Below are 57,671 nucleotides of genomic sequence, written 5' to 3'. Positions count from 1 at the left end.
TCCCAAAGCAGGCGCGCTAACCGGACTACGCTATACCCCGTACTATTATTTTTAAGAACTCATCCTGAAAAAGCGGAGAGAGGGGGATTCGAACCCCCGGTACCCGTTACAGGTACGACAGTTTAGCAAACTGTTGGTTTCAGCCACTCACCCACCTCTCCATCCTATCTTTTAAAGAACGTACCCCAAAGGGGTCTCCCGTTTTTCGGCGTGCAAAGATCGGATTAATTCTGAATTAACAAAACATTTTCCGAAAAAAATCTCTTACAGGATTTGGCTTCCGGCCAATTTGCTAATGATGATGACCATCAGGCCCATGCACATGGCCGTGTTCGAGTTCTTCCGCACTGGCATCGCGCACCTCCACCACCTTTACGTCGAAAGTAAGTTTCTGACCGGCAAGCGGATGGTTGGCATCAAGCGTAACATTGTCGCCTTCTATTTTTACAACTGTGAGATGGATGTCGCCCTCGTTGGTTTGTGAAGTGAAAGTCATGCCTGGCTCGATCTCTTTAGGATTGGGAAATTTGGAACGGTCAAGTTCATAAACCATCTCGTCATTGCGTTTGCCGTATGCATCTTCCGGCTGAATGGTTACTTTAAAAGCATCATCTTTCTTTTTGTTTTCCAGCTCCCGCTCCAGGCCTGGTATCAGATTGCCATTGCCATGCAGATAATACAATGGGTCGCGGCTGTCAGAAGAATCGAGCGTGTTGCCCTGATCATCGGTGAGTGTGTAATGAATTCCTACTACTTTGTTCTTTGCGATTTTCATGAAAATAGTATTTTTTATTAAAAAAAATATGTGAAACACCTTCTTAATCAATGCTTCACATCCGATTTAGATACACGACAGCCTGTGGTGCTGCCGACTTAATTTGCAAAGAAAATAAATAATTTTAAAAATCCCGGTTCAAAACACTGCTAAAATTTTTAAAATCCCCACAAGTTACTCCGCCTGTTTTGCTCGATGCAATTATTTTCCAAAACAAAGCACTACTTTTGCCGTCAAATCTTAAAATTATTTTTTATGACTTTTACAAAAAAATATTTACCGTGGGTTCTTGTGCTCTTTGTGTTGCTGGCCATTGGCTGCAAAAAAGATGACGACGACAAAAAGGAGCCGAAAGCTGCATTTACCTGGCAATTGACGGATTCTGCCGGGCAGGTTATTTTTAACAACACCAGCGTAAATGCTCAGACTTTCGAGTGGAACTTTGGCGATGGTACTGCAAGTACGGCCACCTCACCAACGCATTTGTACGAAGAAAATGATAGTTTTATCGTAACGCTCAAAGCTTTTGGTAAGGGCAGCAATTCGGTGCGCGACACCGTATTGGTAAACAATCTTCTTCCGTGACAAACTATATTTGTTAGGATCGTTTCAGAGTGATTTCAATCAAAAAGCGCCACTTCTTATCGGGAAGTGGCGCTTTTAGTTTTCGAGCTTGTCGCTTGTTTTTATTTCAGTTTCATGTCGCTGATTACGGCATCAATCTTTTTGTCGAGCGCCTCATTAACTTTGTCGTAGTCGGCGGCAGATTTTAGTTCGCCTTTTACGCCAAAATAGAATTTTATCTTGGGTTCGGTGCCCGATGGCCGCATGCTTATCTTGGTGCCGTCGGCAGTAAAAAACTGCAATACGTTGCTTTTGGGTAATTTGATGGCGGTTTCTTTTGCGTTTTTCAGGTCTTTTTGCACTTGCTCCTGATAATCCTTTATCATCACCACCTCCGAGCCATTGATGGTTTTGGGCGGTTTGGTTCTGAAATTCTCCATCATCTTGCGAATCTCCTCGGCGCCGGCTTTGCCTTTTTTGGTCACAGACAGAAGATTTTCTTTATAAAAACCATATTCGATGTAGATGTCGAGCAGCAGACCGAAGATGTTTTTGCGCTGGTTTGCAGCCCAGGCAGCCAGTTCGGCGAGCATGGCACAGGAGGCAACAGCATCTTTGTCGCGCACAAAGTCGCCGATCATGTATCCGTAACTTTCTTCGCCACCGCCAATGAAGGTTTTATTGCCTTCGTTTTCACGAATAACTTCCGCAATCCATTTAAAACCTGTCAGCACATCATAACATTCTACCTTGTGTTTTCTGGCTATGTCGCTGATGAGTTCGGTGGTGACAACGGTTTTCACGATGTATTCTTTGCCTGTGAGCATCTCTTTGCGTTCCCACATGGTGAGCAGGTACCAGGTAAGCAGAGTGGCGGTTTGGTTGCCATTGAGCAAGACGTAATTTTCGTGGAGATCTTTCACAGCTATCCCTACACGGTCGGCGTCGGGATCGGTGGCCATCACCAGCTCCGCATCTACTTTGCGTGCTTTGTCGAGTGCCATGGCCAGCGCTGCCGGCTCTTCGGGGTTAGGTGAAACTATGGTTGGGAAATTGCCATCCACCACATCCTGCTGATGCACTTTAAAAACATTTTCGAAGCCAAATCGCGCCAGCGCAGCCGGAACCAGATTAACGCCGGTGCCGTGAAGCGGTGTGTAAACCAATGGAAGCTCCGCCTGCCGGTGATTAGAAGTGGGCGAGAGCGAGAGTTTTTCTACTTCATCCAGATAGAGCCGGTCTATCTCTTCGCCAATGATGTGTATATTTTCGGGGATGCCTTTAAATTTCACATCCTTAACTTGTATTTTCTTTACCTCATCGATCACGTTTTTGTCGTGCGGTGGGATCATTTGCGCACCGTCGTTCCAGTAGGCTTTGTAGCCGTTGTATTCTTTGGGGTTGTGCGAGGCAGTAATCATCACACCGGTGTGGCAGTTGAGATGGCGTATGGTAAACGAAAGCTCCGGGGTGGGGCGCAGCGCGTCGAACAGATACACCGTGAAACCGTTGGCTGAGAAAACGTCGGCGGTAGTTTGTGCGAAGTAATCGCTTTTGTTGCGTGGGTCGAATGAGATAGCAGCGCGAAGTTGTTTTTCTTTCGGATAAACCTTTTTCAAATAGTTGGCCAGCCCTTGTGTGGCGGCTCCTACCGTATATTTATTCATCCGGTTGGTGCCACTGCCGATTAGTCCGCGCAGGCCGCCGGTGCCAAATTCCAGATCCTGATAAAACGATTCGGTGAGTTCGTCGGGATTCTCATCCATCATTCGTTGCACGGCAGCGCGGGTTTCGGCGTCGTAATCCTTGGTGAGCCACACGTTGGCTCTTTCGATAATCTTTGGGTCGATTTGCTTTTTATCCATTACAGTATTTCTTTATTTAAAATGTAAAGCTCTAATAATTAATGCAGCATTTCTCCCAATGAAAGGATATGAATGATGCATTTTTCAATAAGGTAGGCAAAGTTAAGAAAACCCGTTGCCGGCGGGGATGTTTTTAATTAAAAATAACATTCAGGAGGTTTTTCTCTTCAAAGAACTAAAGTTCGCGATAGTTTATCATATTGATTTTATTCCCGCTCAAAATTTCTTTCAACGGTAGCGTGTCCCAAAAGTCAAATTCTGCTTTGCGATGCAGGTACGAATCTGTTTTGTCGGCTGTAGCCGGATGGGTCATTATTTCGAACACATCACCTTTGCGGAAATGGGACGACAGTAGTTGATTTGCAAAGTCGTCCGAATAATCGCTGCCAAAAGATAGCTCAGCTATCAGCGCATCCGGGTGTTGGAAAGGTTTTAAATTGCGTGATGTTGTTGCTGCAAATAGTGCGATCACTACACTGCGTCCTGCATGAATACGAGTCAAACGACAGTTTCTTACTTTTTTGATTCCATTGTCGGCCACCGCCTGCAATATCCATTTTCCCAATCCGGGGAATTGATGCAGGTGCTGGTGGCTGTCGGCGTGTGAGATGTCGATACCATTTTCGCGCAAGCTTTTGATTTGCGCCGCTACCTCTTTCACAATATGATCTTTATTTATCCTTCGCATCAAAAACCTTTTGTACAATTTTCCAGCACCCAAAAACTTACCTTCAGCATCGAGTAAAGTATCCACCTCTTCCGGTCGGCTCACCGGCTTGCCATTGATCAAATTGATGTGAAGGCCGGTGCTGATTCCGTCGATGGAACGTACCTTTTCAAGATCGTTTTCGGTGGCGAAGTTGGCCAAAATGGTGGTGCTGCTGATCTTCCCTTTTTCGAGTAAATGCGCGATTCCGGCTGTGGCTGCTTCATCCCATCCAAAATCGTCTGCATTTATGATCAGGCGTTTATCAGTCATTCTTATTTCTTTTTAATTAAAAACCGAAAATCAAAATGGAAAAATTCGTGACGGGTTTGGTTATTGAATATTGATGTTGAGGCTTATTTGTGGTTTGCTTTATTGTTTTTTATGATTTTCCCTTATGATGCGCCGGACGCTGTAAGGGCTGTGGTTGCCACGGGCATAGTAGTTATAGATGCCAATTTCGGCAATAAGCCCAAAACTCACCAGCAACATTCCCATGATCATGACGAAGATCGAAAACAGAAACTCCACCAGATAATCTATGCGCAGGTGGAAATGGAAAAACAGTGAGCCGATGACGAGGTACACCGTGGGCAGTAGTCCGACGATGAACATCAGTCCACCGGTGACGCCAAAGAGTCTGAAGGGCTTGTTCATGTAGGAGATGGTGAATTTTAGAAATATCAAATCTATGATCACCAGATAAACTTTCTTGAGCGAATAGCTGCTGGTGCCGGCTACCCGCTGTCGTATTTCGATAGGGATTTCGGTTTGGCGGATGCCTTTTCGCGCCAGGATAGCGCCCAGAAAGCGATGTGCGTCGCCAATCATGTTCGACTCTTCGAGCAGGTATCGGCGGTAGGCGCGGAAGGTGGCGCCGAAGTAGGTCATGTCGGCGCCGGAGATGCGGTGGATGAGCCAGTGCGCAAATCGTGATAAGCTGCTCTTGAACCAGTTCTCCGGGCGTTTTACTTTGGCACCGCCCACCATATCAAAGCCTTCTTCTATTTTCGCAATGAACCGTGGCAGGTCTGCCGGGTTGTGTTGCAGATCGCCATCCATAAAAATGATGATATCGCCGGTAGAATTTTCGAAACCGCTGCGAAGTGCGATGGTCTGGCCATAGTTTCCTGCCAGATCGATACCCGTAATTTGTGGATGCGACTGCTGCAAATCAGCAATGCGCTGCCAGGTGGCGTCGCTACTGCCGTCGTTTACAAGGATCACCTCGTAATTGTAGGCTGTTGCCGACATCACTCCGATGATTTCGGCGGCGAGCTGCCCCACATTTTCCTGTTCGTTATAAAGCGGCGCAATGATGGATATTTTCGTTTTTTTCATTTCATGATCTTTATCAAATTCAGATTTCTGCCATCCTCCACATTGGGATATTGATAAAATATTTCCACTTGGTTTTCTTGCCGGATTAGCGCCAGCCCGTTGTCGTCGGTGATGTAAAACACTCCCGGTTTCGGCTCCTGCTTCTCCTGCCGGATCAGTTGCTGCTTTTCACGCGTCATCACGTAAGTGGCTCCATATTGCAACATGGGCGCGTGATAATAAAGCAAAGGCTCATCGGCAGTAATCTGTGCCACTTCGATGGCATCTTCTTCGTAAACTTCAAACTGCTCAGCCCTTAGCGGCCACACATACCAGCCAAAAGCAATGCGCCCCACGATGAGCACGATGGCAAAAATAATCAATCGTTTGTCGCGAAGGTAGAAATAGAAATACATCAAAATTGCCGAGAGCACAAATAGAATGGTGGCAACGGTTTTGGCGGCGGGCGTGTCGGCAAATTGTGGTATCAGCGGAAGCGCCAGGTAGCCTATGGTTAGCAGAATTCCAGCGCCAAAAAAGACCCATTCCATTATTGAGGAAAGTCGTTTGTTTTGTTTTTTGTTTTCTAAATAAAAAAATACAAAAACCGACAGTGCCAGAGGTACCAGCATCATGATGTATTTGGGGTAAACATCCGGCGACGTCCAGTAGGGGATGAGGTTGAAAAGCAGCACCAGCAGGCTTAGTTTGAGGAAACCATTTTGAAAAACCTTTTTCCAAAATCCGCGCACCAGCGTAAAAACCAGCAGCAGCGTCCAGGGCAGATAATGGTAGAGCATCTCCACCGGAAACTTGTACAAATGCTGCAATGTGAGGCTCACACCTTGTGTGGCCACCGTGCGGTTGGTCGATTCGCTCCACAAAGTGGCGAAAACATTTTGCAGCGAATTGTAATGATGATACATCAGATAATAACCTCCCGCCAGCACCACAAAAACGCCTGCTCCTGCCACATGCTGCCAATTGAAAAGCCGGCGCCATTCCTTTTCGGAGATGAAAACCACCAGTAGCGTGATGCCCTGAAAAACGATGGCTGGCAAGCCTTTGAGCATATAACCAACCGTCATCAGCAGGTAGGAGAGAAGGAAGAGTTGCAGATATTGCTTTCGCCGGAAATGATAAATCACCACCATCAGCATGGTGTAGATTACCCACGAAAAAGTGGTGTCGATGTAGCCGAGCAGCGATTCCCAAAACAGCAATCGCCCCAAAGTGACAAACAGGAAAGCGGTGATGATGCCCGCTTGTTTGCCCATTTCGCGTGAGACGAAATAATAAATGGTAAAACCAAAGCCAATGAGCGACAGCACGGTGGGCAGGCGCAGCACCATTTCGCTCATACCAAAAAGTTTGAAAAACACAACCAAAATCCATGGGAAGAGTGGCGGCTTGTTGTAGTAAAAGTCGCCGTAAATGGTGGGCGTAACGTAGTTGCCCGAAATCATCATCTCGAGCGCCACCAGTCCGCGCGTAGCTTCATCCACAGCCATAAAAATGTTAATCCTGCCTAGGTTGATCAGCAGCGCAATTATCAACAGAATACCACCGGTGGCGTAGAGAATGAGCGGATATTTTTGCAAAGTTTTAATCATGATCCCAAAGAGCCAATTATTTTAATTTTTCGGTTTTGATACTGTAATAAATTCCGGTGAGCGACACCAGGGCGGTGATGATATAAAACAACAAGCTTAGCGCAATGCTGTTGCTGGTGCTGAGTTGCATCACCTGCGCCCCCAGCAGGAAAGTGATTTCGCGCGAGCCAACGCCACCTATCGTGATGGGCAACGCCGCCACAATGGAGGAGATCAGAAATATAAACAGATAATCGATTGTGGCATCGCTTACGCCGATTGCCTGCAGGATAAAAAATGCCGAAACCATTTGCGAAAGCTGAACCAGAAAGGATTGCAGCAACGTAATGGTAAAAATGTCGCGGTAACGATCGAATAAGATTTTTATAAAAAAATAAAAAGCGATGATGGCCAGCGGGATGAGCAGCCAGGAGTAGGTTTTGTAAAAGTGGGGGAGGGTAGCGGCGGTGGCCAGGGCAGCAGCCAGACAAAACAGCGCCAGCAACCCCATGACGCGGTCGAGCAGGATAGCCCAGAAGATGTTCCGCGCTTTTACGTCGTATCGTTTGTTGAGCAGATAGATTTTGTAGCCGTCGCCACCGATGCCGCCGGGCAGAAACAAATTGTAAAACATGCCCAGCAGGTAGAGTTTCAGATTGAAGCTGGCGCTAATGTCGATGCCGGTGTTGTGTAGGAATCTGCGTAAGCGAAAAGCTGAAATGTATTTTGATAAAGCAAAAAATAGCAGCGCCATCAAAAGCCACAGCGGCTGTACCCGTGCAAAAACTTCCAACAGCGCCCCTGTATCGATTTTGTAAAGTACAAAAGCCAGGATGCCCAAAGATAGGATGATCTTGAGCGCTGTCTTCAGATGTTTGGGGAGGTGTACTTTCACTTTATTTTTTTTGATATTCATTGTTGTCCGGTAAACATCATTTTTCATAAATAGATTCTTCACTCCACTGCGTTTCGTTCAGAATGACAGGTTGTTAGGGTTCTTGGGAGGGCTTAGTCGGCGACGCAGCCGCCGACTAAGCCCTCCATCTTCCAACTCATCGCAAACCCTTGTCTTTCTGATCCGCCAACCGGCGGAGAAGAATCTATTGTTTTTACCCGGACACCATTTACATTTAATTCATTCTAAAAACCTGTGCAAAGAAACCAAATTGCTACGACTCTGCCGGCTTCCGCCAAACGCTGCGCGCCACCACGATGCTGATTTCGTAAAGCACCAACAGCGGGATGCCCACCATAATCTGGCTGATGACGTCGGGTGGGGTGATGATGGTCGAAACAATCAGGATCACCACGACCATGATGCGCCGCTGTTTTGCAAGCATTTTTGGCCCCACAATGCCGTAGCGCGCCAGAAAGAAAATGAAGATTGGTAACTCGAAAAAGACCGCCACCCCCAGGCATAGTGAGGCAACGGTGCCGATGTAGCTGCCAAGCATCACGTGGTTGGCCACCTGCCCGCTCACGAAATAGGTTCCTAGGAAGTTAACGGTGAGCGGAACGATGAGGTAATAACTGAACAGCAGTCCCGCGACAAATAAAAGAGTACCCACTATCATAATGACCAGCGTGGCGCGCCGGCTTTTGATGCTAAGTACAAAAGAGAGAAACGACCAAATTTCGTAAAGCAGATAAGGAAACGCTACCACTACGCCGGCAACTATGGAAACATACAAATGAGTGAGAAACTGCCCGGCCATGTTCACATTGATAATCTTGAGTGCCGAAGCATCAAAACATAAATCGGGGATGTTGAACTTTGTGCCTATTTTACAAAACAGCACGTTAGTGAAAAAGTCGGGATTTTTGGGTGCCAGCAGGATGTGGTCGAAGATAAGGCTGCGGTTCATAAAAGCTACCACTGCCAGGAGCATGATCACCACCGCGCTGCGGATCATTTGCCGTCGCAGACGGATCAGATATTGCCGGTAGTTGCGAGGCCCCGCTGCCGGCTGTGGCTTGCGCGGATGAAGCACTCCTTTGGTTTTCTTTGTCGAATCAACTTCTGGCATCAGCTACCCAATTTTTTTAGTCGCCAAAAGTACACATAACGTGGATAGTGGGATGGAGAAGGAGGCTGAAGAAGGAGGCTGAAGAGCTGGATTAAAATAGCTTTAACAAAAATTTAAAAAAACAAAAACCGAATGGTGAAGTAAAACGTAGCTATTCAGCTGCTATCGAAAATTTGCTTTTAAGATGGGAACCTTCTTGTTCCTGCATTTTACCAAACGCATCCACGGCTCCGTAGCCCCGCCATTCATGGCTGGGACTTGAAGCGGTCACGCAATTTCTTGCAGGGCGTTTACGCCCTTACAATATTTCATCGGTTATCTGAGAAGGGCATAAATGCCCTCAATATTTCTCTTGTCGTTCACGTAAACCCAGGCGTAAACGCCTGGGCTACGAAACTGCTGTAACAAAAGAAAGCGCGGGGTTGTGGTGGTTGAGCGTAGTCGAAACCAGCGTAGTCGAAACCGTCGAAACCAGTTTGTCAAAATTAGTCGAAACCAGCGTAGTCGAAGGGAATGACGAATTGGAAAAATGGAGATTAAAAATCGAATACCGAAAACCGAATGAAGAAGTAAAAGGCCGGGAAAAGCAAAAAGCCTTGATTTAGAACAAATCAAGGCTTTTTGTTTAGAAGCGGAGAGTGAGGGATTCGAACCCCCGGACCCGTGAGGGCCAACGGTTTTCAAGACCGCCGCGATCGACCGCTCTGCCAACTCTCCGCGACAAAAGTATACTTTTTTTGATTTGTACAAAAAAAAGTTGTCGGGTAGGGGAAGAAGTTGTCGGGTTGTAAGTTCGCTTCGCTCGCCTTGTCGGGTTGCCCGCTACGCCGTTGCCAGGTTGGAGAAATAAGTTGTCGGGTTGCACGTTTTGTTGTTATTATGTTGTCAGGCGCGTCCCGTTAATCCGACAACTTGATAGCCTGACAACTTCTTATTTCCACACCGTAAACTGAACATTTAGAGCCAAATACTTATTAATTAACTGTGGTGGGGAGTCATTAAAATACTTTTGGTCTTGATGTTACGAAAACCTACTATTATGCTAAAAAGATATTTGTTTCTGCTTACAGTTTTTGTTTTGTCTGTTCATGTTACAATGGCACAGAATGACAGATACGTTCAGGCACAGCTTTTTTATTCTAAATTTTATTCGCCTGTCGACGGGCCTTATCTGGAAACTTATCTTTCGGTGGTGGGCAATACCGTTAATTACCAGCCGCTACCCGAAGGTGGCTTTCAGGGAAAAATAGAAGTTTCCATGATCTTTACCAAAGACAGCGCGGTGGTAAATTATGATAAATACGAGCTGCTTAGTCCGGTAGTGAAGGATACTTCCCACATCGATTTTAACTTTCTGGATCAACAGCGTTTTAGCCTTCCCAACGGCGTGTACGATTTTCAGATCACCATAAACGACCCGGGCAGCGAGATGCCTCCATACGCTACCACGCAAACCATTGAGATAAACTTCCCACCCGATGAAGCATCGGTTTCAGGAATACAGTTGGTGGAATCTTACGAGGCTACTACCACAGAAAATATCCTCAGCAAAAGCGGCTATGACCTGGTGCCTTACGTTTACAATTTCCTTCCCGAGAAGGTAACCACGCTTACTTTTTATTCTGAAATTTACAATGCCACAAAGCAATTTGGCGAAAGCGAGCCATTTTTAATAAATTATTTTTTGGAGTCCTACGAGACCGGGAAAAAGCTCAACAAATTTGCACGGTTTAAGCGTGAATCAGCGAAAGCGGTCAATATCATTTTCGCTAATTTCGACATTACGCATCTTGCCTCCGGAAATTACAATCTGGTGGTGGAGGTGCGCAACCGCGAAAATGAGGTGATTGCTGAAAATCGTCTGTTTTTCCAACGCAGCAATCCGGCTGTGGCCATCGACTTTGCTGACTATGCCGCTGCTTCTGCGCAGAATTCGTTCGTTTCGCGTATCACCAGCAAAGACACGCTGCGGCACTATATCGATTATCTGATTCCGGTAGCCACCGATGTGGAGCTTAGGTTTATCACCTATCAGATACAAAAAGGTGACGCCGACCTACAGATGATGCAGAGCTTCTTTTTTAATTTTTGGCTCGACCGCAACGAAGGAGATCCTGAATATGCCTGGCGCAATTATCTGAGCGCTGTAGATCTTGTGAATGATCAGTTTGGCGCTCCCGGCTCGAAGGGGCAGAGGGGTTATAGAACCGATATGGGTCGCATCTTCCTGAAGTACGGCCCGCCTAACACCATCAGCGACCAGCCTTTTGCAGCCAGCACCAGCGGCATGACCATCAATGATGGTGGCGAGCAGGGCTACGACGCCGGCTCGGTGCCTTATCAAATCTGGCATTATTATACCATCGACAACCAGCGCAACCGCAAGTTTGTGTTTGCCAACATTCATATCGCCCTCAACAATTATAAATTAATACACAGCAACATGCCCGGCGAGATAAGCAACGAAAATTGGCAGGCCGAGCTGCACAACCGTTTTCAGCAGGGCGGCATCAATCCTGACGGCGACAAATACGGCGGCAAGTCGGGCGACTTGTACAACAATCCCAGATAATTTATCGAAAATTTCATCAGCTTTGGTCGTCATAGCGGCGATAATATTACTTTAGCCCCTGATGAAAATTGCCGTAGTAATACTTAACTGGAACGGGCGCCATTTTCTGGAGCGGTTCCTGCCAGGCGTTATCGATAGCTGCCGGGACGTAGCCGACGTAATTGTTGCAGACAATGCTTCCACAGATGATTCGGTGGAATTTCTCAAAAACAATTTTCCGCAGGTAAGACTTATCCTCAACACCGAAAATTTTGGATTTGCCGAAGGCTACAATGCAGCGCTGCGACAGGTGGATTCGGAATATTATGTTTTGCTCAACAGCGATATCGAAGTTCCTCAAACTTGGCTACAGCCGGTAATTGCGCTGATGGATAGCGATGAAAACATTGCTGCCTGCCAGCCAAAAATCCTTTCTTTCGACGACCGTAGCGTTTTTGAATACGCAGGTGCCGGTGGCGGATTTATCGACCGTTATGGCTATCCGTTTTGTCGTGGCCGCGTCTTTCAGTCTATCGAAACGGATGAGGGGCAATACAACGACATCAGTGAAGTTTTTTGGGCTACGGGTGCTTGCATGTTTATCCGCGCCAGCCTGTATCATCAGGTGGGCGGCCTCGACAAGGACTTCTTTGCCCACATGGAAGAAATCGATATTTGTTGGCGGCTCAAGCAGCTTGGCTATAAAATAATGTATTGCGGCAAGTCGGAGGTGTATCATATCGGCGGTGGCTCGCTCGACAAATCCTCGCCACGCAAGACCTATCTCAACATCCGCAACAACAACATAATGCTCTACAAAAACCTCCCGGCCAACCAGTTGTATCAGGTGTTTTTCATGCGTTTTTTCCTCGATGTGGCAGCAGCCATTAAATTTCTTTTCGACGGTGGCTTCCGGCACTTTGTTGCTGTGACACGGGCGCACATGGGTTTTTATTACAAATACAAAATCAGTAAAAGGAAACGTCGGTTGATAGAGCAGCGCCACGTAAGCATGATCTACCAAGGCAACATTGCAATGGATCATTATGTAAAAGGTGTTAAAACCTTTGGCCAACTCGACGGGGAAAAGTTCAGCGGATAAGCGCAGGGCGCAGAGAGCATGGCGCAAGGCGCAAAGGGTGCGGCGCAAGGTGGAAGGCACGTAGCGTCGGTTGCAGGAATTTAAAGAGGACTTAAAATTGCCGGTGTTTGGACGAGGCTGCTGTGGCTGAGCTTGTCGAAGTCCTCGTCCGTTCTATTTTTACAGGCTATGCCTGTTTTTTTATTGATGGATTGAAATTTAGAATCAGATGCCGCCCTTTTCTTTGGGGCTGTAATTTAAGATTCCCTTCGACTTGGTTCGACTTCGCTCACCATCCGACGCTCAGGGAAGGCTTTATTCGATATTCCTTTTTCTTCTTCATTCCCAAATTTCTTTTTTTGAATATCGAACCGCAGAAGATCGAACCGCAGAATGAAGAAGTAAAAGAAGGCGAAAGCAGTGGGACTGTTGCCTGAAGACTGCGACCTGCCGCCTGCCGTCTTCATTCCATCCTGAAACTCTCGATAGCCAAAAGATAGCTTTTGAGGCCAAACCCTGAGATGGTGCCATGTGCCACCGGAGCGATAAAGGAGATTTGCCGGAAATCTTCGCGACTGAAAATATTGGAGATATGCACTTCAATCACCGGCACATCGATGGCTGCCACAGCATCGGCGATGGCCACAGAGGTATGCGTGTAAGCTCCCGCATTGAGGATGATGCCGTCGTATTTACCACACGCGGCATGCAGGTGGTCGATAAGCTCGCCCTCGATGTTGGACTGGCGGTAATCAAAATTAATTTCCGGATATTTCTTTTCGATCTTTTGCAGAAAAGAATCAAAATCTTCACTGCCGTAGATGTCGGTCTGGCGCGATCCCAGCAAATTGAGATTGGGTCCGTTGAGAATAAGGATTTTCATGAGATGTTCTTTTGGGGCAAAAATAATCCTTTCAGCGAAAGCTAAAACAAAACCAGGATTTCGATTCAATTTTGACTTTCGGGCGTCCAGAGGACCTCGAAACGTCAAAAAAGGTAGATCGCCTATATCTTTCCAAGACCTCGAAACGTCTTTAAAAAATCGAAACGTTATTGGCTAACTTTTACCAACATCCTGTCGACAAACCATGCTTTATTTACAAAACTGTTATCTTTGCCACCGAATCAACTAGGGGTGCCTTAATATTACGGGCTGAGATCATACTCATTGAACCTGCTCCGGGTAATGCCGGCGAAGGGAAAAGATGGCTTTTATTTGACCTTATTTCCTCTATTGATTTTTATTTCTGAATGTGTTGAACTAAAAATCAATCGACAATGACAAAAAACTTTTTTATGCTGCTGGCGGCATTGGCACTGCCAGGATTCCTCTGGGCGCAATTCACTTTTACGGGCTCCGTGCGCGATGCCGAAAGTGGTCAGTCGCTGCCCGGCGCACACGTGGTTATTGCAAACTCCTACCACAATGCGGTAACCGATCATCAGGGTAATTTCGTGATGAAAAACCTGGCTGCCGGTACCTTTCAGGTGGAGGTTACCTTTTTGGGTTACCAGAAAAAAACGGCCACAGTAGAATTGTCGCGTGACACCCGGATGGAGTTTGGGTTGCAACCTCGCACCATACTCGAAGATGAGGTGGTGATAACCGCCACACGCCTGAGTCAGAAAACGCCTGGTACGTGGCAGCAGGTGGGCCAGGAGGAACTTAAAACACAAAACCTGGGCAAAGACCTGCCCTTGCTGCTGCGATCTACACCAGCAACTGTTGTTACCACTGATGCAGGCGCCGGCGTAGGTTACAGCGGCATCCGCATCCGCGGCACCGACATCACACGCATCAACGTTACCGTGAACGGGATACCGATGAACGATCCCGAGTCGCAAGGTCTTTTTTGGGTAAATATGCCCGACCTGGCCAGTTCTGTTGATAACATACAAATACAGCGCGGCGTGGGCACCAGCACCAACGGGGCAGCAGCTTTTGGCGCAAGCATCAACATGCAGACACAAAAACTCCAGGCCGAACCGTATGCACGCATTAGCAGCTCGGCAGGAAGCTACCGGACTTTTAAAAATACGATCTCGTTTGGCTCAGGTTTGCTCAACGGTCGCTTTGCAATCGATGGCCGCCTTTCGAAAATTACGTCCGACGGATACATCGACAGGGCTTCTTCTGATCTTAAAAGTTTTTATCTCAGTGGCGGATATTATGGCGCCAAAACCATTGTGCGTGTTAACGTAACTTCGGGAAAACAAAAAACCTACCAGGCGTGGTATGGCATTCCTTCCGACAGCCTGGCCACCAACCGCACCTACAACCCCGCCGGCGAATACACGGATGATCAAGGGAAACTGGCTTATTACGACAACCAAACCGACAATTACCAGCAGAATCATTATCAGTTGTTGCTTTCGCAGATGGTAAGTCGCAAAATCAACATCAATGCTGCGGCCTTTTACGTGCGTGGCTATGGATATTATGAGAGCTATAAATCCAAAGGGAAATTTGCCAAATATGGTTTGGATAATGTGGTGGTGAATGGCGACACGATGCGCGCTTCTGATTTGATCGCACGCAAATATCTCGACAACGATTTTTATGGTTTTACCTTTTCAGGAAACTATAATAGTTTTGATAAGATCACGGCTTCTGTGGGTGGCGGCTGGAATTACTACGACGGCAACCATTACGGCAACGTGATCTGGAGCAAATATTCGGATGCCAATAACCTCGACAAGCGATGGTATGAAAATGAAGGCATAAAGAGACAATTTAATATTTATGGGAAAATTAATTATCAAATCACCAAAGTACTGAATGCTTTTGTTGATTTGCAGATGCGGGGAATTCACTACCAAATTGACGGCACGCACGACGATATGAGCGACATTACGCAGGAGCACGATTTCTTATTTTTTAATCCGAAGTTTGGCGCCATGTATCAGCCCAACAACCATCATCAGGTATATTTTTCGTTTGCCATCGCAAATCGTGAGCCTACGCGCAGCGACTTTCGCGATGCCGATGAAAACCACGAGCCGCAAGCTGAAAGGCTTACCGACTATGAGCTGGGTTACAATTACAGCGCGGGTAAGGTTCGTCTGAACATGAATTTGTATTATATGGATTACAAAGATCAACTGGTGCTCACCGGTGAAATAAACAAAACCGGCGCGCCCATTTTTACCAATGTGCCCGACAGCTATCGTGCGGGTGTGGAGTTGGTGGCGGGTGTAAAGGCCACCGGATGGCTGCATCTGGAAGCCAATGCCGCACTGAGCAGGAACCGGATAAAACAGTACGTGGCGTTTGTGGATAACTGGAGCCCGCCCTACCATCAGCTCGAAAACGAACTCACCGATACCGACCTTTCCTTTTCGCCTGATGTAGTGGCGGGAGGCACCATTCAGTTTATTCCCATCGAAAACCTATCGGTGGCAGTTGTTGCAAAATATGTGGGTCGTCAGTACATCGACAACACTTCGAGCGACAAGCGGATGATCGACGCTTATTTTGTGAATGACCTCAACATTAGCTATGGATTTGGAACTAAGTTGTTCAGCAGGGTGGAACTTTTTGCTAATATCTCTAACCTGTTCAGCACCAAATATTCGTCTAATGCGTGGGTTTATCGTTATTATTCCGAAGGCAACGAATACATGGACAACGGTTATTTCCCACAAGCACCCATCAACTTTCTGGCAGGCGCCACCATTTCGTTTTAGCGAGTGGTTTTTTTGCTGCGGCGAGCATTAATAAAACTATTGATGTAGATGATCATTGACGCCAAACCCCCTGCCAGCATGATGGCCACGCGAACCGTAGCTGCTGTGTCGCTGCGGCCAATGGCGGCGGTGAGCGGTTTTACAAGCGCTATCACCAGCAGCAGTGTAAGTGCTACCACGATGTGTGCTGTGTTTTTGTTTTCACGTTTCATCACCGGCGTCATAGCCAGAAACAAAACCCCAAAGGCAGTCGGAATAAAAGTGGTGAACGACGGTGAAGGGCTGGCAAAGTATCCCCACAGGCTAAGAACGATGAGCAAAATGGCAAAAATTAAATTCGTAATGTAAGGTCGCATAAGTTTTTCGTTGTTGATTGTTGATGGCATAACAAAGCCTTTATGGAAATGTTTGGGAGTTCCATTACGAACAAATATCCCGTGCGGATGAGATATGTGGAGAAATGCTTTCTGTCTTTTACTATTCCACCATAGTTTCTTTAAGATGCATGATGCGCAAGTCTTTTCGGAAATCTTCTGAAGCGCTATTTGTGGCAACAAAAACTTCCTTTGTTTCGCCGGCAGGCAAATCAAAGAAGTTGTCGGAAAAATGATTTTCGTCAGATTGATGCATCAAAAAGAGGTTTTTTACCAGTTTGTCTGCGCTTATCGCAATCTTTACACCACCATCTGCCTTTGAAACATCCAGCTTTATTTCCGGATCAGGCAGCAGCATATCCTTCGGGCTGACGAAATAATGCAGCGCTCTGTCGATTATTTGAACATCTTGCATCAGCCGCACACTTAGCAGCACTTCTTGTGGATTGGCTTTTGCCAAAATTTCAGGCATGCTTATCGCAAAAACTTCCTGTGCCTGGTTCGCCGGGATGGTGATCAGAATATTTTTATTAAATAAGGTGTCCCCATCAAAACTCATGACTTCCATTTGTAAAATGGCTTTTCGCGTTTCTGCCAAATCCGAAACCACTATAAATCGCAGTAGGCTGTCCGTTTGATCAACAGTGACTATTGTATTTTTAAACGCCTCTCTGGCGGCATAATGCAGCGCCTTCCATTGTCCATAGGAATCCATTCCCGACCACGATGCCACCGGCCACACATCGTTGAGTTGCCAGTAAAGTGAACCCATACAATAAGGCATGGCGCTGCGGTGCGCTTCGATAGCAGTGCGTATGGCTTCTGCTTGCAGGAGCTGGCTCACGTAGAGCAGCTGTTCGAAATCCTGCGGTACCACGTAGTCGTTTTCCATGTAGGCGCGGATGCGCTGGTTGCCAATGCCCGACCGCTGGTGTGCAGTCATCACCCCTGAGTCCAAATCCCAATCCTGTGGTTCGGTAAATTTGGCTACAGACGCCATTGTCGGGAACGACTGAAATCCGTACTCGCTCATAAAGCGGGCTTTGTATTTTTTATAATCAGCAAAAGGATGCTGGCCGTGCCATACACCCCAATAATGCACGTCGCCCGAGGGAGTGTCCTCGCCGGCGAGCTTACCCATGCCTGCCGAAGGCGAGGAGTGCCAGTAAGGTGTTTTTTCGTCGAGCTGTTGCACTAATTGCGGAAGGATGTTGTGAAAGAGCGTGTCGTATGCCTGCCAAATCTCTGCACGTTCGCCGGCGGAATGTCGTTGCTTCCAGCCCCAGCCGCGGTTTTCGTCATAAGGTCCCCAGGCGTTTTCTATTTCATTGTTGCCACACCAAAGTGCCAGACAAGGGTGGTTGCGCAGCCGCTTCACGTTGTCGGTTGCTTCGTGGTGGACGTTTTCCAGAAATGCGTTATCGCCGGGGTACATGGCGCAGGCAAACATAAAGTCCTGCCAAATCATGATGCCGTGGCGGTCGCAGAGATCATAAAAAAGATCATCTTCGTAAATGCCGCCCCCCCACACGCGTAGCATGTTCATGTTGGCATCGGCGGCAGCCTGAACTACTTGCTCATAATGCTGAGGAGTTACCCGCGGCAAAAAAATATCGTTGGGAATGTAATTGGCGCCCTTGGCGAAAACAGGTCTACCATTCACTTCAAAATAAAAACTCTCTCCAGCGCTGTCAGGCTCGCGTACCAGTTGCAAAGTACGCAGGCCAACGTCGATATGTGCAGTATCTGCCAGTGTCTTATCAATTATCAACTTCAGGGTGATGGGGTACAAAAACGCTTCACCCAAACCGTTTGGCCACCAGAGTTTCGGGTTATTAATTTCAAAATCCATTTCATAAAAATGTGACCCTGCCAGCAACTGCAACTTTTCGGAAGCAAGCTGACTATTTTGACACCATACTTCGATTGTTGCCGGTAGCAAAGTGTCAACTTTCACTTCCGTCACCATCGTCAGATTTGCATTTTCGTTGTCGAGTTGGTTTTGGATGATTTGTGCATCCTCAATCCGTGCCTGGCTCCAGGCTTCGATGCTGATCGGACGCCAGATGCCTGATGTAACAAGCCGCGGCCCCCAATCCCAGCCAAAATGATAACCCGCCTTTCGCGTAAAAATGCTCACCCGCTGCTTGCCAAGCCCGCCATTTTCCGACTGGTCGTTGTCAGCAGGTAACTGATAGCCCAGATCATCTAATTTTTGAAGTCCGATTTTGATGGGGGATTTCAGGACGATATGCAAATTATTTTCCGGTTTTAGATAAGGTTTGCAATCGATACGCCAGGTGCGGAACATGTTGTCGGCAGTAAGAATAAGAGTGTCGTTGAGGAAAACATCCGCGTAGGTGTCGAGTCCTTCAAAAACCAGCTCGATGTGTTGCTTTCGCAAAATATCTTCAGAGAGGATAAAACTGGCTTGATATTCCCAATCAACCTTGTCGATCCACTGCTGCTGCTTTTCGTTGAGGCGGTAAAACGGGTCTTCAATCATTTGGTTGGCCAGCAAATCGGTATGTACTGTGCCCGGAACAGTGGCAGGATGCCACCTGCTGCTGTCGGCCTGACGGAATTGCCAGTCGGTGCCAATAGCAGTTTTTATCACTTCCGTAAATGTGTTTTCAGTTCGGCTGCAAGCCAGGAGCATTGCGCTGATAAATAAGAAAAGGAGCCATTTTTTCATATCAAAAATATTTTTGCGCGAAGGTATTAATAATGACGATTTACGAAGGACGATTTATAAATGACGTTTACGATTAACCATTAACAAATAACGAATAACAAATAACGAATAACGATTCCCGATTTTATCTAAAAAGCACAAAAAAACCCTCTGCCAGACGGCAGAGGGTTTCTTTTAACAAATTTCAATCAAGCCTATCTAATAACCAGCTTCTCTACTCTGAGAACGCTGTCGCTGATAAACTTAATGAAGTAGACACCTTTGGCTTCGTTGCTCAGGTCGAGCTGCTGCGATTCCATCAGGTTGCCGTTGTAAACTTCCTGCCCCTGGGCATTCATTACAACGTAGTCGACTTGTGTATCAAGTCCGCTAACGGCGATGTTGAAGATGCCTGACGAAGGATTCGGATATATCGACAGGTTTTTCAGCGTGTTTTCGCCAATGGAGAGCGGAGCAAGTTTCAGGTCAGTAATTACTGACAGACCGTAGGCAGCAAAGGTGCTGCTGTTGGGAGCATCCAGGCTGTAGATCACATCCATGGTAAACTCTTCACCGGTTTCGGCACGGAAGACTTTGTAGGTGATGACGTTGCCGTCAACGAAGCCTTCAGCGCCAGGTGTAGAGATGTCGTCGCCAAAGAGTGTGAAGCCAAGATTAGCACCTGTGTATTCTACCAGACCGGCACAAACCGATCCGTTAGCAAAAGCACCAATCATGTCGCCGATGCGCAGGTTGTTGGTAGCTTTCTGATCAAATACTACCACATGGTTAACGCCAGTGTAGGTTACGTCGTTCCAGGAGGTGGTGTTGGCAGCTCTCAGCGGAGCGCTGAACATATTGCCCGAAGATTTGTCGCAGCCGGGATAAGTGTATTCTCCGGCTTCCGTAACATTCACGTAGTAAGCTTTGCCTGGTATCAGGTTGGTAAGTGTGTAAAGGTTGCCTTCCGGATAGTAAATTCCGTTTCCGGTGGGTTCCCATGCGATATCAAAACCATTGATGCTGCTAAATACGCCCTCGGCCAGGATGGAGCATTCCTGCAGAACAGAAATGAGGTTCCAGCCAGTTTGGAGGTAGATGGTCGGATCGGCCATTTCACCGCTGATGGTGAGGGTGCGCTCGGCAGTCATGTTGGTAAGATATCCATGGTTGTTACTGAACATACCGATGGTGTTGAGGCCATAGTCAGGATAGAATATCTCTTCGAAATGTTTCGTCATCACCATGTCGTCGACAACGGGAGCCATTACATCCGAAATGTCAGCGGGATCAACAAGTGCCATGTATGACGACCAGGCACTCCAGCCTTCTGTCAGAACGATATCCTGGCCCAGTAGAGCAGGACAATCGGTGATGAAGGTGAAGAATACCTCTCCGTTAGATGGGTTTTCGTAAAACTCAAAGTAATACAGTGAATTGTATTCGGGATCATATATCTCGAAAGCACATTCACCATCATACAAGCCACTATTCCAGATGAAAGAGGTTTCAGTAGCATCGCAGAGACTAACTTCTAAAATTTCCATGTCACCTGAGGCAAGTGTGTAGGTTCCAATTTCAGATCCACCCTGCATGATGGTAAAGCTTGCGCCGTTCCATCCGTCGCCAAATTGGTCGGTGAGAAGGAAGATGTAGTTGCAGCCTGCAGCACATAGCATGGAAGCACAAAGTTCATTAGATTGTGGAGTAACTACGTCGGGTTCGATGAACTGTCTGACGGTATAGCAATATTCCACATCGGGCAGTACTTCGTTATCAGTGTAGGTTTCCAGATAGGTTTGAGCAAGGAAGGCATCGTCGCGGAATACGTCGTAATAAGGAATAAAGGCTTCCTCACAGGTAAGTTCGGCGATGTAGTTGTTGGACATACCACAAGGATATCCTTCAAAAACCGAAATGCCAACAAAGAAGTAGTAAGTTCCTGGTACGAGTGTGACAGTAACAGAGGCTTCCTCACATGGTTCTGCAGTGGCTGCAGGGGAAATGCTTCCTGTGATGTTTTCACAACCGGCAACTCCCGGAACTGTTTGTTCGACAATACCAGCAACAGATGGGAATTCGGCAGTTACTGAGAAGGTTACAGTTTTTGGTTCTGTAATTTCCAGTTGGTACCAGTCTGTATCTCTGCGTTTGGAAGTTCCCACAAGATAGGTGCTGGAAGATCCCCAGATTACATCACCACAGTTTATAGTTGTAAACATAGGTTCATCCATATTACAGCCACCGTTGGTAACGTCTTCGCCTTCGTTTTCGATGCAGGGTTCGCCTTCCGCAATAGCACCGGCAGGCATTTCAAGAACGCATGCCTCTACACCTGTGATTTCCAAAATGTAATCACCGGCATTGGTGCTGTATCCGTAAACTTTAGCATACCAGGTCTGGCCGGCTTGCATAGGTCCTGTGGAGATGAATGACTGTGCTGCTTTGGCGTTGCATACCTGGCTGTCGTCATTGTAGTAAGCATAGGTAGCATCATCGCAGTTGTACCAAACTTCGAGTTTGGTGTCGAAGCTGGAGCCGCAAAGCGATACATCTACAGAGCCGAAATTCTGATCGGCAGTAAAGCTGTACCATACAGCTTCTGAAGGTTCGATGGCGCCTAATACCGGGTCATCATTTACGAAGCCATAATCTATTGCAGTAGTGCAGAGCTCGCCTGGCTCGGGGATAAATTCATCAATTGTGAATATAAGCTCGTCAATGCAGTTTGGTGTTGGCCAGGTATCCATCATCACATAATAAGTTCCGGCTTCCAGTGCGGTGGTAATAACTTTGTTGCCGGTAGAGCCTGTAATGAATGTTACACAGTTGGTCGAAATGGGGCATTCCTGAGTTATCAGCATGCCTGTCCAGGTTGTAGCAGTTGTAAGCGTAAGCTTCAACATCTTGGCTTCGGTGAGGGTAAACTGGTAAACAATATCCTCGCCGCCATCATAATTTCCTAAGCAGGTTTCTGAATAAGTATTACCACGTCCACAGGTTGTGTTGGTATCAACAACAGGTAAGGTAGTCACGTCGAGGATCCAGGGGTTATCACAATCGTCGCCAATTTCGCGTCCGGAAGTTGCTTTAGGTAACTCGTTGGTTATTCCGTGCGCTTGCTCGTCTTTATCAATAAGGGCAACATTGTTTTTGTATTCCATATTGGTAACCGAATAGCGTGCATCATTGTCGTAAGGAGCGGCTGGATTACCAGTCCATCCCAGATTGATTTCGCCAACACCACCATTTGCGTAAAGCAAAATGGGAGCAGCAAACTCGAGCAGGAAGTCCTGTGTAGTGGTTAGGTCGACAACAACGGTAACTTCGGCTGTTTGTGTGATATAGCCGGTTTTAGCAGCAGTAACCAAATAATCTCCTGCCTGAACTTCCAGTTCATAGAAACCATCTTCGTCGGTGGTAGTAGTATAACGAAGCTCATCAATAGTGATGGTAGCATTAGCTACAGGACCACGTGAGAGAGCATCGGTAACATGACCGGCAATGGTTCCGATAGCTGATATTTCCACGCTGAGTTGAACAGGAACTGTCAGTATAGGAGTTATCGGGTCGTTACTCATAAAATTGAGTTCCTTATTGTAGACACCGACTTCCATACCTTCTGAGTCGAAAGTAAGGGTAATGTCGGTGGATGCGCCGGGAGCCAGTGTTCCTTCAAGTAAATCAGCGGATAACCAGCTTTGGCCTACTGTTATGGTGTAATCTTCTACTTCACCATAACTTGCTACGCCACAGGGTGCCGGAGCAGTTGAATAGGTCAGGCGAACGCGCATACGGTAACTACCAGCGGGTGTTCCTTCAGGAACTGTAATATCACCCGTAAAGGTTGCAGCTCCGTCATCAGTGGTGAGAATGAACTCTTCGCTGGTGCCAACACCAAAGGTGTAATCCAGGTTCCAGTCAACCCAGCAGGTTGCCTTGTCAGAAGAGGAGGGGCTGCCATTGGTAACGATAATGGGTTCGGAAGCGCCGGGGGCGATGTTAGTTGAGATATCTGTGTAATCGCTAATAGCACTCTGCCATCCGCTGGGGTTGTTGATGTCACCACAAAGTACGTTTGAAATAAACTCGTCCTCATAGTTGGTAGAGGCATCGCAGTATTCACCATCAGGCTCTAATGCAAGGATCCAATCCAGTTCGCCTGCTCCATTGTTGGTAAGGGTTACTGTTTGTGTAGTGATCTGTGCAGGTGGAATTATATGTGTCTCGGTAATCGAAGCAGGATTAACTGCGATTTCGGGCGTCTGCGGTACGGTAGTGCATAGCTCGTTCGACATACCGGTTTCAAAGCCTACTGCTGGTACTTCAGAAACGGTGTAACAATAAGTTTCACCGTTGGTGATGTCTGCCTGATCGTAGTAGTTCATTAAGTAAGACTCGGCAATCTGTTCGCCATCACGATACACATTAAAGTGTGGCAGGAAGACGCTTTCGCTGGTAAGCTCAGCAATGTAGTTGTTGGAGGTTCCACAAGGGTAGCCTTCGAATACAGAAACGCCAACAAATAGATAGTAAGTACCTGGAATAAGTGTACTGGAAACAATAAATTCCTCGCAGGGATCGGCTAGTTCAGCCGGGGAGATGGATCCTGTAATGTTTTCGCAGCCAGGTACTCCCGGAATGGTTTGCTCAATAAATCCGGCAACAACCGGGAATTCAGCAATTACTGTCAGGGTCACTGTTTTTGGTTCGGTAATCACCAGTTCGTACCAGTCAGTATCTCTGCTTTTGGAAGCTCCAACGAGATAGGTGCTGCCAGTACCCCAGATTACATCACCTAAATTGATCGGTGTAAACATAGGATTATCCATATTACAGCCGCCGTTGGTAACGTCTTCGCCCTCGTCTTCAATGCAAGGCTCGCCTTCGGCAATGGCGCCGGCGGGCATCTCAAGAATACAAGGTTCAATTTCAGTAACATTAAGTGTGAAGTCGAAGCAGTCTGGTTGAGGATAGGTATCGAGCATGAAATAATAAGAAGTTCCTGCTACCAGATCAACCACCATGGTTTTCGGTCCGGAAGCACCTGTGATAAAACTAACGCAATTCATTCCTATCGGACATTCCTCTGTTATCAGCATTCCTGTCCATGTAGCGGTAGTTGTCATATCGAACTCTACCTTCATGTTTTCGGTTGGCACAATCTGATAAACGATGTCCTGGCCTCCGTCATAGCTTCCCAGACAGGTTTCCATATAGGTATTACCACGTCCACATGTCGTATTCTCATCCGTATAGGGCAATGCGTCAATCACGATCGGGTTGTCGCAGTTGTCGCCTGGCTGGACTACGAATTCTTCAATTGTGAGTGTAAACTCCGGGATGCAATCTGGTGCTGCCCATGTATCAATCATTACATAATAAGTTCCTGCTTCCAATACGGCTTGCATCATTTTGTTGCCTCCGGAACCTGTAACGAATGTCACACAATTGGTTGAGATGGGGCATTCCTGAGTTATCAGCATGCCTGTATAGGATGTAGTTGTAGCTAGCGTGAACTTCAAATCTTTGGTTTCGGTGAGAGTGAATTGATAAACGATGTCTTCGCCGCTGTCATAGCTCCCTAGGCAGGTTTCTTCATAATTGTTTCCACGTCCGCAGGTTGTATTAACGTCAACTACGGGCAGTGTAGTCATATCGAGAATGATGGGATTGTCACAATCGTCGCCAACAGCGCGTCCGGAAGTTGCTTTAGGCACTTCGTTGGTTATTCCGTGAGCTGACTCTTTTTTCTCGCTCATCAACTCCACATTGGATGTAGTATAGATTCCCGGTTTAGCATCGGTAGGATAATTTGTGCCTTTTTCCCACACCAGCTCTACGCCTAAGAAATCGGGTTCGGCAGAAACGAGTACAGGAGGAGGCAGGATACCCACTGTGGCAGGGCCGGCAGCTTCTGATTCGCCTTCTGTGTAAACAGCAGTAACAGTGTACGCATAGGTGCCGCCTTCAAGATTGAGATCATCAATTTCTGTAGTTGAAGCGTCGGTGTTTACAAGGAAATCTCCATTACGGTAAACGTTAAAACCAGTCAGAGCACGATTTGCGCCGGTATATTCTATGGGTGCAATGGGTGTGCTGATGTTTCCGTGAACGGCTCTGCTTTGATGAGATACCGTTGTTGCGCCTTCGATGATAGGAGCCTGAACAAGTATGCGTTCACCACCATCCAGTGGGTCGGCCATAATCCAGAGATCCATCAGGAAGTTACCAATTGTACCAGGGTTCAAGTTCGAAAAGTCGCTGATTGGACCGAAGAATGAGTTGGTAGTTGTAGCGTTATCATCTGACGAAAGATTGGGGAAAGCATCATTAGCTGCATTGCCCATCGGCTCAAGAAAAATCCCTACAAGTCCGCTTTCAGGAATTGATCCCAGAGGAACATTTACTTCCCATTTATCATCACCGGTGGTTTGCAGGACCGGTGTCGAGGAAATCAACGTGTAGGTATCCCAATCTACAATATGCAATTTGTAATCCCAAATTCCCATCGTACCCCATGAGGCATGGTGATAATCTGCTTTTTCGATGGTTACGTTGGTAAATCCACTTACGTCATAAACAACACCGTAAACATAATCCCATAATTCAAAATAGGCATTATTAGGGGTGCCCAGGTGATACGACAATTCGTATAGTCCACCACCAGTGCCTCCTTCGGGAGCGACCCAGCTAAGATTTACATTCACGAAATCTTCAACTACAGCCTGCAAGTTTGTTGGAGGTGCGAGTGGTTTAGTCAGTTCGAAGTTAGCTATTACAGTTTGGCCTTCGCCAACGGTAACTTCCTGCGATTCTGAAGTATAACCATCCAGTGCAGCAGTTACATCATAAGTGCCTGATGCCACATTGGTGATGGAATAAGCGCCAGAAGCATCGGTAGTAGCAGTGTAGCCTTCGGGCTCAGTAGTAATTGTAACACCTTGGAGTGGTGCGCTGGTGGAAGCATCAGTAACAATGCCTTCTATAGTGCCAACGCCGGCGGTTGTGAAAGTCCATCTCGGGCCTTTGGTGGTAGCAATGGAATTTCTTGCATAGACACGCCAGTTATATTCCTTGTCAGCCATTAAGGTTAACGGAACGTCAGCCAGATCGAACGATGAACCTGTAAACCACTCTGATTTATAGACAGTAGTTGTAAAGGGCCCTGTAACTGTGCGTATATTAACCTGCACCTCTGAAGTGCCTGCTCCGTTGGTCCAGCTCAGTTCGGGCTGCAATGAAACCAATGTAGCGCCAGAGGGCGGTATCGGATTATATGGAGGCAATGGTGCGCCTGGTTCGGTGACGATCATTGATACGGGCACTATCACACTGCCGTCGGTAGGCTCCTGGCCATTGTGGGTAATCTTAATATCGGCAAGGTAGGTACCCATGGGCAATTCACCAGCATCGAAAGTAACTTCAACATCAGTTGATTCGCCGGGGTTGACAACACCACTTGAAATATCAAGGGTTAGCCATGAATCTGAATCAGCAAGCTCGAGTATCCAGGCAATCTCGTTCTGTACAATACCCATAATTACCCATTTTCCGGGAACTGCCAGGTTGGTGATATTAAGACCGCCGCTGGTTCCTCCTGGAAGAACAGTGATGCCTGTAGTAGTAACATCAAAGCTTTCGATTACACTTCCTGTAGTAATATTAATTTTATTAATGATATGAGCACCTGTACTGGTGGAAGGCGTGTATGCCCATAAGTAGGGGCCATCAGGAGAAACGTTATCATAAGCAAGGCCTGACATGCCACCAAGTGTTGTGGTTACAGTTTGCAAAACGGTTCCTTCGCGGCTTATCTGTCTGAATGGACCGCTGAAGCTTGATCCTGCTACCCAAAAGGCGTCATCATCTTCATCGTAAGCAATACCTCGAATAGCGTTGCCTGATGCTACAATAGTGCTTACAAGGGTTTGTGTTTCGAAGTCCATCTGATAAATTAAATCGCTGTTGGGTGAACCATAGAAATACTGACCATCATACGTCAGGTCTCTGGTTAATCCGGCTCCAGGAATAGAGAAGGATTCTATGTGATTACCCTCCATGTCATATTTATCATATTGATTAGCGTTCCATCTGCCGGTGTAGATAAAGTTTCCGTCAGTTGCTGAAGAGTATGTCCCGCCCACGTCAAATAGAGGGAACGAACCCAAAAGATCATACATAGCGTCCGTCGAAACCGGATTGCCATGAGTAGAATTGGGGTCTGTTTCATCAACGTTTGCATTTGGTTTCATCTTTTTCTGTTGTGTATTCAGGAAGTAGAAGTCGGATGGCTCCTGCAGTTGAATTTGAGCTTTCCAGTTCAATGGACCGGTACCCTCTGCATTGGAAATGGTGAGCATTTGTGTTGCCGTTTCACCAGACAAAATATTCTGCAGCAGGCTTTCGGGTGTAACCGAGATGGTAGCATAACCCAGGGTAAAGTCTTGTGCAATAGTTTGGTCAGCCAGAATCTCAACACCTTCTACTGTTACCGGGAAATAGCCTTCGGCTTCGCAGGTAACATCGTAGATGCCGGTCATCATGTTTTCGATGATGTAATAACCGCTGGCATCGGTGTAGGTCTGGTGATCGTCGGCAGTTATCAGGGCGCCTTCTATCGGGCCACGGGTAGCCTCTGTTACGGTGCCTTCAAGGTTGCCAACTTGCGGAACGAAAACATGGATATCGTCCATGTACCAGTTGTTCATGTTAAAAGTATAACCGTCAACAAAAAACGCAAACTGGAAAGTAGGTGAGCCTACATCACTATTATTTACATCGATCAAAACCTCTTCGGGGCCTATGTTGCCCACCGGATCGACGACTTCCCAAATGGTGTTCCAGGTGGTTCCGTCCGAGGTGGTTTTCATCCCAAAGGTAAACGGAACTGCGTAATCGTCGTAGTAGTGTTTAAATTCGATAGCCAGTGATGTTTCACCTGTGGTATTGATAACGGGAGAAACCATCAATGCTTCGCCTGTAAAGGAGGGTGAGTATCCGAATCTTAATTCAGGAGCTGTGCCCAATGCATTGGAACTGTTTGAGATGGTCCAGTTGGTGGTGGCCAGACCTGCTTTGCTCCAGCAAATGGGGAATGAGCCGGTAGCAGCTCCATCGAAGTTTTCCAGGAAAGGAAGATCAAACGGATCGCAGAGTGTGACAAAAGCAACAGGGCCTGACCAGACACTCACATCGCCACCACAATCGGCTCTTACATAAAACTCGTGAGTAGTTGCGCTGGTAAGTCCGGTTACTGTGTAAGGGTTTACCGTAACGCCGGCAACTGTTGTTCCTCCGGTTTGCGGATCGAAGCCTGACGTGCCATAAACAATATCCCATGTAGTTTCGTCGCCCTGGGCAGTCCAGCCCAAAAGTGCCGTATTGTTGGTGATATTTGAAACAGTCAGTTCGATGGGTTCGATACAATCGGGCAATTCTTCAATTACAATATCATCAATGTAAATGGTTTGTGATTTGCCCATGTTGCCATGTTTAAAGACAATGTAACTGTCAGTTCCTGCATAATCGGCAAAGCTTACCTGGAAGGGTGAGTGATCGCCCGTAGGGGAGACTTCACCAACCATTGTAAAAGTAGCCGGGTCAGTAGGATCGCTCAGGGTTCCAATCAGCAAACTGTAGTTGGCGCCACCTCTTGCAGAAAACATTACCCGGTTGCCTGCCAACGGGTCGGAAATTTCCGGTGTGATCAACAGTATTTCGGCAGTATCAGCAGTGGAGTTGTAAAGTTTAACAGAGTTAGGAGGTGAAACCGGGTATAGTGTGGTTGTTTGAACATTTGCAAAGGTGTTGGTTGTGTTAGTAACAATCGAGCTCCAACAAAGCGGAAGCTCAGGAGTAGTCACATAGGTGAAATGTTCTATCAAAGGAAGGCTGACGGAAGTACACAGGGTGTTAAAGAGTTTTGGGCCAGCCCAGAGGCTCACTTCATCTTCGCCACAAACAGCTCTTACATAATATTCATAAACTGTGGAAGGAGTCAGGTTTTCGAGGACATAAGGATTCGATTCAATTCCTGTAACAAGCGTTCCTTCAGTTTCAGGGTCGAAACCTGCAGTTCCGTAGAGTACGTCCCACATGGTCTCGGTATTGCCGGCTGTCCAGCCAAGCTCAATGCTGTTGATGGTAGGATTTTGGGCGGTCAGACCAGTTGGTTTTGGACATGTTGGCACCATCATGGGTGGACCGATAAAATCATCTACATAAAGTGACCAATCATAGGCACCCAAGTATCTTACGGCAAGGTAAACCACGGCATCGCCATAGGAATCCAGTGAATAGGTTTTCTGGACATATTCGCCCAGCATGCCGTCGCCACTATCTATTATAGTGAACGAGGCGGGACTTGTATTGGTGGTCGAAACCAATACCTCCCAGGGGTCGGCATACGTGGCACTGTAGGTTCTTAGCCAAAAACTGATTTCATCAGTAGTGGCCGAAGTAACATACAGCGGGGGTGTAATCAGCCAGTCGTTGTTATTTAACGAACTGGTTTCATATCCAATCCTTGCACTGTGTGTGCCAGTGCGTGGATAAGTGGTACTGGATACCCATTGATTGGCTCCCCCATCCAAATTCAGGACAGTCCAATTATCGGGAATCCCGTCCTCAAAACCTTCGTTCAGGTTTGGACCTGGCACTTGTCCCCAGATGCCTCCGGTAACAAATAGTAGTAAAATTAGTAAACTTGAAAATTTCATAAAAGTGTTTTTTTAATTAATAATTAAGAAAGTTCTAGTATAAAAAGTATTCTTGCAAAAATACTAAATCTTCTGGAAAAACAAGCCGGCAGCTTTAAGTAGTTTTCTTTAGCGTGTTTTCATAATCAATTTCCGGCAGATTTGTTGCCTTATTTTTTAATCCTAATTCATTGGGTAGCAAAGATTGATCATCCAGTTTTTCTATTTTTTACAGCTGGTATAAAAAAAACCCCTGCCGTCTGGCAGAGGTTTTTTTTAACAAAATTTTAATCAAGCCTATCTAATAACGAGCTTCTCTACTCTGAGAACGCTTTCGCCGATAAACTTAATGAAGTAGATGCCTTTGGCTTCGCTGCTCAGGTCGAGCTGTTGCGATTCCATCAGGTTGCCGTTGTAGATTTCCTGCCCCTGGGCATTCATTACAACGTAGTCGATTTGTGTATCCAGTCTGCTCACGGCGATGTTGAAGATGCCTGACGAAGGATTGGGATAGATCGACAGGTTTTTCAGCGTGTTTTCGCCAATGGAGAGCGGAGCAAGTTTCAGGTCAGTAATTACCGACAGACCGTTGATGGCAAAGGTGCTGCTGTTGGGAGCATCCAGACTGTAAACCACATCCATCGTAAACTCTTCGCCGGTTTCGGCACGGAACACTTTGTAGGTCATGACGTCGCCATCTGCAAAGCCTTCGTTGGCCATAGTGGTTATGTCGTTGCCAAAGAGTGTGAAACCAAGATTAGCGCCTGTGTATTCTACCAGACCGGCACAAACCGATCCGTTAGCAAAAGCACCGATCATGTCGCCAATGCGCAAATTGTTGGTGGCTTTCTGATCGAATGCAACCACATGATTAACGCCTGTGAAGATTACGTCGTTCCAGGAGGTGGTGTTGGCAGCTCTCAGCGGAGCGCTGAACACATTGCCCGAAGATTTGTCGCAGCCGGGATAAGTGAATGTGCCGGCTTGCGTAACTTTCACGTAGTAAGCTTTGCCCGGTACCAGGTTAGTAAGCGTGTAGATGTCGTATTCAGGGTAATAAATCCCGTTTCCGGTGGGTTCCCACGCGATTACAAAACCATCGATGTTGCTAAATACGCCTTCAGCCAGTTCGGAGCATTCCTGCAGAACAGGAATCAGGTTCCAGCCGGTGTGGAGTTGGACAGTCGGATTGGCCATGTTACCGCTGATGGTAAGAGTGGCCTCAGCAGCCATTTTGGTCATGTAGCCGTGGTTGTTGCTAAATGCACCCATGGTGTTGATTCCATATCCCGGATAGAGCAGCTCGGTGAAGTGTTGTGTAATGATCATATCGTCCACAACAGTAGCCATCACATCCGATACGTTAGCAGGTGCAGCAGGTGTAATGTACGACGACCATGCGCTCCAGCCTAACGGTAGAACGATATTCTGTATCATTGGAGCGGATACCACGTTGAATGTAACAGGAACCGTCAGCACAGGAGTTATTGGGTCGTTGCTCATAAATTTGAGCGCATCGTTGTAAATACCGGCTTCAAGACCTTCGGAATCGAAAGTAACCGCAATGTCGATGGATGCGCCGGGAGCCAGTGTTCCTTCAAGGATATCAACGGATAGCCAGGGTTGTCCTACAGATATAGTATACTCTTCAACTTCACCATAACTTGTTACTCCACAAGGAGGCGGATTAGATGAATAGTTCATACGTACACGCATGCGGTAATCACCGGCAGGTGTTCCTGCAGGCACTGCAATAGCACCGGTAAAGGTTTCAGCAACATCCACAGTAGTAAGGATGAACTCTTCGTTGGTGCCTACGCCAAATTCATAATCCAGGTTCCAGTCAACCCAGCAGGTTACCTTGTCAACAGCCCAGGGATTGCCATTGGTAACGACGATGGGTTCAGAAGCACCAGGCGCGATGTTAGTTGACATAGCAGTGTAATCACCAATGGCACTTTGCCATCCGCTGGAGTTGTTGATGTCCCCACAAAGTACGTTTGAAATATACTCGTCCTGATTGGTTGCAGAGGCAGCACAATATTCACCAGCAGCACCTAATGGCAGATACCAATTCAAAGTACCTTGACCATCGTTGGTAAGGGTCACTGTTTTTGTGGTGGTTTTTGCCGGTGGCACAATGTGCGTCTCGGTGAGTGATTCAGGATTAACTGCGATTTCAGGCATCATCGGGATGGTAGCACAAAGCTCATTCGATTTTCCAGTTTGGAAGCCTTCGGCCACTACTTCTGAAACTTTGTAGCAATATTGCTGACCATTGGTAATGTTCACGTCGTCGTAGTAGGTATTGCCATAAACATCAGCGATATCCACACCATTACGATACACGTTGAAGTAAGGAACAAATGCATCTTCACAGGTAAGCTCAGCGATATAGTTGTTGCTGAGACCACAAGGATGTCCTTCGAATACAGACATACCGACAAATAAATAATAGGTACCGGGAATAAGTGTGGCAGTAACAGAGGCTTCCTCACATGGATCAGCTAATGCAGCTGGGATGATGTTTTCTGTAGTATTATCACAGCCAGGTACTCCCGGAACGATTTGTTCGACAAAGCCGGCAACAACAGGGAATTCGGCAGTAACGCTAAAGGTCACAGTTTTTGGTTCAGTGATTACCAGCTCATACCAATCGGTATCTCTGCTGTTGCCACCTTCGACAGTATAGGTGCTTGCCGTTCCCCAGATTACATCACCACAGTTGATGGTTGTAAACATGGGCTCATCCATATTACACCCACCGTTGGTAACGTCTTCGCCACCGTCTTCGATGCAGGGTTCGCCTTCGGCAATAGCGCCGGCGGGCATCTCAAGAATGCACAGGTCCTCCAGTTCAATGGTGAAGTCAAAAGCTGCGGATGAATATGGGTTTAGCCAGAAAATTTTGTAGCTCACACCAGCGGCAGCGTTAAAGCTTACGCCGGAAGCATAGTTGTAGTAGCTGCATTCAGCATACATGTCATCATTGGCAGCAACAAGGTTACCACCACAGGCATCGTACACTTCGATTTTGGTGTCGATGAGTTGTCCTTCCATACATGATGAGATGGTAACGGCTTTGCTTTCGGTAGGTGTAAACTCGTACCAGTAAGGTTGCATGGGAGCTGAGTTAAGACCTTCTACGGCAGTAACTGCTGCACTACATGTTTGTCCTGGCTCGGGTGTGATCTCCTGAACAGTCAGCGTAAATTCAGGAATGCAGTCAGGAGCAGACCAGGTATCGATCATAATAAAATAAGTACCTGCTTCAAGTTCAACAAGCATGTTTTTATTTCCGCTATAGCCTGTAACGAAGGCAATACAATTATTACCGATGGGGTTTTCTGTAGTTATCAACATGCCTGTATAGCCTGTTACGGTAGCGAGATCGAGCTCAATGGTAGCTGCCGCAGTAAGGGTAAGTTGATAAATAATATCCTCGCCGGTATCATAATAAGGCTGTAGGCAGGTGTTTTCGTAAGTATTTCCTCTTCCACAAGTGTAATTGACATCAGTGTAGGGCAAAGTTGTGATAATAATCGGATTATCACAGTCATCACCTACCTCACGACTTCCGTTTGCAACGGGGACAATGGTTGTAGGACCATGCAATTGATTCTCTTTTTCAGTAAGAGCCTGGTTATCCTTAACATTTGATACCGAATAGTTAGCATTGGCATCAAGGTTTGCCGGATAATTAACTCCATCTTCCCAAACCAAATCTACACCATAATAATCAGCTTCGGCCGAAAGCAATACCGGCGGAGCCAGGATAGCCACTGTTTTTGGTCCAACGGCTTCTGATTCGCCCTGGGGATAGACAGCTTTTACGGTGTAAGCATAGGTGCCGGCAGCAAGATTGAGATCATCAATTTCGGTGACATCAGCGGCGATGCTTACCAGGAAATTTTCGTTGCGGTAAACGTTGAAACCAATCAGAGCTCTTGATGTCGATTTTGCAGTTTGACTGGTTGGATTAGCAACTTTAACATAATTTAAATCGCGGGTTGCGATGGAATGTATGCCTGGTTTTTCGATTGGAGGAGCAAAAACCAAATCTGTAGGCGGACCAACATAAACATTATCAAGTGCTATGAAGGAGCCATCATTCATGTTATCCGATATGTATTCACGGAAAGCAATGTAAATTGGTGTTCCTGGAGCAACAAAGTCAGACAGGTTATAGGTGTATAGTTCCCAGTCGGTGCTGCTCGCTGATCCAAAGTTCAGGTTTGCTACTGTGGTTGTGAATGCAGCAGGATTATTTTGGGTAGTCGTTGAAATCAGGATATCCACGGCATCAACATAACTACTAAACCAATAACGCATATAGAAATTCAGCACATCTTCGGCAGCGGTAACGATTTGAGGGGTAACCAGCCACTGGTCGTTTTGTGCACTGCCACCTGTAGTCCAGGTAGCATATACCATTTGAGTACCACCATTAGGGGCAGCGGTGGCTTCGTTTCCAGTCCATCCGGGCAGCGGTGTAGTTCCAACAGCCAGCTGATCCCAACCGGTTCCACCATCGGGGTTTATTTTCAGCCATCCTATAGGTGGGTAAGTATCTTCAAATCCTTCGCTAAATGACGTTGGTGGTGGTGCATCGGGTGAAATCCACGAAAGATGCACATTGTTCACATCTACAATTTGAGCCTGCAAGTTAGTAGGAGGAGCAAGATAGAGGTTCAAGGCAAAGCTGGCAAATACCTCGCCGGAGGCGGGTACCACCAATTCCATTGATTCTGAATTATAGCCATCCTTTATAGCCGTTACGGTGTAGGTTCCTTGAATAACCTGTGCAACGGAATAACCGCCGTTAGCCGCTGTGGTGGCAGTGTATCCGCCTGGTTCAAACGTTATGGTAGCTCCTTCGAGTGGTAAATAGCTGTAAGCATCGGAAACAAACCCGCTAACCTTAGCTGCGCCAATGGTTGTAAAAGTCCACTTGACACTGGTTACAGACCCCGCAGCGTTTTTGGCTTTCACCGTCCAACTGTAGGCTTTTTTGGGTAGCAATATTACGCCTTCGTCTGACAGGTTGATCGATGAGCCAACAAACCAAGGCGATTTGTAAACAGATTGTGATAGTCCTGCGCCTACGCGAACTTCAAACTGCACCTGAGCGGTTCCAGCACCATTGATCCATTCAAACTCGGGTTGCAGCGGAACCATGGTTGCCTGGTTTACCGGGGATACCAAAGTCGGGGCATCGGGTGGTTGGGTTGATGCCACGATTAAAGTTGCCGGAACGAGCAAAGTACCGTCGGTGAGTTCCTGACCGTTGTGGTTAATCTTGATGTTAGCCAGATAGGTGCTATCCACAAGATCGGTAGCATCAAAAGTAACAGTGATGTCCTGCGATGCGCCGGGGGCGATTATACCAGAAATCGGATCAATGGAGAGCCAGGACTCAATAGCGCCCATAAAGCCAAGTCCACAGATCTCAGCTCCGGCTGGGAAAGCTCCAATTAGTGCGGTTGCGCCGGTGGTGATATCGACTATCCTCAATTCTCCCTGATCAGCTGTATAGTTAAAAGCAGCCATGTAGATGTTACCTGATGCAGGATCCCAGGCCATGCTCTGTGCATAGTTACCATCAAAGCCTACCGGCCCAATCGCAGTGGATGCTCCGTTGACTTTATTAATGGCAACTAAATTATCAATAGAGACGTTAAACCCGTACAAATCACCATTACCATCGCATGCTAATGAAATAATAAGCCCTGCACCACAATCACCCACAAAAGTTGTTGCACCTGTCATCAGGTCAAGTTCAAAAAGATGAGTGTTGGCTCCAACATAATCTATTGCATACATCGTGTTGGTTGTATAGTCAAATGCCAAATCTGTAACAGCCAGAGTGCTGCCTACAAGTGTAAATACGCCGGTAGCAACATCAACAGTGAAAAGCTGTGCTAAGTCCTCATCGATCGCATAGAACACATTGTTTCCATCAAAGTCTGCTGCATATACTGAACGTGTCGTTGGGACAGTTAATGAATACACTCCTGGAGTATCTGTATCAAAATTAACATAATCTGACCCTGGATACATATCAAATGCATAGCCTGTTGAGCCTCTAAGAACATCAAAGCCTGCACCTTTTGTGGGACTAGCGTTTGTCGAAGGAGCTTTACCCCTTGATACTTCGCTACCCGTTACCTGTTTTGCAGCAGGAATAGATACTTTTTGTCCTTTCGAAGCCATAAGTTCAATTGCACCACTCCACGTCAGCGGCTCGGTGCCTCCTGTATTAGAGATAGTGAGCATTTGCGTAGCAGTTCCACCTGGCAACAAAGTTTGCGTCAGGCTTTCGGGAGCAACCGAAATGGTAGCATAGCCCAGTTCAAAGTCTTGTGTAGTCGTTAGGTCAGCTATCACCTCAACACCTTCAACAGTTATCGGGAAATAGCCATCGGCTTCGCAGGTAACATCGTAAGTACCCGGAAGCAGCGCATCGAAAAGATAGTAACCTGAGGCATCGGTGTAGGTCTCGTTAACGCCGGCTGTTACCAGTGCTCCCTGGATAACTCCGCGGGTTGCTTCGGTGACTATGCCGGAAAGGGAGCCCGAAACAAATTCTACAACTGCAATATCATCAACGTAAAGGTAGTACTCGTTTATACCTGAATAGCAGTTGAATCCCAAATAGTAAACGCCTGCTGCAGGCACAGTGAAAGTATAGTCCACAATTTGGGGGCTACCCTGATTTATGGATGGAAAATCAAGAATAACATTGGTCATTGCAGTATGTGTTGGATCGGTACCCAAAGCAACCTTCATCTTTTCAACATAACTTGTATTGTTATTCCCATACCTGAATGATAAAAGGTAATTAACACCTTCACTGAGATTCATTCCATTCGTATAAAACCAGGCGTCTGCAGCATACGATGAGTTATAGCTGTACCGCAAGGTTTTACTGGTAAATCCGTAGCCAGGAGCTGCGGCTGTTGCCCAATCGTTACCAAGTCCGATTTTTTCTCTTGAAGTACAAGGAGGTAAATTGGGTACAATAGCGCTTTCAAAATCCTCAATGTAAGGCAAATCTGTTGGTTCACATAATGTGGTAAAAGCACCAGGGCCTGCCCAATCACTTACTTCATCTGTTCCACAGTCGGCTCTTACATAAACCTCATAAGAAGTGTTTGCTGTTAAGCCTGTGATTGTAAAAGGATTGGTGGCAGCGGGAACTATGGTGCCATTATCGGGAAGGAAGCCTGGCTCACCATAGGTAATATCCCACGCAGTTTCGTCACCTTGCGATGTCCAGCCGATTGTGGCAGTAGTGGTGGTAATATCGCTTACTGATACATCCAAAGGTTCAATGCAATCGGGAAGAAGCTCAATTGTTACATCATCCAAATAAATTGTATGGTAGGTGCCTCCTTGTCCATGCTTGAAGGCTAAGTAGGTGTCAGTGCCTGTGTATGCGGTTAGGGCGTATTGGTATTCAGCATAATTTGCAGGAACGGTAAAATTGTTGAGCAAAGTAAAGGTAGCTGCATCCATTGGGTCGCTCATAGTTCCGAGCAAAAGACTATAATTGGTGCCTCCTTTAGCCCAAAACTTTATGCGTAAAGTATTCAATGGATCTATTATCTCAGGGCTAATCAGAAGAAGATTAGCAGTATCTGCACCTGAATTATAAATCTTTACATCGTTAGGCAATGAATGCGAGGTTGTAGAACTTTGCGTTTCAACTGCCACGAATGTGTTAGTTGTATTACTTACGATTTTACTCCAGCAAAGGGGTAGCGCTGGTGGCGTAAGGGCATCAAAATTTTGAAGAATGGGAACGTTGACAGCAACACAAGCGGTTGCAAAAGTAGCAGGGCCAGCCCAGGAGCTTACTTCATCAGTGCCACAGTCGGCTCTTACATACACCTCATAGAAAGTGGCTGATGATAAGCCAGTAAGCGTAAAAGGATTGGTGGCAGCAGAAACTATGGTGCCTGTATTGGGGTCGAAGCCCGGGGTGCCATAAGAAATTTCCCATGCGGTTTCATCGCCGCCGGGTGTCCAGCTTAAGTCAATACTGTTGATTGTTGGATTTTGAGCAATCAGTGATAATGGCTTTGGGCAAGCAGGAGGGACCTGGATCAACAAATTATTTACCATCAAATCGTTGTCGGCATTGCTAATAGTGGATTCAGAATAAAAGGCTAACTTCACAATGCCACTATAATCTGCCAACGAAATAATAACACACTGGCCAAGATTGCTGATTTCGTTGAAAACATAGGTAGAACCAGCATTGTCCCACAGGCGAACCGTATTTGCCGACGACCAGCTTACGCCGCCATCAAGGGAAATTACCACAGCAAATTTGTCATCAACGCCGGTTAAAGCAGGGGGATTGTTGTTACCATAAGCCATCAGTGCTACATCAAATTCCATTTGATAATCGGTGCTGCCGTCACCCAAATCAATTTCGGGTGTAACTAACCAATATTTATGAGTAGTACCATAAATGTTAACTCTTGCTGCTTTATCAGGATTGGCAGCCACATTTAGCCACTCGTCTTTCACCCAACCTGCTGTAGTGGCTGTAAGTATTGAAGTAGGTTCAAGAAGTCCTGAAAATCTACCCCAGCATAATGAGGGGAAGGTAGCTCCATCAAAGTTTTCAGCAAATGGCAGCGTGTAAACACCACACAGGGTTACGAAATTAACGGGGCCGCCCCATGAGCTTACTTCAGCACCGCAGTCGGTGCGAACGTAAACATCATAGAATGTTGAACTGGAAAGTCCGGTTACCGAGTATGAAGGATTTGCAATCCCTTCTACCAAAGTTCCCTGGGTGAGCGGATTGAAACCGGCGATGCCATACAATACATCCCATTGAGAAGCTGTACCCGCTGTCCAACTGATGAGAGCCGAGTTATTGGTGATGTCGCCGGCAACGATGCCGGTGGGAGGTAAACAACCTGCAACAACGCCTGTAAACTGCATGTTTGCGCGGTTGAGTGACGTTGTGCCTAAGTTGGTTGTACCACAAGCTATCTGTGTATCGCTATAGTAGTGAAGCGATAGATTAGTAGCAGTGGGCGTGTAAAATACAGAAGCATTTTGCGAGTAAGATCCCGGGATCATGTCGAAACATACATCCACGAGCAGATTAGAGGTGCCATTCCAAGTAAATGGAGATCCAAAGGTGTGCGTGTTCCAACCGTTAACCGGCAGGAAGTTTTGATCGAACCAAACCTCAGTATAACCTTCATTATCGAAAGTAGTAGTCAGCACAGAAGCTGTGGTGGCTTTAACTTTCATGGTGTAGTTGGGCATGGCCGAGCAAGTGTTTACATTTGCCACATTGAAGCCGATGGCTGTAATGTCGCCGGCCACCAATCCGATCGAAGATAGTTCGCTGGCCAGAACAAGATACTGCTGGCGCAGGTTTTTGTACCAGGTTCCATAGGGCGTTGGTGAGGCTGTAGTGCCGTTAGAGGCCGTGCCAGCGCCCAGCTCTACAGTGCCTGGCTGCGCATACGTAGCGCTGCTAAGCCAAAGGAGCAGAACAATTAATAAACTTGTAACTCTTTTCATAAACGTTAGGTTTAAATTAATAATTATAAAAACTTGATTTTTCAAAAAAATCTTGAAGTACGTAAAGTTAGCTAAAAGGGCATGCTCCGCTAACCCGAAGGCTGTGGCGATGGATGCCAAAAATCGAAAGGAAAATTGATAGGTAGTGTAGTCTTTATCATACGCAATGTATTAGTAAAAATCCAATTGGCAAATATAAAAATATTCCTGACCAAATCATCGTTTCCGTAAAAAAAAACCTTCTACAAAGCAAGCAAGAATTATGGTTTGAACCATCAAGCCATCTCGTTAATTAACATTCTTTAACGACTACTTCCAACTTCATCATAAAGTAAGTTTTTTAATAAAGAGAAGCATTTACACTATTAGCTGTACTTTTGCCCGCTTTAAAGCATAAAAAAGATTGCTATGGATGTGGATATTTTTGTTCCGTGCTTCATCGATCAGCTATATCCATCTACCGCTTTCAGTATGGTTCAGGTGCTCGAAAAGCTGGATGTTGAAGTGCATTACAACCCCAACCAAACCTGTTGCGGACAGATGGCCTTCAACGGTGGCTACCGCGAGGAGGCAAGGAGGCTGGGCATTAAGTTTTTGAGCGACTTCAAGGGCGAGCGGCCTATTGTCGGCGCCAGCGCTTCCTGCATCGGATTTATCCGCAACTACTACGAAAAACTCTTTTACAACTCCCCCTGGCACCTCGAATACAAAAAGATAAAAAACAACATTTTCGAGATCACCGACTTCATCGTTAATGTATTAAAAGTGGATAAAATCCCCGGTACATTCGAAGCCGTGGTCACTTATCATGATTCATGCGCCGCTTTGCGCGAATATCATCTCGACCCTGAAATACCGCGTCGTCTTCTGCGGGGCATCGATGGCGTGCGGCTTGTCGAGATGGAAAAAACGGATGAATGCTGTGGTTTCGGTGGCTCCTTTGCCATCAGGCACGAAGCCATCTCTACAGCCATGGCCGAACAAAAGGTGGAGCATGCGCTCAAAACCGGCGCCGAATACATTATCTCCACCGACTCCTCGTGTCTGATGCATCTGCAGAGCTACATCGACCAACATCAACTGAATTTAAAAACCATGCATATCATCGATCTGATTGCCAAAGCAAGCGATCAGTATCACAAAAAAGCTATTTAACTATGGAAAAAAAAGTACTCAACTTTGCGTTGATAGGCTCAGCGGGATACATTGCCCCGCGGCACATGAAAGCAATCGCCGACACCGGAAACCGCATTGTGGCGGCCCTCGACCCTTTTGATTGCATGGGTAAGATGGACAGCTTTTTCCCCGATTCCGACTTTTTTACCGAACCCGAGCGCTTCGACCGGCACCTCGACAAGCTGCGCCGCCAGAATACAGGCAAAAACATCGACTATGTAAGCATCTGCTCACCCAACTACCTGCACGATGCCCACATCCGTCTGGCTTTGCGCAATGAGGCACATGCTATTTGTGAAAAACCTATCGTGCTTAATCCATGGAATGTGGACGCTTTACAGGAAATTGAGCAAGAGACCGGAAAAAAGATTTACACCATCCTTCAGCTGCGTCATCATCCGGCTATCGTCGGGCTGAAAAAGAAAGTGGACGAAGGCTCGCAGGATAAGATTTACAACGTCGATCTTACCTATTTTACCAGCCGTGGTCGCTGGTATTTTATTTCATGGAAAGGCGATGTTGCCAAGTCGGGTGGAGTGGCTACCAACATTGGTGTGCACTTTTTTGATATGTTGTCGTGGATTTTTGGGGAAGTTATCGACGTTCATGTCACCAACTCTCAGCCTGACAAGGTGAGTGGTTTTTTGGAACTGGAACGGGCGCGCGTGAAGTGGCAGCTCAGTCTGGACGTAAATGATATCCCCACAGAAATACTGCAACGCGGCCAGCGTACCTATCGCAGCATAACAGTAGATGGGGACGAGATCGAATTTAGCCAGGGTTTTACTGATTTGCACACGGTGGCATACGAAAAGATTCTGGCTGGCGAAGGCTTTGGATTGGAAGCTGCACGCAACAGTATCAACATAGTACATAAGATACGCAATGCAACCAAGTGATCTTTCTCACTTTGAAAAATTGCAGATTAAATTTTTTGAGTAGTTTTGTTACTCACTTTGCAGCGTTTTTTAGGTTGTAAAGTGATTTTTTTATATAACAGATTATCAACTCTTTACATGACAAAAATGTAACTGACCTGGCGAAGCTGTATCAGTATGGACAGACAGGTAAGCTACTAACAGCATGGATGTTCCAAGAATTGAATACAGGGTAGTAAAAGTTACCAAACCGGCTCAAAAACCTGTGGCTAAGTGGCTCGTGATATACACTGCGCCGCGCGCCGAAAAACGGGTACACGAGCGGCTTTGCGAAAGTGGTATTCATAGCTATCTTCCACTTTACACCACGCTGCGCCAATGGAAAGACCGCCGCAAAAAGGTGGAGCTGCCTTTGTTCAACTCCTATGTATTTGTGAAAGTAACAGAACGTGAGCGTTATAATGTGTTGCAGGTTCAGGGAGTAGTTCGGTTTTTATTTTTTTTGGGCAAGCCGGCTGTTGTTCGTCAGAAAGAGATTGATGCCATCGAAAAGTTTCTCAACAAAACCCAGGGCTATCGCATAAAAGTGGAGGCCGGACAGGATGTAGAGATTGCCGGCGGGCCGCTGGAAGGCGTTTACGGAAAGGTGCTTCGGGTGGGCAAAACCAAGCTGGTGCTACAGATCGAGCAGATGGGTGTGTCGGTGGTGGCCGAGTTAGACCGCGGTCAGGTGCGAACAAAGCAATAGGCAGGGCGCAGGGCGCAAGGCGCGGAGAGCAAAGAGCATGGCGCGGAGAGCAAAGAGCATGGCGCAAAGAGCTTGGCGCAAAGAGATTGGCGCGTAGAACAAAAGATTAAAACATGGTTGACTAGTTTAAAAACCCTATGACAAAATTTAGGTTTGAACAACTGGAAATTTGGGAATTCGCTATTGAAATTAGCAATCAGCTTTTTGATCTTGATGATCTTTTAAATGAAAAAGAAGAAGTACTAATTTGCAAAGTATTTAAACGAGTAGCCATGAGTTACTTGTATCCCACGCCGTTTATCATAGGCATTTCACGTTTAGCCATGCACTCTACCTTGCGCCCTGCGCCTTGCGCCCCGCGCCTTGCGCCCAACCAACAGTATCAATGCTAACCTTCGAAGGCATCATCGTTCTGGCAGTCATCATCTTCATCATCGTGTCGTTGTACACGGGATTGATAGGGCCTGCTTATACTTTCATCGCCGGTATTCTGGTGCTTGGTATGTTTGGCATCCTCACGCCCGCCGAAATATTAAGCGGGTTTGCCAATGAGCAGATTTTGATCGTTCTCATGTTGTTGATGATTGGTGAGATGATAAGAAATACCGGTGTGCTCGAAGGATTTTTTGATTACTTCTTTAAGCGCGCCAAAACCTACCGTAGTTTTTTGACGCGCATGGTGCTGAGTGTCTCTACCCTCTCGGCATTTTTAAACAATACTCCGCTGGTAGCTATTCTGATGCCTTATGTAAATACATGGAGCCAGCGCAACAAGGTGAGCCCATCCAAGTTGCTCATACCGCTTTCGTACGCTGCCATTTTGGGAGGAACAGCTACGCTTATTGGCACCAGCACCAACCTTATTGTGAATGGACTGATACAGGCACAAACGGTGATTCCCGGCTTTTCGACATTTGATATTTTTGATTTTGCCTGGGCGGGTTTACCGATGATCGTCCTAGGCTCGCTGTTTTTGATATTTTTCAGCAACAAGCTTTTGCCTTCGCGGCGCGATGTGATGGACGACTTTGTGGAAAACACGCGTCGTTATCTGGTGGAGACACGCATCCGCAGCGAATCGTCGCTTCCCGGGAAAAGTGTAAAACAAGCAGAGCTGCGAAGTCTTAATGGGCTGTTTCTGGCCGAGATAATCCGTGGTGACACGCGGCTGCGCCCTGTCAATCCCAACGAGATATTGCAAAAGGACGACGTGCTGGTTTTTGCCGGCGATACCAACACCATTGCGGAACTGGTAAAAACGCGCTCAGGCCTTGAGCTTTCAGAGCTTGGGATGTACCGCCGAAAAGATCATACAGAGGCCATCGAGGTGGTGATATCACACAACTCCAACCTTGCCGGCAACACGGTAAAAGAAGCCATGATTCGCAGTAAATACGATGCTGCCGTCGTGGCGCTGCATCGCAATGGCGAGCGTATTGCCGGAAAGCTTGGAAACGTGAAACTGCGCCCCGGCGACGTATTGCTACTCATAGCAGGCAACGACTTTAATAAGCTCAGCATGAACACACAGGATTTTTATCTCATTTCACGTGTAAAAGATTACCGCCGCACCAAGCCTTACGAATCGGTGCTGCTCATTGGCGGACTAATGCTTGCTGTTTTTCTCTCAGCTACCAAATTGGTATCGTTGTTTCTTTCGCTTGCCATCCTCATCACCATCGTGCTACTTATCAAACTCATCAACCCCAAGGATCTTCCAAAGACGGTCGATTTCAACCTGGCCATCATCATCGCTATGTCCCTGGCACTGGGCATTGCTATGCTCAAGTCGGGTGTGGCCAGCCATATTGGGTATTTCCTGGTCGATATCCTGATGCCTTTTGGGACATTAACCATACTTTTTGGCATTTATATCATTTCGGCAGTCCTTAGCGCCTATATTAACAATAAGGCAGCAGTTGCTATTCTTTTTCCAATCATGCTTACCATTTCTATAAAGATGAACGTCAACCCGATGCCGCTGGTACTCATAATGACCTACGCGGCAGCGGCCAGTTTTCTCACACCTATCGGTTATCAAACCAACCTGATGGTGTATGGTCCCGGAGGCTACACGTTCCACGACTTTTTCAGGATTGGCTTTCCGCTTACGCTATTGTATATGGTGGTTTCGGTCGGGATCGTGTATGCGGTGTTCTTTTGATGAAATTAAGACAAACAACGAACAACGAACAACGAACAACAAACAACACCTGTCCTGTGGTGGTTGAGCTTGTCGAAACCAGCGTAGTCGAAGGGAACAACAAACAACGAACATTTTGATCACCCGTGCCGAAAAGGAGCAGTTGTTGCACCAGCATTCGAGGGTTGTCTGGTTTACGGGTTTGCCGGGAGCCGGAAAAACCACGCTTGCCCTGGCTCTTGAGAAGCGGCTTTATGAGAAAGGTCACCTGACGCAGGTGCTCGACGGCGACATCATCCGCAAAGGCATCAACAGCAACCTGTGTTTTACCATACAGGACCGCACTGAAAACATCCGCCGCATTGCCGAGGTTTCTAAACTCCTGGTTCGTAGCGGAGTAATTACCATCAACAGCTTTATCAGTCCTACCCGGGCAATACGCCGGATGGCACGCCAGATCATCGGCAGGGCCGATTTTATAGAAATCTACGTAAGTACACCCATCGAAATTTGCGAAAAGCGCGATCCCAAAGGCTTTTACAAAGATGCCCGCGCAGGGCTTATCAAAAACTTTACCGGTGTGGATGCTCCTTTTGAGCCACCAGAGCAAGCTGCCCTCGCCATCGACACCAGTCAATTTACCATTGCGCAAAGCATCGACAAAATTATGACCATCATCTTACCTGAAATAACTTATCAACATGAACGGATATAAACTAACACACCTGCAGGAACTCGAAGCGGAAGCCATCCACATCATCCGCGAGGTGGCTGCCGAATTTCAAAACCCGGTAATGCTTTATTCTATTGGCAAGGACTCCTCCGTGATGGTGCGTCTGGCTGAGAAAGCTTTCTATCCCGGCAAGGTGCCTTTCCCATTGATGCACATCGATTCCAAATGGAAGTTTTCGGAGATGATCACCTTTCGCGAGAACTACACGCTCGAGAAAGGCTGGGATCTGATCGTGCATTACAACAAAGCCGCTTTCGAGAGTGGGGTAGGACCTTTTACTCATGGCAGCAAGGTACACACCGATATTATGAAGACAGAGGCGCTGCTGGAAGGACTTACCAAATATGGTTTCGATGCAGCATTTGGTGGCGCCCGTCGCGATGAGGAGAAGTCGCGCGCCAAAGAACGTATCTTTAGCTTCCGCGATCAGTATCACCAGTGGGAGCCCAAAAGCCAGCGACCGGAGCTTTGGAATATCTACAATACCCGCATTCACAAAGGCGAGTCGATACGTGTATTCCCGCTCTCCAACTGGACAGAACTCGACATCTGGCAATACATCCGGCTGGAGAAAATTCCCATCGTGCCCCTTTACTATGCTAAAAAGCGGCCTGTGGTGAAATACAACGATGCCTGGGTGCTCGTGGACGACGACCGCATGCCGCCCGAACTTGCTGCTAAGGCAGAGATGAAGATGGTACGCTTTCGCACCCTCGGATGCTACCCGCTCACCGGCGCCATCGAGTCGGAAGCCGACACCATCGAAAAGATCGTCGAAGAGATGATGACCACCACCGTAAGCGAACGCACCACCCGCGTCATCGACTTCGACCAGGACGGCAGCATGGAGCAAAAGAAGAGGGAAGGATATTTTTAGCAGGGCGCAAGGCGCGGAGAGCTTGGAACAAGACCCAGGGTGTGTAGAGCAATACAATTAGAGCAAGGAACGGCAGGTGCGTCATTGGTTTTACAAAAGATAAAAGAATGTATAAAATACAAATATCCCTATGATAAGATTTAGATTTGAACAACTGGAAATATGGAAATTTGCCAGCGAAATTTCAAATCAGCTTTTCGACCTTGCCGATCTTTTAACCGAAAAGAAGAAATACAAATTTGCTGAGCAGTTAAATGCGGCAGCCATGAGTATTACGAATAACATTGCCGAAGGTTCCGGCTCTTATTCTGATAAGGATTTTGCTAATTTTTTGAATATTGCAAGGCGATCAACATTTGAATGTGCCAATATTATCGCCATAACTTTAATGAGAGGATACATTCCCAAAGAAGTTAAGGAGGAGCATTTCGAAAAATTGAATCATCTAAGCAGCATGATTTCCAATTTCAGAAAAACCCTCCTCAAAACAATTGATAAATAATTTTTGATTGGATAGCATGGCACTTGGCGCATAGAGCATGATACAAAGAGTCGCAAGCTAACAGTTATTAGTTTTTTAATCATACTGATCTTTTATCGAAAATAAGAAATACTAATTTGCAAAGCATTTAAATGGCTCAGCTATGAGCTAATCTGTGCTACGTAACACGCGCCATGCGCCATGCGCCATGCAACTTCAAATACAAACTCTCAAAACATGAAGCAAACTCACTCTCTTGATATCAAAGCCTTTCTCGATCAGGATCAAAACAAGGATCTACTGCGTATTCTTACGGCAGGTTCGGTTGATGACGGTAAAAGCACTTTAATTGGTCGGTTGCTCTTCGACAGCAAGCGGCTTTATGAAGATCATCTACAGGCCCTGGAGCGCGACAGCAAACGCATCGGCCATGCCGGCGACGACATCGACTACGCTCTGTTGCTCGACGGTCTCAAAGCCGAACGCGAACAAGGCATTACCATCGACGTGGCGTATCGCTATTTCTCGACCAACAAGCGCAAGTTTATTATCGCCGACACACCCGGCCACGAGCAGTACACCCGCAACATGGTTACAGGTGCCTCTACCGCCAACCTGGCCATCATCCTGATAGATGCACGCAAAGGTGTGATCACGCAAACGCGGCGGCATACTTTTATCGTCTCGCTTCTTGGGATAAAACACGTGGTGCTGGCGGTTAATAAGATGGATCTGACAGACTACAGCGAGGAGGTGTTTGAGAACATCTGCAACGACTACCGCAACTTCATCACCGGCCTCGACATTCCCGATATAAACTTTATCCCGCTATCGGCACTTAAAGGCGACAACGTGGTGGACATCACCGACAAGATGCCATGGTATCATGGCAAAAGTCTGCTCGAATTTCTTGAAACGGTACATGTTGGCAGCGACCGCAACTTCAGCGACCTGAGGTTGCCGGTTCAATACGTAAACCGCCCTACGCTCACTTTCCGTGGATTTGCCGGACGTATTACCTCCGGTATCGTGCGCAAAGGCGACACAGTGATGGCCTTGCCCTCGCGGCAGACCAGCACGGTGGAACGTATCGTTACCTACGACGGTGAGCCGGAGATGGCTTTCCCACCACAGTCGGTTACACTGACCCTCGCCGATGAAATAGACATCTCACGCGGCGAGATGCTTGTGCATACCGACAATCTGCCACTCATTGGTCGTCACCAGGAAGCCATGCTGGTATGGATGGATGAGAAGCCGCTCGACACCGCCACACAATATTATATCAAACATACCACCACCACCACCCGCGTCCGCATTGACGCAGTGCGTTACAAAACCGATGTGAATACGCTGGAAAAATCGCCGGCTACACAGCTTACGCTGAATGAGATAGCACGCGTGGCCATCACCACCGCGAAGCCTTTGTTCTTCGACGCTTACAAAAAGAATCATGGCACAGGCTCATTTGTGCTCATCGATCCTGTTACCAATAATACCAGCGCCGTGGGCATGATTATCGATGCGCGCAAGCCCGACGAGAATTCGCTGCGCATCACCGACATGGAGATAGAGAAGATTGAGCATGGCGAATGTCTCATCACCTCGCAGGAGCGGGACCGGTTTTACAATCAGAAAGGTGCTACAGTATGGATTACTGGATTGCATGGCAGCGGCAAAAACCGGCTTGCCTATACCCTTGAGCGCCGCCTTTTCGACGAAGGAGCTATTGTGGTGCTGCTCGAAGGCAACACCATCCGCGCCGGACTATCCCGCGAACTCGACTATTCACCCTCCGACCGTGCCGAACATCTGCGGCGCGTGGCGCACGTGGCGCGTTTGCTCAACGATCAGGGAATCATCACACTCTGCTCGTTTATCTCGCCCGACGACAACATTCGCCGGCAGGTGGCGAAGATAATTGGTCAGGAAAGATTTCATCTGGTGTACATGGATGCCGACGTGGATTTTGGTCGTGAAAACCGACCCAAACTCTGGGAAAGAGCCGACAGGGGGGAGATAGAAAATATGCCCGGTCTTGATGCGAATTATAATGTCCCTGAAAATGCTCATTTGGTTATGGACCCACGAGATGATGAAAATGTAGAACGCATCATGACTTACCTTCGGCAGGAAAAAATCTTTCCTTTAAAATAAATGGGGTTTGTCACGAGGATTTATTCACATTGAATACCAATGCTTTGTAGGATAGCAGCGGTTATTAACAAAAAATAACTGTTCTTTTTTCTATGTGGTTAGAGATTGTTGAGTAGTTTTGCTACTCGGTTTTAAGGAACACATGATAGACGCACTGATTACATCACGTACACGCATTAAGCTGATCACCAGGTTTTTCCTGAATGCCAATGCAAAAGCGCACCTGAGGGGGCTGGCCACCGAATTTGGTGAGTCGAGCAATGCCATCCGGCTGGAGCTCAACCGTTTTGAGAAAGCTGGCTTGCTCACTTCCAGTAAGGATGGCATAAAGAAAGTGTTTCAGGCCAACACAGATCACCCGCTTTTTTCCGACCTCCACAGCATTCTGCTCAAGCATCTGGGTTTCGATCAGATCATCCAAAAGGTAATAGATGGTCTGGGTGATATTCGCAGGGTGTACGTTACGGGTGATTATGCAAACGGAATTGATGCGGAGGCCATAGAGTTGCTTTTTGTTGGCAATGTCGTCGATGAAAAATATCTGGCTGAGTTGGTGCGGAAAGCAGAACGGCTCATCCATCGTGTTATCAACTATTTGGTGCACACCGAAACCGAAGAACGAGAATTTCTGACCGACAAAGAGGACACCGAGTACCTCTTGTTGTGGCAGTATGATACATAGAAAAGGCTCACTTTAGGCGCCAGGAAGTGGTTTTATAAAAATCACATAACCAGTAGGTTACAACTCAAAAATGTAACTGACCTGGCGAAGCTGTGGGAAGATTGCTTCGTCGCTGCGCTCCTCGCAATAGCCATACTCTGCATAGAAATACCAAATTCAGCTCCTCAGTAGCAAGTCTCTGAGCGGAGCGCCAGCGACGCGGCAGACTGCTTCAAACTAACACCAACAGACTCTTGTAACAATGCCCAAAAATGTCTTTACAGCCAGATAACCTGACAACCTGTTAACCTGATATTTTGTTATGCCTGAAGTTTTTAGAAAATTCGGCTTTGTATTTTTCTTTTACTCTAATGAAGGGCAAGAGCCAGTGCATGTTCATGTACGTAAGGCTGGTGGCTTTGCAAAGTTTTGGATCGAACCTGTAGAATTGGAATTCGCTCAGGGCATGAAGGTTGGTGATATTACCACAGCTGAAGAGTTAATTTATGAGCATTTAGAAATCATTAAAATCAAATGGCATGAAGTACATGGTAGCTGAGTTGCATTTCAAAGCTGTAAAAGTATGGTTTGAGGAAGCTAAGATTTGCGTGATGATGAGCGATGGTAGAGAGATCCGGTTTCCTATAGCATTAAATAAGAAATTAAGCACTGCTTCAATAGAGAAGGTTAGGAATGTTGAAATAATTTGTGAAGGAACAGGACTGCATTGGCCAGACCTTGACGAAGATTTGTCGATAATCGGCCTGATGGAGGGTAGATTTGGAGTGAATCATTAGAGTTTTTCTTAAATAAATATTTAAGGCTGCATGCTCGATTGCTTCGTCGCTGCGCTCCTCGCAATGGCCATACTTCTTATGGAAATAATAAATGCAGCTCCTTAGGAACAAGTCTCTGCGAGGAGCGCAGCGACGCGGCAGACTGCTTCAAACTAACACACATAGCCCCTTGTAACAATGCCAAAAAAAGTACTTCACAACCCGATAACAAATAACTCTTTATTAAATGTTCAGCAACAAAACCCTTTTAATCACCGGCGGCACCGGCTCTTTTGGTAATGCCGTACTGGATAGATTTCTCGATTCGAATATCAAAGAGATCCGGATATTTTCGCGTGATGAGAAAAAGCAGGACGACATGCGACAACTATACCGCAACGAAAAGATTAAATATTACATCGGCGACACCCGTGATAAGCGTAGTATAGATAATGCCATGCGTGGCGTCGATTATGTTTTTCAGGCTGCTGCGTTAAAGCAGGTTCCTTCGTGTGAGTTTTTCCCCATGGAGGCTGTGCGAACCAATGTGATGGGCTGCGAAAATGTGCTCGACAGCGCGCTCGAAAACAAAGTTAAAAATGTGATAGTTCTGAGTACTGATAAAGCGGTCTATCCTATTAACGCCATGGGAATGTCGAAGGCGTTGAGCGAGAAAGTGATGGTTGCCAAAAGTCGCAACCTGAATAGCAGCGGAACAACTTTTTGTGGCACCCGCTATGGTAACGTAATGGCTTCCCGCGGATCGGTGATCCCTTTGTTTGTAGAGCAGATAAAGCAGGGAAAACCCATCACCATCACCGATCCCAATATGACCAGGTTCATGATGACTTTGCAGGATGCAGTTACGTTGGTGGTGTATGCTTTTGAACATGGCAAAAACGGAGACATATTTGTGCAGAAGGCGCCGGCAGCAACCATCGAAGTGTTGGCCAAGGCGCTGATTTCATTATACAACTCAAAAACTGAAATCAAAGTGATCGGCACCCGCCACGGAGAAAAGTTATTTGAAACCCTCGTGAACCGGGAAGAAATGGCAAAAGCCAATGATATGGGAAATTATTTCCGCATCCCTGCCGACAACCGCGACCTCAACTATGGCAAGTTTTTTACTGAAGGCGAATCCAAAGTGTCGGAAGTAGAAGATTATACTTCGCACAACACGCAACGGCTCGATGTGGTAGGAATGAAGGAGCTATTGCTGAAACTTCCCTTAATCCGCAAAGACATCCTCAACGAAGACAGTACACACATCTACGAACCATAACTGATAGAACACGGATAACACAGATTGAGCAAATATTCGCAGATAAAATCTATTTTAATTCTATAATTCAGTATCATCTGCGATCCCTGGCAAATAGAACATAGAAAACACCGATTGAGCAGATAAACAAAGATAAAAATCTGTGTGAATCATTTAAATCTGTGTCATTAGTGTTCCATTAACATGATTATCAAAGGCAATCGACATACTGATGCACGCGGCACCATCCGCTTTGTCAACGACTTCAACTTTGAAGGCATCAAGCGCTTTTATACAATCACGCATCCCGATACCTCTGTAATTCGAGCCTGGCAGGGGCATCAAAAGGAGACAAAGTACTTCTATGTTGTCAAAGGTAGCTTCGTAATCAATTGGATTAAAATTGATGATTGGGAGCAGCCTTCAAAAGAACTTAAAGTAAATAGCCAAATCTTATCAGACCAAAAGAGTGAAATCCTGATGATTGAGCCTGGACACACCAACGGATTCAAAGCCTTAGAACCTGATTCAACAATGATTGTTTTTTCAGATATGAGTTTGGAAGATTCTAAAAATGATGATTATCGTTTCCTTGATGACCACTGGAAAATGGAACACTGAGGACACAGATTAAGCAGATAATCGCAGATATGTTTTATTTAATTAATGTTGATTAAATGGATCAATATTACCTGCATAAAGATCTTACTTCACATATTATCGGCTGCTTTTATAAAGTCTATAACGAGCTTGGCTATGGTTTTTTGGAAAAAGTATATGAAAACGCTTTGAAAATTGAATTGGAAAAAGAAGGATTGACTGTAGAGAGGCAAAAGCCTATTTCCGTTCTTTATCAGAACGTCGTCGTTGGAGAGTACTTTGCCGATCTGGTAGTTGAAAATAAAGTAATTGTAGAGCTAAAAGCTGCCGAGTCTCTTTGCGAGGAACATGAGTTCCAGCTTATCAATTATCTTAAAGCTACTGAAATAGAAGTGGGTTTGCTTCTTAATTTTGGTAAAAAGCCTCAGATAAGTAGAAAAATATTTTCAAATCATTAAGTAGAAATTGACAAATAATCATTGATTATCTGTGTGTGTCTTTATTCTATTAATATCCAAATCGTAATAAATCAGTGATTGCCTGCGCTATCAGCGTCCTCAGCGTTCTATTATTAAAATAATAATTGAACAGCCTTTGAGAAAAAATCTGTGTGTGTCTGCGTTTTCTGTGTCATCTGCGTTCTATTCATTAATGTTTTATTAATATGATCAAAGTTGGAATAACCGGCCAGGCCGGCTTCGTTGGCACGCATCTGTACAACACCCTCGGACTTTCTCCCGAAAAATTCGAGCGCATCCCTTTTGAAGATGATTTTTTTAAGGATGTTACAAGGTTGGAGAAATTTGTAAGTCAATGCGACGCCATCGTCCATCTGGCAGCCATGAACCGCCACAACGATCCTCAGGTGATTTATGAAACGAACATTGGTTTGGTAAAACAACTCATCGCTGCCTGTGAATCAACCCAGTCGACGCCTCACATACTTTTCTCCTCATCAACACAGGAAGAGCGCGATAATCTTTATGGGAAGTCAAAAAAGGAAGGCCGACAATTATTTGAGCAATGGGCCGACAAAAACAACGCGCAGTTCACCGGATTTGTAATCCCCAATGTCTTTGGCCCCTTTGGAAATCCTTATTACAATTCAGTGGTTGCTACATTTTGCCATCAGCTTACGCATAATGAAACACCAAAAATTGATGTGGATGGAGAAATCAAGCTAATATATGTTTCAGAGCTGGTCGTTCACTTTATTAATAATATAAAGTTACACAGTGTCGCGCAGAGTAAAACACAGCGTAACACTGTGCAAAACTCTGCGAAACTCTGTGAAACCATAAAAATTCCTCACACAGCCACCATAAAAGTATCAGCATTGCTTGCTACGCTCACAACATTTAAAGACGATTATTTCACAAAAGGGATGATTCCAAATTTGGATACTCCCTTTGATAGAAATCTTTGGAATACCTTCCTCTGCTACATCGATCACGAATCATTTTTTCCTTACCATCTAAAACTAAATACAGATGATCGTGGTAGTTTTGTTGAAACCGTGAAGTTGAACAGTGGTGGGCAGATAAGTTTTTCCACAACACTGCCAGGAATCACCCGAGGTAATCATTTTCATACCCGCAAGGCTGAGCGATTTGCTGTGATTAAGGGAAATGCAAAAATTGAGTTGAGAAGAATAGGAACAGATGAGGTTTTATCTTTTGAACTGGATGGAGATAAGCCATCCTTTGTGGATATGCCCATCTGGTACACGCATAATATTACAAACATAGGCAACGAAGAACTCTACACCATTTTTTGGATTAATGAACATTATGATGCTGACGATTCGGATACTTATTTTGAAAAAGTGTGAATAGAACACGGATAACACGGATCAAACAGATGACCACAGATTAAATCCGTGAAAATCAGCCAAATCAGCGTCATCAGTGTTCCATTAACTATCATCTTCATTTTTTATCATTAACTTTGTACACTGATTTTTTTAAAATGAGCAACTATTTATACACAGCAGACATTAATAACCCAAAAGCTAAGGTGAAGGTAAATTTATTCCTGATCCACTTTCAGGACGAAAACAAGGTGCATTTTGTTTTTTCGCCACATCTCGATCTTACAGGTTATGGCTACACACTCAAAGATGCAAAAAAATCATTTACTATCGTACTCGATGATTTCATAGACTATACACTCAACAAAAAAACCATATCCAAAGTACTTGCAGATCTAGGTTGGAAATCAAAAGGAACAGCTAAAAAACCAGCCAGACTAATAGCACCAAGCATTACCTCGGTTATTGGGAAAAACAAATATGTTTCAGAGATTTTTGATAAACACGCTGTTCAAACCTTTCATCAGGAAGTTGAACTACCTGTAATGGTATAAGAAGGATGTATGACCTCAAGGAAACTCTCTAATATTTCTTTAAATGATTTCAGGAGTTTCCTATCTTTACAAGGCCTCAAAGTTATTAAAACAACTAAAGGCAGAGGAGGTCATGAAAAATGGTCGCGCTCCGATCTCAACAGACCAATCACTATTCAAACCCATGTTAATCCAGTGCCTGAATTTATCATCAAGCAAGTCCTCAGACATTTAAGTATGACCCGTGAGCAGTTTCTTAATGAACTAAGAAAATAAGACATCAATTAGCCCTCATTTATTGTTATGCCCATCTGGTACACCCACAACATCACCAATACCGGCGATGAAGAGCTTTACACCATCTTCTGGATAAACGAACATTATGATGCTGACGATTCGGATACTTATTTTGAAAAAGTGTGAATAGAACACGGATAACACGGATCAAACAGATGACCACAGATTAAATCCGTGAAAATCAGCTAAATCAGCGTCATCAGTGTTCCATTAACTATCATCAGCGTTCCATTAATCAAATGACATGAAAAAACTAAAAGTCCTTACAGTAGTAGGTACAAGACCCGAAATAATTCGCCTCTCCCGCGTTTTACAAAAGCTGGATGGATCCGCCGCCATTGATCACGTTTTAGTCCACACGGGACAAAACTACGACTATGAACTAAACGAAGTCTTTTTTGAAGACCTGGGATTGCGCAAGCCGGATTATTTTTTGAATGCTGCCGGGAGCAATGCAACAACTACTGCCGGACAGATACTCATCAATATTGACCCTGTTTTAGAATCTGTAAAGCCCGATGCGTTTTTAGTGTTGGGCGACACCAACTCCTGTTTGTGTGCCATTGCTGCTAAAAAAAGAAAGATTCCTATCTTCCACATGGAAGCCGGAAACCGTTGTTTCGATCAACGTGTGCCTGAGGAAACGAACAGGAAAATTGTCGATCATGTTTCAGATGTCAACCTAACCTACAGCTCAATAGCCAGGGAATACCTGCTGCGCGAAGGACTCCCCGCCGACCGTATCATCAAAACCGGCAGCCCCATGTTTGAAGTGCTGAATGCCTACATGGATAAAATTGATGCTTCAGATATATTACAGCGTTTACAGCTTAAAAAAGAAAAATACTTTGTGGTCTCAGCCCATCGGGAGGAAAACATCACCAGCGAGAAAAACTTTAGGGGACTCATCGAAGCACTCAACCTCATTGCTGAAAAATACAACTACCCCATCATCGTATCCACACACCCCCGTACCCGTAAAAAACTTGACCAGATAAATCCACGAGAATCTGTCCAATCTGCGTCATCCGCGTTCCATATTAACCCGCTCATCCAATGGATGAAACCCCTCGGTTTCCACGACTACAACCATTTGCAGAAAAATGCATTTGCTGTTTTATCCGACTCGGGCACCATCTCTGAAGAATCCTCCACCATGAACTTCCGTGCCCTCAACATCCGCGAAGCTCACGAACGCCCCGAAGCCATGGAAGAAGCATCGGTGATGATGGTTGGCCTGAACCCGGAGCGCATTCTGCAAGGACTTGTGCAGTTGCAGTACCAAAAAATCGGTAACGAACGCAGCTTCCGCCAGGTAGCTGACTACAGCATGCCAAATGTTGCGGATAAAGTGGTGAGGATTATCTTAAGCTACACCGACTACATCAAACGAACTGTGTGGAGTGAGTAAGAACGGATAAGATAAAAGTAAAAAGACAAAAGAAAAAATGATCTCAAATCGGTAGTGTTTAGTCCATTCTTAGCTTCTATAGACTAATCATATCATTGGCCAACATTTATCTTTACACTTTTATCTTTTGTCTTAAAAAACTCAGCTACACCGACTACATCAAACGAACCGTCTGGAGTGAATAGGTTCCACAGCGTCGCACAGAGTTAAAGCACAATGTCTCACGGTGTAAAACTTACAATTTCTTTTTAAAACTCTATGATACTCCATTTCAAACTTCGTGAAACGCTGTGCAACTTAATATTCACTGTTCTGCTCCTTAGTAGCAGGCCTCTGCGAGGAGCGCCAGCGATGACGTATACTGCCGCAAACTAACACCCATAGCTCCCTTCAACAATGCCAAAAAGCACTTCACAGCCCAACACCCCAACAACTTCATCCCTAAGCCACTATACTCATGAACGCACAAATAATCAATCTGCCAAAAATCGGAGGCCCTCGCGGAAACCTTTCTTTTATTCAAGACTTTGATCAAATCCCTTTTAAGATCGAGCGGATGTATTGGATTTACGATGTGCCAGGTGGAAAGAAAAGAGAAGGTCTTGCTCATAAAAATCATCAGGAGTTTATTGTTGCCCTTTCGGGAAGTGTGGATGTAGTGGTTGATGATGGTTCTGTATCTCAAAAGTTTCATTTAAACCGTTCTTATTACGGCTTGCATCTTGGTAGCTGCACATGGAGATACATGGAAAATTTCTCTACAAATTCGCTTGTTCTGATTCTTAGTTCTGCAAAATCATGTGCAGACGACTATATACTTGACCATCAGGAATATCTAAAACACAGAGAACATGCCGGTTGCTAATGTTTATAATTGCAGTGTTATCCCTTTACCTAAAATTGATAAGGAAGATGGAAACATCACCATTATCGAAAATGAGATACACCTTCCCTTCAACATTCAAAGGGTCTATTATCTCTATGATCTTCCGGGAGGTTCCGGTAGGGGCGGGCATGCGCATAAAACCTTGCATCAGTTAATTGTGGCTGTAAGTGGTTCTTTTAGTGTTTTGTTGGATGATGGTGTGAACAAAAAGGTAGTTACACTCAACCGGCCGGACTATGGGATGCTGCTGATGCCAGGTATTTGGCGCGAACTGTTTGAATTTTCATCCGGAGCTATTTGCCTGGTTGCTGCATCAGATAAATTTGATGAGAGTGACTACATTAGGAATTACGAAGATTTTCTTCAATACAAATCAAAACTTTAGAATTAATAACTACTTATTACAATCCTTAGAGTTATCCATTACTATTTCTAGTTAAATGTTGATAGAAGTAAGTGAATCAAAATATCATAATTTGTTCCCTGTTGATCCGCACCCGTTCATTTCGAAAGATTTTATTGCACTTAATAGCTATAAAGTTAGTAGCGTGCGAAGATTAGTAGATGGTGATGAAAAGGCCCGGCTTGGGTTAATTACAGGACAAAAGGGTGATGTTTTGTTCTCACCGTTTTCGGCACCTTTTGGAGGGTTTCATTTCCGAAAAGACAACCAATACATAGGAGAAATAGAAAACTTTATAGAAGGATTAAAAGATTTTATAAAATCTGAGAATTTAAAAGAAATTCAAATTATTTTACCTCCTGATAT

Annotated in this window: 38 protein-coding genes, 3 tRNA genes and 1 riboswitch (1 of these 42 running past the window's edge); of the genes, 26 read left to right on the top strand and 15 right to left on the bottom strand. The window is 46.0% G+C overall.

Annotation, left to right across the window (positions count from 1 at the left end; translation table 11 throughout):
- The 3 genes from VFC92_04635 to VFC92_04625 form a co-directional block, all read right to left on the bottom strand.
- Positions 1 to 40 (bottom strand) — tRNA-Pro (locus VFC92_04635) (it extends 35 nt beyond the left edge of the window).
- A 33-nt stretch (positions 41 to 73) separates the two neighbouring features.
- A tRNA-Ser gene (locus VFC92_04630) sits at positions 74 to 161 on the bottom strand.
- 131 nt (positions 162 to 292) lie between these two features.
- Positions 293 to 775 (bottom strand): peptidylprolyl isomerase, encoded by a 483-nt coding sequence (locus tag VFC92_04625; protein ID HZK07464.1) that lies wholly within the window; start codon positions 773 to 775, stop codon positions 293 to 295.
- Positions 776 to 1,030: 255 nt separating this feature from the next.
- Between VFC92_04625 and VFC92_04620 the strand changes: the two genes are divergently transcribed.
- Positions 1,031 to 1,360: a PKD domain-containing protein gene (locus tag VFC92_04620; GenBank protein HZK07463.1), complete on the top strand. Its 330-nt coding sequence runs from the start codon at positions 1,031 to 1,033 to the stop codon at positions 1,358 to 1,360.
- A gap of 101 nt (positions 1,361 to 1,461) precedes the next feature.
- On the opposite strand, the gene VFC92_04615 is transcribed toward VFC92_04620, so the two are convergent.
- From VFC92_04615 to VFC92_04585, 7 genes are all read right to left on the bottom strand, one after another.
- On the bottom strand, positions 1,462 to 3,204 hold the full coding sequence (locus VFC92_04615; protein ID HZK07462.1) for a phospho-sugar mutase: 1,743 nt from the start codon (positions 3,202 to 3,204) through the stop codon (positions 1,462 to 1,464).
- A gap of 175 nt (positions 3,205 to 3,379) precedes the next feature.
- Positions 3,380 to 4,183, bottom strand: coding sequence for a ChbG/HpnK family deacetylase (locus tag VFC92_04610; protein ID HZK07461.1), 804 nt, complete (start codon positions 4,181 to 4,183; stop codon positions 3,380 to 3,382).
- A 99-nt stretch (positions 4,184 to 4,282) separates the two neighbouring features.
- Positions 4,283 to 5,251 carry a glycosyltransferase family 2 protein gene (locus VFC92_04605; protein HZK07460.1) on the bottom strand — a complete coding sequence of 323 codons (969 nt, stop codon included), beginning with the start codon at positions 5,249 to 5,251 and terminating at the stop codon, positions 4,283 to 4,285.
- The gene (locus VFC92_04600; GenBank protein ID HZK07459.1) at positions 5,248 to 6,843 is read right to left on the bottom strand and encodes a glycosyltransferase family 39 protein; all 1,596 of its coding nucleotides are present in this window, start codon (positions 6,841 to 6,843) and stop codon (positions 5,248 to 5,250) included. The genes VFC92_04605 and VFC92_04600 overlap by 4 nt, the downstream gene beginning before the upstream one ends.
- 16 nt (positions 6,844 to 6,859) lie before the next feature.
- Entirely contained in the window at positions 6,860 to 7,738 is an 879-nt protein-coding gene (locus VFC92_04595) for a lysylphosphatidylglycerol synthase transmembrane domain-containing protein (protein ID HZK07458.1), read from the bottom strand.
- Positions 7,739 to 7,991: 253 nt separating this feature from the next.
- On the bottom strand, positions 7,992 to 8,849 hold the full coding sequence (gene tatC, locus VFC92_04590) for a twin-arginine translocase subunit TatC (GenBank protein HZK07457.1): 858 nt from the start codon (positions 8,847 to 8,849) through the stop codon (positions 7,992 to 7,994).
- A gap of 632 nt (positions 8,850 to 9,481) precedes the next feature.
- A tRNA-Ser gene (locus VFC92_04585) sits at positions 9,482 to 9,566 on the bottom strand.
- Between the two features lie 322 nt (positions 9,567 to 9,888).
- Here VFC92_04585 and VFC92_04580 point away from each other — a divergent pair.
- The 3 genes from VFC92_04580 (at position 9,889) to VFC92_04570 (ending at position 12,918) form a co-directional block, all read left to right on the top strand.
- Entirely contained in the window at positions 9,889 to 11,421 is a 1,533-nt protein-coding gene (locus tag VFC92_04580; protein HZK07456.1) for a GWxTD domain-containing protein, read from the top strand.
- Between the two features lie 61 nt (positions 11,422 to 11,482).
- On the top strand, positions 11,483 to 12,502 hold the full coding sequence (locus VFC92_04575; protein ID HZK07455.1) for a glycosyltransferase family 2 protein: 1,020 nt from the start codon (positions 11,483 to 11,485) through the stop codon (positions 12,500 to 12,502).
- 107 nt (positions 12,503 to 12,609) lie between these two features.
- A complete protein-coding gene (locus tag VFC92_04570) occupies positions 12,610 to 12,918 on the top strand; it encodes a hypothetical protein (GenBank protein HZK07454.1) in 309 nt (102 codons plus the stop codon).
- A gap of 26 nt (positions 12,919 to 12,944) precedes the next feature.
- Here VFC92_04570 and aroQ read toward each other — a convergent pair whose 3' ends face one another.
- Positions 12,945 to 13,364 (bottom strand): type II 3-dehydroquinate dehydratase, encoded by a 420-nt coding sequence (gene aroQ / locus VFC92_04565; GenBank protein ID HZK07453.1) that lies wholly within the window; start codon positions 13,362 to 13,364, stop codon positions 12,945 to 12,947.
- 238 nt (positions 13,365 to 13,602) lie between these two features.
- Positions 13,603 to 13,701: riboswitch (TPP riboswitch) on the top strand.
- A 58-nt stretch (positions 13,702 to 13,759) separates the two neighbouring features.
- On the opposite strand from aroQ, the gene VFC92_04560 reads away from it, so the two are divergent.
- Positions 13,760 to 16,168 carry a TonB-dependent receptor gene (locus tag VFC92_04560; protein HZK07452.1) on the top strand — a complete coding sequence of 803 codons (2,409 nt, stop codon included), beginning with the start codon at positions 13,760 to 13,762 and terminating at the stop codon, positions 16,166 to 16,168.
- Here the strand turns inward: VFC92_04560 and VFC92_04555 are convergent.
- From VFC92_04555 to VFC92_04540, 4 genes are all read right to left on the bottom strand, one after another.
- Positions 16,165 to 16,554, bottom strand: a complete 390-nt coding sequence (locus VFC92_04555; protein HZK07451.1) for a hypothetical protein — start codon at positions 16,552 to 16,554, stop codon at positions 16,165 to 16,167. The genes VFC92_04560 and VFC92_04555 overlap by 4 nt on opposite strands.
- A 91-nt stretch (positions 16,555 to 16,645) precedes the next feature.
- Positions 16,646 to 19,237, bottom strand: a complete 2,592-nt coding sequence (locus VFC92_04550) for a glycoside hydrolase family 2 protein (GenBank protein ID HZK07450.1) — start codon at positions 19,235 to 19,237, stop codon at positions 16,646 to 16,648.
- A 194-nt stretch (positions 19,238 to 19,431) separates the two neighbouring features.
- Positions 19,432 to 29,937 (bottom strand): carboxypeptidase regulatory-like domain-containing protein, encoded by a 10,506-nt coding sequence (locus VFC92_04545; protein ID HZK07449.1) that lies wholly within the window; start codon positions 29,935 to 29,937, stop codon positions 19,432 to 19,434.
- 276 nt (positions 29,938 to 30,213) lie between these two features.
- A complete protein-coding gene (locus VFC92_04540) occupies positions 30,214 to 39,471 on the bottom strand; it encodes a choice-of-anchor J domain-containing protein (GenBank protein HZK07448.1) in 9,258 nt (3,085 codons plus the stop codon).
- A 408-nt stretch (positions 39,472 to 39,879) separates the two neighbouring features.
- On the opposite strand from VFC92_04540, the gene VFC92_04535 reads away from it, so the two are divergent.
- The 21 genes from VFC92_04535 to VFC92_04435 form a co-directional block, all read left to right on the top strand.
- On the top strand, positions 39,880 to 40,626 hold the full coding sequence (locus VFC92_04535; GenBank protein ID HZK07447.1) for a (Fe-S)-binding protein: 747 nt from the start codon (positions 39,880 to 39,882) through the stop codon (positions 40,624 to 40,626).
- Positions 40,627 to 40,628: 2 nt separating this feature from the next.
- Positions 40,629 to 41,546: a Gfo/Idh/MocA family oxidoreductase gene (locus VFC92_04530; GenBank protein HZK07446.1), complete on the top strand. Its 918-nt coding sequence runs from the start codon at positions 40,629 to 40,631 to the stop codon at positions 41,544 to 41,546.
- Between the two features lie 184 nt (positions 41,547 to 41,730).
- On the top strand, positions 41,731 to 42,273 hold the full coding sequence (locus VFC92_04525) for a UpxY family transcription antiterminator (GenBank protein HZK07445.1): 543 nt from the start codon (positions 41,731 to 41,733) through the stop codon (positions 42,271 to 42,273).
- A 137-nt stretch (positions 42,274 to 42,410) separates the two neighbouring features.
- Positions 42,411 to 42,665 (top strand): hypothetical protein, encoded by a 255-nt coding sequence (locus VFC92_04520; GenBank protein HZK07444.1) that lies wholly within the window; start codon positions 42,411 to 42,413, stop codon positions 42,663 to 42,665.
- Positions 42,659 to 44,437 (top strand): SLC13 family permease, encoded by a 1,779-nt coding sequence (locus VFC92_04515; protein ID HZK07443.1) that lies wholly within the window; start codon positions 42,659 to 42,661, stop codon positions 44,435 to 44,437. Before VFC92_04520 ends, VFC92_04515 begins: the two co-directional genes overlap by 7 nt.
- A 115-nt stretch (positions 44,438 to 44,552) precedes the next feature.
- A complete protein-coding gene (gene cysC / locus VFC92_04510; GenBank protein HZK07442.1) occupies positions 44,553 to 45,131 on the top strand; it encodes an adenylyl-sulfate kinase in 579 nt (192 codons plus the stop codon).
- Positions 45,118 to 46,026, top strand: coding sequence for a sulfate adenylyltransferase subunit CysD (cysD, locus tag VFC92_04505; GenBank protein HZK07441.1), 909 nt, complete (start codon positions 45,118 to 45,120; stop codon positions 46,024 to 46,026). Before cysC ends, cysD begins: the two co-directional genes overlap by 14 nt.
- Positions 46,027 to 46,156: 130 nt before the next feature.
- The gene (locus VFC92_04500; protein ID HZK07440.1) at positions 46,157 to 46,528 is read left to right on the top strand and encodes a four helix bundle protein; all 372 of its coding nucleotides are present in this window, start codon (positions 46,157 to 46,159) and stop codon (positions 46,526 to 46,528) included.
- 216 nt (positions 46,529 to 46,744) lie between these two features.
- Positions 46,745 to 48,664: a sulfate adenylyltransferase subunit CysN gene (cysN, locus tag VFC92_04495; protein ID HZK07439.1), complete on the top strand. Its 1,920-nt coding sequence runs from the start codon at positions 46,745 to 46,747 to the stop codon at positions 48,662 to 48,664.
- A gap of 142 nt (positions 48,665 to 48,806) precedes the next feature.
- Positions 48,807 to 49,346: an ArsR family transcriptional regulator gene (locus VFC92_04490; GenBank protein ID HZK07438.1), complete on the top strand. Its 540-nt coding sequence runs from the start codon at positions 48,807 to 48,809 to the stop codon at positions 49,344 to 49,346.
- Between the two features lie 301 nt (positions 49,347 to 49,647).
- Positions 49,648 to 49,884 carry a DUF4160 domain-containing protein gene (locus VFC92_04485; GenBank protein HZK07437.1) on the top strand — a complete coding sequence of 79 codons (237 nt, stop codon included), beginning with the start codon at positions 49,648 to 49,650 and terminating at the stop codon, positions 49,882 to 49,884.
- On the top strand, positions 49,865 to 50,122 hold the full coding sequence (locus tag VFC92_04480) for a DUF2442 domain-containing protein (GenBank protein ID HZK07436.1): 258 nt from the start codon (positions 49,865 to 49,867) through the stop codon (positions 50,120 to 50,122). The genes VFC92_04485 and VFC92_04480 overlap by 20 nt, the downstream gene beginning before the upstream one ends.
- A 226-nt stretch (positions 50,123 to 50,348) precedes the next feature.
- Positions 50,349 to 51,386, top strand: a complete 1,038-nt coding sequence (locus VFC92_04475; GenBank protein HZK07435.1) for a polysaccharide biosynthesis protein — start codon at positions 50,349 to 50,351, stop codon at positions 51,384 to 51,386.
- A 183-nt stretch (positions 51,387 to 51,569) separates the two neighbouring features.
- Positions 51,570 to 51,986, top strand: a complete 417-nt coding sequence (locus VFC92_04470; protein HZK07434.1) for a hypothetical protein — start codon at positions 51,570 to 51,572, stop codon at positions 51,984 to 51,986.
- A 56-nt stretch (positions 51,987 to 52,042) separates the two neighbouring features.
- The gene (locus tag VFC92_04465) at positions 52,043 to 52,423 is read left to right on the top strand and encodes a GxxExxY protein (protein ID HZK07433.1); all 381 of its coding nucleotides are present in this window, start codon (positions 52,043 to 52,045) and stop codon (positions 52,421 to 52,423) included.
- Positions 52,424 to 52,629: 206 nt separating this feature from the next.
- Positions 52,630 to 53,796, top strand: coding sequence for an NAD-dependent epimerase/dehydratase family protein (locus VFC92_04460; GenBank protein HZK07432.1), 1,167 nt, complete (start codon positions 52,630 to 52,632; stop codon positions 53,794 to 53,796).
- 137 nt (positions 53,797 to 53,933) lie between these two features.
- Positions 53,934 to 54,329: a hypothetical protein gene (locus VFC92_04455; protein HZK07431.1), complete on the top strand. Its 396-nt coding sequence runs from the start codon at positions 53,934 to 53,936 to the stop codon at positions 54,327 to 54,329.
- A gap of 520 nt (positions 54,330 to 54,849) precedes the next feature.
- Positions 54,850 to 56,016 (top strand): UDP-N-acetylglucosamine 2-epimerase (non-hydrolyzing), encoded by a 1,167-nt coding sequence (wecB, locus tag VFC92_04450; protein HZK07430.1) that lies wholly within the window; start codon positions 54,850 to 54,852, stop codon positions 56,014 to 56,016.
- A 457-nt stretch (positions 56,017 to 56,473) separates the two neighbouring features.
- Entirely contained in the window at positions 56,474 to 56,881 is a 408-nt protein-coding gene (locus VFC92_04445; GenBank protein ID HZK07429.1) for an FdtA/QdtA family cupin domain-containing protein, read from the top strand.
- Positions 56,868 to 57,287, top strand: coding sequence for an FdtA/QdtA family cupin domain-containing protein (locus tag VFC92_04440; protein HZK07428.1), 420 nt, complete (start codon positions 56,868 to 56,870; stop codon positions 57,285 to 57,287). Before VFC92_04445 ends, VFC92_04440 begins: the two co-directional genes overlap by 14 nt.
- 55 nt (positions 57,288 to 57,342) lie before the next feature.
- Positions 57,343 to 57,671 (top strand): hypothetical protein (locus tag VFC92_04435; protein HZK07427.1); only part of this gene is annotated, 329 nt, incomplete at its 3' end.

It is taken from the genome of Bacteroidales bacterium (genome assembly GCA_035647615.1).
In the GTDB taxonomy this organism is placed as follows: domain Bacteria; phylum Bacteroidota; class Bacteroidia; order Bacteroidales; family 4484-276; genus SABY01.
This window is presented reverse-complemented; position numbering and strand designations above follow the sequence as displayed.

Bases quoted from the DNA above. Each gene is read 5' to 3' on its own strand.
- VFC92_04520 (HZK07444.1), top strand. From the start codon at position 42,411: ATGACAAAATTTAGGTTTGAACAACTGGAAATTTGGGAATTCGCTATT.
- tatC (HZK07457.1), bottom strand. From the start codon at position 8,849: ATGCCAGAAGTTGATTCGACAAAGAAAACCAAAGGAGTGCTTCATCCG.
- VFC92_04445 (HZK07429.1), top strand. From the start codon at position 56,474: ATGAACGCACAAATAATCAATCTGCCAAAAATCGGAGGCCCTCGCGGA.
- VFC92_04600 (HZK07459.1), bottom strand. From the start codon at position 6,843: ATGATTAAAACTTTGCAAAAATATCCGCTCATTCTCTACGCCACCGGT.
- VFC92_04575 (HZK07455.1), top strand. From the start codon at position 11,483: ATGAAAATTGCCGTAGTAATACTTAACTGGAACGGGCGCCATTTTCTG.
- VFC92_04535 (HZK07447.1), top strand. From the start codon at position 39,880: ATGGATGTGGATATTTTTGTTCCGTGCTTCATCGATCAGCTATATCCA.
- VFC92_04540 (HZK07448.1), bottom strand. From the start codon at position 39,471: ATGAAAAGAGTTACAAGTTTATTAATTGTTCTGCTCCTTTGGCTTAGC.
- VFC92_04545 (HZK07449.1), bottom strand. From the start codon at position 29,937: ATGAAATTTTCAAGTTTACTAATTTTACTACTATTTGTTACCGGAGGC.
- cysN (HZK07439.1), top strand. From the start codon at position 46,745: ATGAAGCAAACTCACTCTCTTGATATCAAAGCCTTTCTCGATCAGGAT.
- VFC92_04480 (HZK07436.1), top strand. From the start codon at position 49,865: ATGAAGTACATGGTAGCTGAGTTGCATTTCAAAGCTGTAAAAGTATGG.
- VFC92_04490 (HZK07438.1), top strand. From the start codon at position 48,807: ATGATAGACGCACTGATTACATCACGTACACGCATTAAGCTGATCACC.
- VFC92_04475 (HZK07435.1), top strand. From the start codon at position 50,349: ATGTTCAGCAACAAAACCCTTTTAATCACCGGCGGCACCGGCTCTTTT.
- VFC92_04610 (HZK07461.1), bottom strand. From the start codon at position 4,183: ATGACTGATAAACGCCTGATCATAAATGCAGACGATTTTGGATGGGAT.
- VFC92_04465 (HZK07433.1), top strand. From the start codon at position 52,043: ATGGATCAATATTACCTGCATAAAGATCTTACTTCACATATTATCGGC.
- VFC92_04605 (HZK07460.1), bottom strand. From the start codon at position 5,251: ATGAAAAAAACGAAAATATCCATCATTGCGCCGCTTTATAACGAACAG.
- VFC92_04580 (HZK07456.1), top strand. From the start codon at position 9,889: ATGCTAAAAAGATATTTGTTTCTGCTTACAGTTTTTGTTTTGTCTGTT.
- VFC92_04515 (HZK07443.1), top strand. From the start codon at position 42,659: ATGCTAACCTTCGAAGGCATCATCGTTCTGGCAGTCATCATCTTCATC.
- VFC92_04550 (HZK07450.1), bottom strand. From the start codon at position 19,237: ATGAAAAAATGGCTCCTTTTCTTATTTATCAGCGCAATGCTCCTGGCT.
- VFC92_04525 (HZK07445.1), top strand. From the start codon at position 41,731: ATGGATGTTCCAAGAATTGAATACAGGGTAGTAAAAGTTACCAAACCG.
- VFC92_04485 (HZK07437.1), top strand. From the start codon at position 49,648: ATGCCTGAAGTTTTTAGAAAATTCGGCTTTGTATTTTTCTTTTACTCT.
- VFC92_04530 (HZK07446.1), top strand. From the start codon at position 40,629: ATGGAAAAAAAAGTACTCAACTTTGCGTTGATAGGCTCAGCGGGATAC.
- VFC92_04620 (HZK07463.1), top strand. From the start codon at position 1,031: ATGACTTTTACAAAAAAATATTTACCGTGGGTTCTTGTGCTCTTTGTG.
- wecB (HZK07430.1), top strand. From the start codon at position 54,850: ATGAAAAAACTAAAAGTCCTTACAGTAGTAGGTACAAGACCCGAAATA.
- VFC92_04500 (HZK07440.1), top strand. From the start codon at position 46,157: ATGATAAGATTTAGATTTGAACAACTGGAAATATGGAAATTTGCCAGC.
- VFC92_04455 (HZK07431.1), top strand. From the start codon at position 53,934: ATGAGCAACTATTTATACACAGCAGACATTAATAACCCAAAAGCTAAG.
- VFC92_04440 (HZK07428.1), top strand. From the start codon at position 56,868: ATGCCGGTTGCTAATGTTTATAATTGCAGTGTTATCCCTTTACCTAAA.
- VFC92_04560 (HZK07452.1), top strand. From the start codon at position 13,760: ATGACAAAAAACTTTTTTATGCTGCTGGCGGCATTGGCACTGCCAGGA.
- aroQ (HZK07453.1), bottom strand. From the start codon at position 13,364: ATGAAAATCCTTATTCTCAACGGACCCAATCTCAATTTGCTGGGATCG.
- VFC92_04595 (HZK07458.1), bottom strand. From the start codon at position 7,738: ATGAATATCAAAAAAAATAAAGTGAAAGTACACCTCCCCAAACATCTG.
- VFC92_04625 (HZK07464.1), bottom strand. From the start codon at position 775: ATGAAAATCGCAAAGAACAAAGTAGTAGGAATTCATTACACACTCACC.
- VFC92_04470 (HZK07434.1), top strand. From the start codon at position 51,570: ATGATTATCAAAGGCAATCGACATACTGATGCACGCGGCACCATCCGC.
- cysD (HZK07441.1), top strand. From the start codon at position 45,118: ATGAACGGATATAAACTAACACACCTGCAGGAACTCGAAGCGGAAGCC.
- VFC92_04460 (HZK07432.1), top strand. From the start codon at position 52,630: ATGATCAAAGTTGGAATAACCGGCCAGGCCGGCTTCGTTGGCACGCAT.
- VFC92_04615 (HZK07462.1), bottom strand. From the start codon at position 3,204: ATGGATAAAAAGCAAATCGACCCAAAGATTATCGAAAGAGCCAACGTG.
- VFC92_04555 (HZK07451.1), bottom strand. From the start codon at position 16,554: ATGCCATCAACAATCAACAACGAAAAACTTATGCGACCTTACATTACG.